The 57,671-nt window shown below is 28.2% G+C and carries 64 protein-coding genes, 3 tRNA genes, 2 rRNA genes and 1 other RNA gene (1 of these 70 only partly in view); 14 read left to right on the forward strand and 56 right to left on the reverse strand.

Annotation, left to right across the window (positions count from 1 at the left end):
* The 4 genes from lon to D9V77_RS02395 all read left to right on the forward strand — a co-directional run.
* Positions 1-1,347, forward strand: the 3' portion of a protein-coding gene (gene lon, locus D9V77_RS02380) for an endopeptidase La (protein WP_158338715.1). It extends 993 nt beyond the left edge of the window; only the last 1,347 of its 2,340 coding nucleotides appear in the window; the start codon falls outside the window, past its left edge; the stop codon is at positions 1,345-1,347.
* 124 nt (positions 1,348-1,471) lie between these two features.
* On the forward strand, positions 1,472-3,340 hold the full coding sequence (locus tag D9V77_RS02385; RefSeq protein WP_158338717.1) for a SurA N-terminal domain-containing protein: 1,869 nt from the start codon (positions 1,472-1,474) through the stop codon (positions 3,338-3,340).
* A 540-nt stretch (positions 3,341-3,880) separates the two neighbouring features.
* Positions 3,881-5,611: a SmdA family multidrug ABC transporter permease/ATP-binding protein gene (locus D9V77_RS02390; protein ID WP_158338719.1), complete on the forward strand. Its 1,731-nt coding sequence runs from the start codon at positions 3,881-3,883 to the stop codon at positions 5,609-5,611.
* A gap of 40 nt (positions 5,612-5,651) precedes the next feature.
* Complete coding sequence (locus tag D9V77_RS02395; RefSeq protein ID WP_158338721.1) at positions 5,652-7,394, forward strand: SmdB family multidrug efflux ABC transporter permease/ATP-binding protein; 1,743 nt, start codon at positions 5,652-5,654, stop codon at positions 7,392-7,394.
* A gap of 4 nt (positions 7,395-7,398) precedes the next feature.
* Here D9V77_RS02395 and ffs read toward each other — a convergent pair.
* An RNA gene (gene ffs, locus D9V77_RS02400) (signal recognition particle sRNA small type) lies at positions 7,399-7,494 on the reverse strand.
* A gap of 220 nt (positions 7,495-7,714) precedes the next feature.
* Between ffs and dnaX the strand changes: the two genes are divergently transcribed.
* The 4 genes from dnaX to adk all read left to right on the forward strand — a co-directional run bounded on the left by dnaX (position 7,715) and on the right by adk (position 12,581).
* Entirely contained in the window at positions 7,715-8,833 is a 1,119-nt protein-coding gene (gene dnaX / locus D9V77_RS02405; protein ID WP_158338723.1) for a DNA polymerase III subunit gamma/tau, read from the forward strand.
* Between the two features lie 635 nt (positions 8,834-9,468).
* Entirely contained in the window at positions 9,469-9,798 is a 330-nt protein-coding gene (locus tag D9V77_RS02410; RefSeq protein WP_158338725.1) for a YbaB/EbfC family nucleoid-associated protein, read from the forward strand.
* Between the two features lie 159 nt (positions 9,799-9,957).
* Positions 9,958-11,835 carry a molecular chaperone HtpG gene (gene htpG / locus D9V77_RS02415; protein WP_158338727.1) on the forward strand — a complete coding sequence of 626 codons (1,878 nt, stop codon included), beginning with the start codon at positions 9,958-9,960 and terminating at the stop codon, positions 11,833-11,835.
* Between the two features lie 68 nt (positions 11,836-11,903).
* Positions 11,904-12,581 carry an adenylate kinase gene (gene adk / locus D9V77_RS02420; protein ID WP_158338985.1) on the forward strand — a complete coding sequence of 226 codons (678 nt, stop codon included), beginning with the start codon at positions 11,904-11,906 and terminating at the stop codon, positions 12,579-12,581.
* On the opposite strand, the gene D9V77_RS02425 is transcribed toward adk, so the two are convergent.
* A tRNA-Arg gene (locus D9V77_RS02425) sits at positions 12,555-12,628 on the reverse strand. The genes adk and D9V77_RS02425 overlap by 27 nt on opposite strands.
* Before the next feature lie 154 nt (positions 12,629-12,782).
* On the opposite strand from D9V77_RS02425, the gene folD reads away from it, so the two are divergent.
* Positions 12,783-13,640, forward strand: coding sequence for a bifunctional methylenetetrahydrofolate dehydrogenase/methenyltetrahydrofolate cyclohydrolase FolD (gene folD / locus D9V77_RS02430; protein WP_158338729.1), 858 nt, complete (start codon positions 12,783-12,785; stop codon positions 13,638-13,640).
* Between the two features lie 7 nt (positions 13,641-13,647).
* Here folD and cysS read toward each other — a convergent pair whose 3' ends face one another.
* Entirely contained in the window at positions 13,648-15,030 is a 1,383-nt protein-coding gene (cysS, locus tag D9V77_RS02435; protein WP_158338731.1) for a cysteine--tRNA ligase, read from the reverse strand.
* A gap of 216 nt (positions 15,031-15,246) precedes the next feature.
* On the opposite strand from cysS, the gene ybeD reads away from it, so the two are divergent.
* The gene (gene ybeD / locus D9V77_RS02440) at positions 15,247-15,510 is read left to right on the forward strand and encodes a DUF493 family protein YbeD (protein ID WP_158338733.1); all 264 of its coding nucleotides are present in this window, start codon (positions 15,247-15,249) and stop codon (positions 15,508-15,510) included.
* Positions 15,511-15,619: 109 nt separating this feature from the next.
* Here the strand turns inward: ybeD and cspE are convergent, their stop codons facing one another.
* The 7 genes from cspE to D9V77_RS02475 form a co-directional block, all read right to left on the reverse strand.
* On the reverse strand, positions 15,620-15,829 hold the full coding sequence (gene cspE, locus D9V77_RS02445; protein WP_009874442.1) for a transcription antiterminator/RNA stability regulator CspE: 210 nt from the start codon (positions 15,827-15,829) through the stop codon (positions 15,620-15,622).
* Positions 15,830-16,039: 210 nt separating this feature from the next.
* Positions 16,040-16,155, reverse strand: a 5S ribosomal RNA gene (gene rrf, locus D9V77_RS02450).
* Positions 16,156-16,261: 106 nt separating this feature from the next.
* A 23S ribosomal RNA gene (locus D9V77_RS02455) occupies positions 16,262-19,178 on the reverse strand.
* Between the two features lie 161 nt (positions 19,179-19,339).
* Positions 19,340-19,412 (reverse strand) — tRNA-Glu (locus D9V77_RS02460).
* Positions 19,413-19,563: 151 nt separating this feature from the next.
* Positions 19,564-20,385, reverse strand: coding sequence for a shikimate dehydrogenase (aroE, locus tag D9V77_RS02465; RefSeq protein ID WP_158338735.1), 822 nt, complete (start codon positions 20,383-20,385; stop codon positions 19,564-19,566).
* The gene (locus D9V77_RS02470) at positions 20,378-20,905 is read right to left on the reverse strand and encodes a Sua5/YciO/YrdC/YwlC family protein (protein WP_158338737.1); all 528 of its coding nucleotides are present in this window, start codon (positions 20,903-20,905) and stop codon (positions 20,378-20,380) included. Before D9V77_RS02470 ends, aroE begins: the two co-directional genes overlap by 8 nt.
* An 83-nt stretch (positions 20,906-20,988) precedes the next feature.
* Positions 20,989-21,462, reverse strand: a complete 474-nt coding sequence (locus D9V77_RS02475; RefSeq protein ID WP_158338739.1) for a DUF494 family protein — start codon at positions 21,460-21,462, stop codon at positions 20,989-20,991.
* Between the two features lie 243 nt (positions 21,463-21,705).
* Between D9V77_RS02475 and def the strand changes: the two genes are divergently transcribed.
* On the forward strand, positions 21,706-22,221 hold the full coding sequence (gene def, locus D9V77_RS02480; RefSeq protein WP_158338741.1) for a peptide deformylase: 516 nt from the start codon (positions 21,706-21,708) through the stop codon (positions 22,219-22,221).
* Positions 22,222-22,235: 14 nt separating this feature from the next.
* Entirely contained in the window at positions 22,236-23,180 is a 945-nt protein-coding gene (gene fmt, locus D9V77_RS02485) for a methionyl-tRNA formyltransferase (protein ID WP_158338743.1), read from the forward strand.
* A 122-nt stretch (positions 23,181-23,302) separates the two neighbouring features.
* Here fmt and rplQ read toward each other — a convergent pair whose 3' ends face one another.
* The 37 genes from rplQ to D9V77_RS02670 all read right to left on the reverse strand — a co-directional run bounded on the left by rplQ (position 23,303) and on the right by D9V77_RS02670 (position 45,338).
* Entirely contained in the window at positions 23,303-23,695 is a 393-nt protein-coding gene (rplQ, locus tag D9V77_RS02490; protein WP_158338745.1) for a 50S ribosomal protein L17, read from the reverse strand.
* A 46-nt stretch (positions 23,696-23,741) separates the two neighbouring features.
* Positions 23,742-24,731 carry a DNA-directed RNA polymerase subunit alpha gene (locus D9V77_RS02495; RefSeq protein WP_158338747.1) on the reverse strand — a complete coding sequence of 330 codons (990 nt, stop codon included), beginning with the start codon at positions 24,729-24,731 and terminating at the stop codon, positions 23,742-23,744.
* Between the two features lie 28 nt (positions 24,732-24,759).
* A complete protein-coding gene (rpsD, locus tag D9V77_RS02500) occupies positions 24,760-25,380 on the reverse strand; it encodes a 30S ribosomal protein S4 (RefSeq protein ID WP_158338749.1) in 621 nt (206 codons plus the stop codon).
* 25 nt (positions 25,381-25,405) lie between these two features.
* A complete protein-coding gene (gene rpsK / locus D9V77_RS02505; protein WP_158338751.1) occupies positions 25,406-25,801 on the reverse strand; it encodes a 30S ribosomal protein S11 in 396 nt (131 codons plus the stop codon).
* A gap of 17 nt (positions 25,802-25,818) precedes the next feature.
* Positions 25,819-26,175, reverse strand: a complete 357-nt coding sequence (gene rpsM / locus D9V77_RS02510) for a 30S ribosomal protein S13 (protein ID WP_158338753.1) — start codon at positions 26,173-26,175, stop codon at positions 25,819-25,821.
* Positions 26,176-26,265: 90 nt separating this feature from the next.
* On the reverse strand, positions 26,266-26,382 hold the full coding sequence (gene rpmJ / locus D9V77_RS02515) for a 50S ribosomal protein L36 (protein ID WP_158338755.1): 117 nt from the start codon (positions 26,380-26,382) through the stop codon (positions 26,266-26,268).
* 33 nt (positions 26,383-26,415) lie between these two features.
* Positions 26,416-27,729, reverse strand: a complete 1,314-nt coding sequence (gene secY / locus D9V77_RS02520; protein ID WP_158338757.1) for a preprotein translocase subunit SecY — start codon at positions 27,727-27,729, stop codon at positions 26,416-26,418.
* Between the two features lie 10 nt (positions 27,730-27,739).
* Positions 27,740-28,174 carry a 50S ribosomal protein L15 gene (gene rplO, locus D9V77_RS02525; protein ID WP_158338759.1) on the reverse strand — a complete coding sequence of 145 codons (435 nt, stop codon included), beginning with the start codon at positions 28,172-28,174 and terminating at the stop codon, positions 27,740-27,742.
* A 4-nt stretch (positions 28,175-28,178) separates the two neighbouring features.
* Positions 28,179-28,361, reverse strand: coding sequence for a 50S ribosomal protein L30 (rpmD, locus tag D9V77_RS02530; protein ID WP_158338761.1), 183 nt, complete (start codon positions 28,359-28,361; stop codon positions 28,179-28,181).
* Between the two features lie 10 nt (positions 28,362-28,371).
* Positions 28,372-28,875, reverse strand: a complete 504-nt coding sequence (gene rpsE, locus D9V77_RS02535; RefSeq protein WP_158338763.1) for a 30S ribosomal protein S5 — start codon at positions 28,873-28,875, stop codon at positions 28,372-28,374.
* 15 nt (positions 28,876-28,890) lie between these two features.
* Positions 28,891-29,259 carry a 50S ribosomal protein L18 gene (gene rplR / locus D9V77_RS02540; protein ID WP_158338765.1) on the reverse strand — a complete coding sequence of 123 codons (369 nt, stop codon included), beginning with the start codon at positions 29,257-29,259 and terminating at the stop codon, positions 28,891-28,893.
* A 1-nt stretch (position 29,260) separates the two neighbouring features.
* Positions 29,261-29,797, reverse strand: a complete 537-nt coding sequence (gene rplF / locus D9V77_RS02545; RefSeq protein ID WP_158338767.1) for a 50S ribosomal protein L6 — start codon at positions 29,795-29,797, stop codon at positions 29,261-29,263.
* Positions 29,798-29,809: 12 nt separating this feature from the next.
* Positions 29,810-30,202: a 30S ribosomal protein S8 gene (gene rpsH / locus D9V77_RS02550; RefSeq protein ID WP_158338769.1), complete on the reverse strand. Its 393-nt coding sequence runs from the start codon at positions 30,200-30,202 to the stop codon at positions 29,810-29,812.
* 31 nt (positions 30,203-30,233) lie between these two features.
* Positions 30,234-30,539 carry a 30S ribosomal protein S14 gene (gene rpsN / locus D9V77_RS02555; protein WP_158338771.1) on the reverse strand — a complete coding sequence of 102 codons (306 nt, stop codon included), beginning with the start codon at positions 30,537-30,539 and terminating at the stop codon, positions 30,234-30,236.
* Positions 30,540-30,558: 19 nt separating this feature from the next.
* Entirely contained in the window at positions 30,559-31,098 is a 540-nt protein-coding gene (gene rplE, locus D9V77_RS02560; RefSeq protein WP_158338773.1) for a 50S ribosomal protein L5, read from the reverse strand.
* A gap of 14 nt (positions 31,099-31,112) precedes the next feature.
* Positions 31,113-31,427 (reverse strand): 50S ribosomal protein L24, encoded by a 315-nt coding sequence (rplX, locus tag D9V77_RS02565; RefSeq protein ID WP_158338775.1) that lies wholly within the window; start codon positions 31,425-31,427, stop codon positions 31,113-31,115.
* 25 nt (positions 31,428-31,452) lie between these two features.
* Positions 31,453-31,821 carry a 50S ribosomal protein L14 gene (gene rplN, locus D9V77_RS02570; RefSeq protein WP_158338777.1) on the reverse strand — a complete coding sequence of 123 codons (369 nt, stop codon included), beginning with the start codon at positions 31,819-31,821 and terminating at the stop codon, positions 31,453-31,455.
* A 136-nt stretch (positions 31,822-31,957) separates the two neighbouring features.
* Positions 31,958-32,212, reverse strand: coding sequence for a 30S ribosomal protein S17 (gene rpsQ, locus D9V77_RS02575; protein ID WP_158338779.1), 255 nt, complete (start codon positions 32,210-32,212; stop codon positions 31,958-31,960).
* Entirely contained in the window at positions 32,209-32,406 is a 198-nt protein-coding gene (gene rpmC / locus D9V77_RS02580; RefSeq protein ID WP_158338781.1) for a 50S ribosomal protein L29, read from the reverse strand. Before rpmC ends, rpsQ begins: the two co-directional genes overlap by 4 nt.
* The gene (gene rplP / locus D9V77_RS02585; RefSeq protein WP_158338783.1) at positions 32,406-32,816 is read right to left on the reverse strand and encodes a 50S ribosomal protein L16; all 411 of its coding nucleotides are present in this window, start codon (positions 32,814-32,816) and stop codon (positions 32,406-32,408) included. Before rplP ends, rpmC begins: the two co-directional genes overlap by 1 nt.
* 20 nt (positions 32,817-32,836) lie before the next feature.
* Positions 32,837-33,538, reverse strand: coding sequence for a 30S ribosomal protein S3 (gene rpsC / locus D9V77_RS02590; protein WP_158338785.1), 702 nt, complete (start codon positions 33,536-33,538; stop codon positions 32,837-32,839).
* Between the two features lie 18 nt (positions 33,539-33,556).
* Entirely contained in the window at positions 33,557-33,889 is a 333-nt protein-coding gene (gene rplV / locus D9V77_RS02595; RefSeq protein WP_158338786.1) for a 50S ribosomal protein L22, read from the reverse strand.
* 33 nt (positions 33,890-33,922) lie between these two features.
* The gene (gene rpsS / locus D9V77_RS02600) at positions 33,923-34,201 is read right to left on the reverse strand and encodes a 30S ribosomal protein S19 (protein ID WP_158338788.1); all 279 of its coding nucleotides are present in this window, start codon (positions 34,199-34,201) and stop codon (positions 33,923-33,925) included.
* 20 nt (positions 34,202-34,221) lie between these two features.
* Entirely contained in the window at positions 34,222-35,043 is an 822-nt protein-coding gene (rplB, locus tag D9V77_RS02605; protein ID WP_158338790.1) for a 50S ribosomal protein L2, read from the reverse strand.
* A gap of 15 nt (positions 35,044-35,058) precedes the next feature.
* Positions 35,059-35,361, reverse strand: coding sequence for a 50S ribosomal protein L23 (gene rplW / locus D9V77_RS02610; RefSeq protein ID WP_158338792.1), 303 nt, complete (start codon positions 35,359-35,361; stop codon positions 35,059-35,061).
* A complete protein-coding gene (gene rplD / locus D9V77_RS02615) occupies positions 35,358-35,963 on the reverse strand; it encodes a 50S ribosomal protein L4 (protein WP_158338794.1) in 606 nt (201 codons plus the stop codon). Before rplD ends, rplW begins: the two co-directional genes overlap by 4 nt.
* Positions 35,964-35,980: 17 nt before the next feature.
* The gene (gene rplC, locus D9V77_RS02620) at positions 35,981-36,610 is read right to left on the reverse strand and encodes a 50S ribosomal protein L3 (protein WP_158338796.1); all 630 of its coding nucleotides are present in this window, start codon (positions 36,608-36,610) and stop codon (positions 35,981-35,983) included.
* 30 nt (positions 36,611-36,640) lie between these two features.
* Positions 36,641-36,952, reverse strand: a complete 312-nt coding sequence (gene rpsJ / locus D9V77_RS02625; RefSeq protein ID WP_158338798.1) for a 30S ribosomal protein S10 — start codon at positions 36,950-36,952, stop codon at positions 36,641-36,643.
* 327 nt (positions 36,953-37,279) lie between these two features.
* Positions 37,280-38,464 (reverse strand): elongation factor Tu, encoded by a 1,185-nt coding sequence (tuf, locus tag D9V77_RS02630; protein ID WP_158338800.1) that lies wholly within the window; start codon positions 38,462-38,464, stop codon positions 37,280-37,282.
* A gap of 68 nt (positions 38,465-38,532) precedes the next feature.
* A complete protein-coding gene (gene fusA / locus D9V77_RS02635) occupies positions 38,533-40,641 on the reverse strand; it encodes an elongation factor G (RefSeq protein WP_158338802.1) in 2,109 nt (702 codons plus the stop codon).
* Between the two features lie 114 nt (positions 40,642-40,755).
* A complete protein-coding gene (gene rpsG / locus D9V77_RS02640) occupies positions 40,756-41,226 on the reverse strand; it encodes a 30S ribosomal protein S7 (protein WP_158338804.1) in 471 nt (156 codons plus the stop codon).
* A gap of 46 nt (positions 41,227-41,272) precedes the next feature.
* Positions 41,273-41,647, reverse strand: coding sequence for a 30S ribosomal protein S12 (rpsL, locus tag D9V77_RS02645; protein WP_158338806.1), 375 nt, complete (start codon positions 41,645-41,647; stop codon positions 41,273-41,275).
* Between the two features lie 128 nt (positions 41,648-41,775).
* Complete coding sequence (tusB, locus tag D9V77_RS02650) at positions 41,776-42,063, reverse strand: sulfurtransferase complex subunit TusB (RefSeq protein WP_158338808.1); 288 nt, start codon at positions 42,061-42,063, stop codon at positions 41,776-41,778.
* A gap of 11 nt (positions 42,064-42,074) precedes the next feature.
* Positions 42,075-42,431, reverse strand: a complete 357-nt coding sequence (gene tusC, locus D9V77_RS02655; protein WP_158338810.1) for a sulfurtransferase complex subunit TusC — start codon at positions 42,429-42,431, stop codon at positions 42,075-42,077.
* A gap of 18 nt (positions 42,432-42,449) precedes the next feature.
* A complete protein-coding gene (tusD, locus tag D9V77_RS02660; RefSeq protein ID WP_158338812.1) occupies positions 42,450-42,839 on the reverse strand; it encodes a sulfurtransferase complex subunit TusD in 390 nt (129 codons plus the stop codon).
* An 82-nt stretch (positions 42,840-42,921) separates the two neighbouring features.
* Positions 42,922-43,686 carry an FKBP-type peptidyl-prolyl cis-trans isomerase gene (fkpA, locus tag D9V77_RS02665; RefSeq protein ID WP_187307856.1) on the reverse strand — a complete coding sequence of 255 codons (765 nt, stop codon included), beginning with the start codon at positions 43,684-43,686 and terminating at the stop codon, positions 42,922-42,924.
* A 434-nt stretch (positions 43,687-44,120) separates the two neighbouring features.
* Positions 44,121-45,338: an aspartate aminotransferase family protein gene (locus D9V77_RS02670; RefSeq protein WP_158338814.1), complete on the reverse strand. Its 1,218-nt coding sequence runs from the start codon at positions 45,336-45,338 to the stop codon at positions 44,121-44,123.
* A 313-nt stretch (positions 45,339-45,651) separates the two neighbouring features.
* On the opposite strand from D9V77_RS02670, the gene tsgA reads away from it, so the two are divergent.
* Positions 45,652-46,827, forward strand: coding sequence for an MFS transporter TsgA (tsgA, locus tag D9V77_RS02675; RefSeq protein ID WP_158338816.1), 1,176 nt, complete (start codon positions 45,652-45,654; stop codon positions 46,825-46,827).
* A gap of 39 nt (positions 46,828-46,866) precedes the next feature.
* Here the strand turns inward: tsgA and trpS are convergent, their stop codons facing one another.
* The 5 genes from trpS to aroK all read right to left on the reverse strand — a co-directional run bounded on the left by trpS (position 46,867) and on the right by aroK (position 51,357).
* A complete protein-coding gene (gene trpS, locus D9V77_RS02680) occupies positions 46,867-47,886 on the reverse strand; it encodes a tryptophan--tRNA ligase (protein WP_158338817.1) in 1,020 nt (339 codons plus the stop codon).
* A 20-nt stretch (positions 47,887-47,906) separates the two neighbouring features.
* Positions 47,907-48,593, reverse strand: coding sequence for a ribulose-phosphate 3-epimerase (rpe, locus tag D9V77_RS02685; protein ID WP_158338819.1), 687 nt, complete (start codon positions 48,591-48,593; stop codon positions 47,907-47,909).
* 42 nt (positions 48,594-48,635) lie between these two features.
* Positions 48,636-49,448: a Dam family site-specific DNA-(adenine-N6)-methyltransferase gene (locus D9V77_RS02690; RefSeq protein ID WP_158338821.1), complete on the reverse strand. Its 813-nt coding sequence runs from the start codon at positions 49,446-49,448 to the stop codon at positions 48,636-48,638.
* 266 nt (positions 49,449-49,714) lie between these two features.
* Positions 49,715-50,797: a 3-dehydroquinate synthase gene (gene aroB, locus D9V77_RS02695; protein ID WP_187307857.1), complete on the reverse strand. Its 1,083-nt coding sequence runs from the start codon at positions 50,795-50,797 to the stop codon at positions 49,715-49,717.
* A 38-nt stretch (positions 50,798-50,835) separates the two neighbouring features.
* The gene (gene aroK / locus D9V77_RS02700; protein WP_158338825.1) at positions 50,836-51,357 is read right to left on the reverse strand and encodes a shikimate kinase AroK; all 522 of its coding nucleotides are present in this window, start codon (positions 51,355-51,357) and stop codon (positions 50,836-50,838) included.
* A gap of 444 nt (positions 51,358-51,801) precedes the next feature.
* Between aroK and D9V77_RS02705 the strand changes: the two genes are divergently transcribed.
* Positions 51,802-51,886 (forward strand) — tRNA-Ser (locus tag D9V77_RS02705).
* A gap of 9 nt (positions 51,887-51,895) precedes the next feature.
* Here D9V77_RS02705 and deoD read toward each other — a convergent pair.
* The 4 genes from deoD to D9V77_RS02725 form a co-directional block, all read right to left on the reverse strand.
* Positions 51,896-52,600, reverse strand: coding sequence for a purine-nucleoside phosphorylase (gene deoD / locus D9V77_RS02710; RefSeq protein WP_158338828.1), 705 nt, complete (start codon positions 52,598-52,600; stop codon positions 51,896-51,898).
* A gap of 45 nt (positions 52,601-52,645) precedes the next feature.
* On the reverse strand, positions 52,646-53,869 hold the full coding sequence (locus D9V77_RS02715) for a phosphopentomutase (protein ID WP_158338830.1): 1,224 nt from the start codon (positions 53,867-53,869) through the stop codon (positions 52,646-52,648).
* Between the two features lie 53 nt (positions 53,870-53,922).
* Positions 53,923-55,506, reverse strand: a complete 1,584-nt coding sequence (locus D9V77_RS02720; RefSeq protein WP_158338832.1) for a peptide chain release factor 3 — start codon at positions 55,504-55,506, stop codon at positions 53,923-53,925.
* 1,143 nt (positions 55,507-56,649) lie between these two features.
* Entirely contained in the window at positions 56,650-57,228 is a 579-nt protein-coding gene (locus D9V77_RS02725) for an NfuA family Fe-S biogenesis protein (RefSeq protein WP_158338834.1), read from the reverse strand.
* Between the last annotated feature and the right edge of the window lie 443 nt (positions 57,229-57,671).

The following is a 57,671-nucleotide window of genomic DNA, read 5'->3' on the forward strand; positions in this document are numbered from 1 at the left end:
GATAGAATATTAGAATATCTAGCAGTGCAAAGTCGTAAAAATAAAATAAAAGGTCCGATTTTATGTTTAATTGGACCTCCCGGCGTCGGAAAAACATCGCTAGGAAAATCTATCGCAAGATCTACGGGTAGAAAATATGTAAGAATGGCTTTAGGAGGAATAAGAGACGAAGCAGAAATTAGGGGTCATAGACGTACATATATAGGTTCTATGCCCGGAAAACTAATTCAAAAAATGGCAAAAGCAAAAGTTAAAAACCCTTTGTTTTTATTAGATGAAATTGATAAAATGTCTTGTGACATAAGAGTAGATCCGGCATCTGCTTTATTAGAAGTATTAGATCCAGAACAAAACGTAACTTTTAACGATCACTATTTAGAAGTGGATTATGATCTTTCAGATGTTATGTTCGTGGCTACATCTAATTCCATGAACATACCTGCACCACTTTTAGACCGTATGGAAATTATTCGTCTTTCTGGTTATACTGAAAACGAAAAGCTAAATATAGCAAAAAGATATCTATATCCAAAACAAATCGAAAGAAATGCACTGCAAAAAAATGAATTAAAAATTACTGATTGTGCAATGATCAGTATCATTCGCTATTATACTCGTGAAGCAGGTGTTCGCAGTTTGGAACGTGAAATCTCTAAAATATGTCGAAAAGTAGTAAAAAATTTACTATTAGATAAATCTTTAAAATATGTTGAAATAAATAGTAAAAATTTAAAACAATTTTTAGGGGTTAAACGTTTTGATTATGGAAAAATTCATAGCTCTAATAAAGTTGGTCAGGTAATTGGTTTAGCATGGACTGAAGTAGGTGGAGAATTACTAACAATTGAAACGGCATGTGTATCCGGAAAAGGAAAACTTATATATACAGGTTCTTTAGGCGAGGTGATGCAAGAATCTATTCAAGCAGCGTTAACTGTAGTTCGTTCACAATCTGATAAATTAGGGATTGAAAAAGATTTTCATGAAAAATATGATATTCATGTCCATGTTCCTGAAGGCGCAACACCAAAAGATGGACCAAGTGCAGGTGTAGCAATGTGTACGGCAATAGTTTCATCATTAACAAAAAATCCTGTGAAATCTAATGTTGCAATGACTGGAGAAATAACTTTACGTGGACAAATACTACCTATCGGAGGATTAAAAGAAAAGTTATTAGCAGCACATCGGGGAGGAATTAAAATAGTATTAATACCCCATGAAAACAAACGTGATCTAGAGGAAATACCTCAAAATATTATTGAAGGACTGCAAATACATCCAGTAAAAAAAATTGAAGAAGTATTAAATGTAGCATTAGAAAAAAAACCTTATATTTCAATATAGAAAAAATAATATTATACAGATAAAAAATGAAATTTGGCTGACAAAAAATTGTCAGCCTTTATATTTGAATATAGTAAAAAAATTTTTTATTTCAAGTAATAAAAAAATATAGGATCGTCATATTATGACAAAACGTTTAAAATTCCGCCCAACTCATATTATAGTTAAGTGTATTTTGGGATTAATTATTTTATCATTAATATTAAGCACTATAAGCAGTTATATAAATAAAGATTCTGAAAAATATATAGCAAAAGTAAATGGCGAAGGAATCAATTTTAATGTTTTTAAAAATATGTATCTTATTGAACGAGAAAAACAAAAAACAAAACTAGGAAAAAATTTTTTTAAACTCAGTAATAATAAGAAATTCATAAAAGAAACTTACGATTATATTTTATCTCAATTAATTAATAATATTCTTTTAGAACAATATACAAAAAATATGCATTTCAAAGTAGATGATCATCAAATAAAGAAAATAATATTAAATGCTCCTATATTTCAAAAAGACAAGAAATTCAATAAAGAACGATATTTTAATTATCTTACATCAATTAATTTAACTAATCATGAATATATCAACATAATTAAAAAAAAAATCAATACTGAAAATTTAATAAGTTCTATCATTAATAGTAATTTTATTTTAGAAAATGAAGCACAAAATATCATAAATCTATTATCTCAAAAAAGAATTATTAAAAAATCAATCATTAAAATAGATTCTGCAATTTCTAAGCAAAATGTAACTAATATCGAAGCAAAAAATTATTTTTATAAAAATAAAAATGATTTTGATATTCCAAAAAAAATTAAAATTAGTTTTGTTAAACTAACACTTGATAAATTTAAAACAACTTGCAACAATAAAGAAATTTATGAATGGTATTTAAAAAACATTAAAAAATATTCAACAGAAGAAAAAAGAAGATACAGTATAATTCAAATTAAAAATAAAAATGAAGCATTACTAATATTGTCTAGATTACATAATAGACCAGAAGATTTCTCAAAAGTTGCTAAAGAAAAATCAATAGATCCAATTTCATCAAAAAAAGGTGGAGATATTGGATGGATGTCAAGTAATGATATTCCAAATGAAATTAAAAATGCAAATTTGAATCAAAAATATCAAATATCTAATATTATTCCATTTAACAACGAATTTTTAATTGTTCAATTGAATGATATTATAATTAAAAAACAAAAAAAAATATATGAAGTATCTGATATTATTAAAAATGAAATAAAACATCAAAAGTCATTACACTTATATAATATGTTAAAAAATAAAATATCTAATACTGTTAAGAAAAAACCAGACCAAGTGGAATTGATTCTCAAAGAAAATAATATATCAACTCAAGAAACTAATTGGTTCGATAAAAACTCAATTCCTGCAGTTCTAAATAGTCCCATATTAAAACGAATCATTTTTAACACACAGTCATTCCGAAAAAATACAATAAAAAAACCAAATTTATCTTTTATTATTTTAAAAAAAAATCAATCTTTTTTAATTAAAATTAAGGATTTCAAAAATAAAAAAACACAAATGTTTAAGAATATTAAACAAAAAATCATAAAAAAATTAAAACTTATAAAAGCAATTGAAGAAACAAAAAAAATATCAGAAAAAATTGTTAATGAATTAAAAAATGGAAAGATGAATTTATTTCAAGAATTAAATCTTTCTTTTGCTAATCCTGAAATTATATCTCGTGATGATCAAAATTTTATCACACCTATAGTATTTTCTTTGCCTCGCCCACAGAAGGAAAAAAAAGTATATACTTTATATCAGGATAAAAATAAAGATTTTATAATTATATCCCTTGAAAAAGTTTATAATTCAAATTTTTCTCAAAAAGAAAAAAATATTATTTTTGAATATTTAGAAAAAAACAATACTGAAATAATTTTCAATTCTATTCTTAAAGATCTTCATGAAAAATCAATCATTACATATGAAAAAATAAAAAAAATATAACTTATTCTTCAAAAAATTTATTTAATATTAACATTTTTTATCAATACTAAAAAGTTTATAAAAATTAAAACTTAATTAAAAGAAACATTAATAATTATCTTTTTATATTAATACCTTTCATATAATTTTTTCTTGCTAGAAATCATATATTAAAATTGAAAGCAACCTATTTTATTGAATGATATTATAAAAAGTAACTATATTCTTTAAAAGAATATTATCATAATATTCTATCAGTCTGATAAAACTTATATTTCTGACTTAGTTAAAATTAATATTAATATTAACATTTAATTAAAAAATAAATATTATTAATAAAGGAGATGTACTTAGAAAAGACATATTTAATAGATAAATTTAAAAATTATACAATAAACTTCTTTATAATATAGATACAATACATTTTTAAAAAAATCATTAAATATTAATAATCGTTTATAAAAAAATTAATTTTTAGATTTAAAAAATATTTAAAAAAAACATGATAAACACATTAGTGTTGCAAAACACTTTTATAATATTGAAACTTTAGGATTTTTTGTGAAATTGTTCAATCAGTTAAGATGGTTTTTCCTGCGAGAATGGAAAAGATATTTAGGAGCAATTTTATTATTAATAATTATTGCTATTTTACAATTATTACCACCTAAAATAGTTGGTATTCTAATAGATTTAATTATAAAAAAAAATATGCATGGATTACAAATATTACCATGGATTTCAATTATTTTTATAGTAGCTATAATTGTGTATATGTTACGTTATTTATGGAGAGTATTACTATTTGGAGCGTCTTATCAATTAGCTACGGAACTTCGAGTAAAATTTTATTCCTATCTAAGTCAACAAAGTCAAAAATTTTTTTTAAAAAATAGAACTGGAGATTTAATAGCTAGAGCTACAAACGATGTTGATCGTGTAGTTTTTGCTGCGGGAGAAGGTGTTTTAACACTTGTAGACTCATTAATTATGGGATGTTCTGTTTTAATAGTTATGAGTACTCAAATTAGTTTTTTATTGACAGCAATTTCTTTAATTCCTATGCCAATTATGGCTATATTAATTAAAAAATACGGGAAAGAATTACATGAAACTTTTCGTAATGCTCAAATCGCTTTCTCTTCATTAAACAATCATACACAAGAAATATTGACAAGTATTAGAATGATTAGGTCTTTTGGATTGGAAAAAAATCAATCGAATAAATTTGATCTAATTACAACTAATACAGGCAAAAAAAATATGGAAGTAGCTAAAATAGATGCTTGTTTCGATCCAGTAATTTATTTATCAGTAGCTTTTTCTAATTTATTAGCCATTACAAGTGGAGGATATTTAGTATGGAATAATCAGATTACTATAGGACAACTAACTAGTTTTATTATGTATTTAGGATTAATGATTTGGCCAATGTTAGCACTGGCATGGATGTTCAACATAGTTGAAAGAGGTAGTGCAGCATGGGATCGAATATATTCAATTATAAACAAAGAATTATATATTAAAGATGGAAATAAAATGATTCCGTCATCTCCTGGTATATTAACTGTTAATATTGATAAATTTTATTATCCAAATAATCAAATACCATCTTTAAAAAATATAAATTTTCTTCTAAAACCAGGAAAAACTCTTGGTATTTGCGGTCCTACAGGATCTGGAAAAAGTACGTTGTTAAAACTTATTCAAAGACAATTTGGTTTTAATAAAGAAGAAATACTTTATCATTCTTTATCATTATTAGACATTAAAATCGATGATTGGCGAAGTCGAATTGCAGTTGTAAATCAAACTTCTTTTTTATTCTCAGAAAGTATAGCTAATAATATTTCTTTAGGAAAAACTAATGCATCTCAAAAAGAAATTGAAGAAGTAGCGAAATTAGCTGATGTGCATAAAGATATCTTATGTTTACCAAAACAATATGAAACTCAAGTAGGAGAACGTGGTGTAATGTTGTCAGGTGGTCAAAAACAACGTATTTGTATAGCACGTGCATTATTATTAAATGCAGAAATATTAATATTAGATGATGCACTGTCTTCTGTTGATGCTCAAACAGAAAATAATATTTTAAAAAATATTAATAAATGGAAAAAAAAAGGACACTCATTAATAATTACAGCACATCGTTTATCTGCATTAATTAATTCAGATGAAATCATAGTAATAAAAAACGGTATGATTCTACAAAGAGGAGATCATTTTAAACTAGTTCAAGAAAACAATTGGTATAAATATATGTACTATTATCAACAATTAGAAATATAAAACTTGAGGATAACTAAAAAATAGGTGAAAAATTTATAATATGGATCATTTAATTGAGTTTTGGCCAATTTTAAAACGTTTACTAATTTACGTAAAACCTTATAAAAAAAAATTAATTATAGCATTTATTTTGTTATTTAGCGGATCAATATCAGAAGTTTTAGGACCAATTTTAATCAGTTATTTTATTAATAATATTCTATCTAAACATCAATTACATTTAATAACAATATTCACTATAATCATACTATTTATATTGTCACAAATCTTATCAGTTTTTCTAAATTATTTTCAAAATATTTTATTTAATAAAATAGCAGTAAAAAGTATCAACAAATTACGTCAAGATGTTATGCATGCTGCATTGCAACAACCAATTAGTGAATTTGATTCACAACCCATTGGACAAATGATTTCAAAAGTAACGAACGATACTGAAGCTGTAAAAGAACTATATGATACAGTAGCACCGACATTATTTCGCAGTATAATATTAATTTTTATTATATTATTTGCAATGTTTACTCTTGAATGGCGTATGGCGCTTGTAGCTTTATTGATTTTACCATTAGTTATTACAATCATGTTGATTTATCAAAATTATAGCACTCCACTTTTAAGAAAAATGAGATATTATTTAGCTGAAATTAATAATAAATTTAATGAAACTATTAACGGGATGAATGTTATTCAACAATTTCGACAACAATTAAGATTTGAAAAAAATATAAAACAAAGCAGTGATTTACATTATATATCACGCATGAAAATATTGAGATTAGATGGTTTTTTATTGAGACCATTACTCAGCTTGTTATCTGCTTTGATATTATGTAACTTTATGATTTTGTTTAGTTTTTTTCCAGTTGGAGTTTTTGAAGTAGGAATATTATATGCATTTATCACTTATCTCGGACGACTCAATGAACCTTTGATTGCAATTACTATACAGCAATCAGTGCTACAGCAATCTATTGTAGCAGGAGAAAGAATATTTTCACTTATCGATTCACCTAAACAAAAATATGGAAAAAGCACAAAACCATTAAAAAGTGGAAAAATTAATATAAAAAATATTAGCTTTCACTATAAAAACTGTAAAAAAAATATACTAGAAAATATTAATATCGACATCTCTTCTAAAAGTTTTGTTGCATTCGTGGGACATACTGGTAGTGGAAAAAGCACTTTAGCAAGTTTACTCATGGGACATTATCCACTAAAGCATGGAAAAATATATTTAGACAATCAATCTATTGATTCAATAAGTCATTATATCTTGAGAAAAAATGTATTAATGGTACAACAAGATCCAATAGTTCTTTCAGATACTGTTTTTTATAATATAACATTAGGAAGAAAAATATCTGAAGAAAAAGTTTGGGATATATTAGAAACCGTTCATCTTTCATCTTTAGTGAAATCTATGAAAAAAGGAATTTATTCTATACTAGGGGAAGAGGGAAACAATTTATCTGTTGGTCAAAAACAACTATTAGCTATTGCCAGAATATTAGTTGTGCATCCTCAAGTACTTATATTAGATGAAGCCACTGCTAATATTGATTCCGGGACAGAGAAACTAATTCAGAAGACGTTATTATCAATACGAAAAAATTGCACATTAATAGTAATTGCACATAGACTTTCGACAATTGTTGAAGCAGATTTAATTGTAGTTTTAAAACAAGGAAAAGTTTTTGAACTTGGTACACATGAACAATTATTAAAGAATAAAAATTGTTATTGGAAAATGTATAAATTTCAATCATCTAAATTTTAAGAGTTTCTGTTAGCTGTATCATAACACCTGTATTAACTGATGCGGCTGCTTCCTTCCGAATCTGACCAAGTATTCAATATAACAGTGTTTGGAGCTAACAGAAAACTCTATTATATGTTCTTTATAATAGAAATTATTATATATTCTTTATAATAAAAATATAGATTTTTATTCTATAGAATAAATTTTAAATTTACAACTAATATTTAGTTTTAAATTTTATTCACAAAAAATATTAAAAAATCAAAGAAGAATACTTTCATATTATAATGAATATTGATAGCATAATAGTCTTTTTGACTAAATATTATAAAATTTATATGAACTATGAAATATTAGCACGAAAATGGCGTCCTCAATCTTTTAAAGATATTATTGGTCAAAAACATATTGTCACTGCCATATCTAACGGATTATCTCTTGGACGCATTCATCATGCATGGTTATTATCTGGTACCAGAGGAATTGGAAAAACTACAATTGCTCGATTACTGGCTAAAAGTTTAAATTGTCAAAAAGGTATAGCTTCAAATCCTTGTAGAAAATGTATTATCTGTAAAGAAATAGAAAAAGGATTATGTTTAGACGTACTTGAAATAGATGGAGCATCTCGTACGAAAGTAGAAGACATGCGAGAAATGCTAGATAATATTTATTACGCTCCTACTAAAAGTCGTTTTAAAGTATATTTAATTGATGAGGTTCATATGCTTTCTCGCCATAGTTTTAATGCACTTCTTAAAACACTGGAAGAACCTCCTGCACATATTAAATTTATTTTGGCAACCACGGATATAGAAAGAATTCCTAAAACTATTATTTCTCGTTGTTTATCTTTTAAATTAAAAACAATTTCTGAAGAAAAAATATTTAAATTTTTAAAGTCTATTTTAATAAAAGAATCCATTGATTCTGATGAATATTCTTTAAAAAAGATATCTCATTATGCCAAAGGAAGCATACGAGATGCACTTAATTTACTAGAACATGCTATAAATCTCGGAAATGGTTCTGTTGATATTAAAAATATCACAGAAATATTGGGAATCCTACCTGAAAAATATTCTTTTTTATTAACTGATGCAGTTTTAAAAAAAGATCCAAAAAAAACAATGTTATTGTTAAATAAAATCAGTGCTATAGGAATAGAATGGGAAGAAGTTTTAATAGAAATGTTGCGTTTTTTATATCATATTTCAATATCACAAGAGTTTCCATTAGTATGGGAAAAATTTTTTACTGAAACATATAAAAATCAGATTCAAATAATCGCTCAAAATGTTAATAAAAAAAATATTCAGTTATGTTATGAAATACTTTTAAATGGAAGAAAAGAACTAAAATTTGCTCCTAGTCAAAAAATAGGAATAGAAATGTCTTTACTACGTGCGATCACTGCAATACAAAAAAATAAATCTAGTGTTAATAAAAATGAATGATATAACAGATTTAGTTTTAAAAAATAGAAATGAACTATTAAAAAATAAAAAAAATAAGATCTTTCCAAGATAATATAAAAAAGACATCTGTAAAAAAACGAACTTAATTTTAAACAACAAAAATTATCATTTAAATATTTTAAAAAATAAAAAAATAATAATTTTAAACGAAAAAATATAGATCTTTAGTATGCAAAATATGTAAGTTAAAAAAACTACCTGAAAACATTCAACAGTTAGAAATGAATATCATACGTAAAAATACTTTAGAATATTGGTATATACATTCATCTAATAGAAAAAATATCTAAAAAAATACAATACATAAACTAGGTTAAAAAAAGAACTACATAAAATAACTACAAAAAAAATTCAACTAATCATAAAAAAATGAGCTGAAAATATTCACTCATTATGAATTATTTTATAAAATATATAAAAGATATTAAAAAAGCATTTATTATTAAAAAAGCATTTATTATTAAAAAAGCATTTATTATTAAAAAAGGATCCTAATATTCAAATATAAAAAATGTTTTAATATAGAATTACAGAACAATAATATTAATTTAATTTGAATAAACTCAGAAATAAAATATATATCATATTTTATTATAAAAAGAGAGAAAATATTTATGTTTACTAAAGGTGGTTTGGGTAACTTAATGAAGCAAGCACAACAAATGCAAGAAAAAATGGCAAAAATACAAGAAGAAATAGCTAAAATGGAAGTGACAGGAGAAGCAGGTGCTGGATTAGTTAAAGTAACTATTAATGGAGCTCATAATTGTAGACGAGTAGAAGTAGATCCTAGTCTTCTTCATGATGACAAAGATATGCTAGAAGATTTAGCAGCAGCTGCATTTAATGATGCAACAAGAAGAATATCTGAAGTACAAAAAAAGAAAATGTCTGCCATATCTACAGGAATACAAATGCCTAATGGACTAAATATACCTGTTTAAATAATATTTAAAAATAATATTTTTTAGAAGTTTTTTACTAATAAACAACTAAAAATTAATATAAAAAAATTTGTTTTTATTGAAAAAAACTTCTTTTAAAGAGTCACTTTCTATATTTTAAAAAATATTTTTATTATTAATTTAAAAAGAGATGTCTGCATGAAAACGCAAAAAAAAGAAGTTTATAACTTTCAATCAGAAGTCAAACAATTACTACATTTAATGATTCATTCGCTATATTCTAATAAAGAGATTTTTCTAAGAGAACTAATATCAAATGCATCAGATGCAATAGATAAATTACGTTTTGAGTCTATATCATCTCCAGAATTGTATGAAAATGATAACGATATAAAAATTAAAATATCTATTAATAAAGCACAACGAACACTAACTATTAGTGACAACGGTATCGGCATGACCAAACAAGATACCATTGAAAATCTTGGTACAATTGCCAAATCAGGAACGAAATCATTTCTTAAATCTTTAGAAAACAAACAAAATAAAAAAAATGAATTGATCGGAGAATTTGGAGTAGGTTTTTATTCATCTTTTATTGTGTCAGAAAAAGTATCAGTTAGAACTAGATTTGCTGGTTCACAATCTAATGAAGGAACATTGTGGGAATCTTCAGGAGAAGGAGAATATAATATTACAAATATTATAAAAAAAAATAGAGGAACTGAAATTACTTTATTCTTAAAAAAAGAAGAAGAAGATTTTTTAGAAATATGGCGAATTAAAAGTATAATTAGCAAATACTCTGATCATATTACGGTTCCAATACACATACAAAATTATGATGAAAAAAATAAAACATATTTTTGGGAACAAATTAATAAAGCTGAAGCGTTATGGACGTTAAAAAAATCTTCTATTACTGATAACGATTATAAAGATTTTTATAAACATCTGACAAATGATCAAAATAATCCACTTATATGGAGTCATAATCGTGTAGAAGGTAATCAAGAATATATTAGTTTATTATACGTTCCTAAAAAAGCAGCCTGGGATATATGGAATAGAGATAATAAACACGGTTTAAAATTATATGTTAAACGTGTCTATATTATGGACAATTCTCAAGCTTTTCTTCCTAATTATTTACGTTTTATAAGAGGTTTAATAGATTCTAGTGATTTACCTTTAAATATTTCTCGTGAAATCTTGCAAGATAATTCTATTACAGAAAAATTAAGAAAAGCACTTATCAAAAGATCTTTAAGTATGCTAAATAAACTGGCACAAAGTGATAGTGAAAAATATCAAACTTTTTGGAATCAATTTGGACTTGTCTTAAAAGAAGGTCCTGCAGAAGATAATGAAAATTTAAATCAAATAGCAAATCTATTACGTTTCGCATCTGTAAAAAACAATAGCCCTGAACAAAAAACATCTTTACAAGAATATATATCTCATATGAATGAAAAACAAGAAAAAATATATTATATTACCGCAGATAGTTATTCCGCAGCAAAAAATAGTCCTCATATAGAATTATTTAAAAAAAATAATATTGATGTTTTATTATTATCTGATCGTATTGATGAATGGATGATGAATTATCTTTCTGAATTTGAAGGTAAAAAATTTCAATCTATTAGCAAAGAAGATTTATCACTTAATAATCTAACAAAAGAAAAAAAAATAAAAAATGATGAAGTTTCAACAGAAATAATTGAATTTCTAAAAAAAACAAAAAAAATACTTGGAGACAAGGTAAAAGATGTAAGACTAACGTATCGATTAACAGAAACCCCCTGTGTTTTACTAAGTGACTCCACTGAAATGACCACACAAATGGCTAAACTTTTTTCTGCAGCAGGACAATCAGTACCAGAATTAAAATACATTTTTGAAATTAATCCAGAGCATGCTTTAATAAAAAAAATTTGTTTAATTAATAATGAAAACGAATTGAATGAGTGGATAAAATTATTATTAGATCAAGCGTTATTAGCTGAAAAAGGTAATTTAGAAAATCCACATAAATTCATTGCTAGAATAAATAAATTACTTCTTAACCAATAAAAAATATGATTACTACTATCGTAATAGTAGTAATCTCACAATTAACATTTATAAAAAAAGAAAAAATTATGCGTATTATTTTACTAGGTGCACCTGGTACAGGAAAGGGGACACAAGCAAAATTCATTACAGAAAAATATAAAATCCCTCAAATATCTACAGGTGATATGCTACGAGAAAGTATTTATTCAAAAAATAAAATAGGAAAAATTATTAAAAATATTATTGAAAAAGGAAAACTAGTTTCTGATAAAATTGTATGTGATTTAATAGAAAAAAGAATTTTAAAAAAAGACTGTATAAATGGTTTTATATTAGATGGTTTCCCAAGAACGATTGAACAAGCTCTTTATTTGTCACAAAAAAAAATAAAAATAGATTATGTGTTAGATTTTATAATGCCGCATCAATCTATATTAGAACGCATATCAGGTAGACGTATACATGTTAATTCAGGACGTACGTATCATATAAAATTTAATCCTCCAAAAACTCGAGACCAAGATGATATAACTGGAGAAGCATTAATTATAAGAAAAGATGATCAAAAAGAGAGTATTAAAAAAAGATTAGAGGAATACAAGAAAACACATCATCTATTAGTGCAATATTATACTAGTCAAAAAAAAATAGACAATGTACAATATTTTAAAATTGATGCTATGAATTCATTTTTATCAATTAGAAAAACAATAGAAAAAATTTTAAGAAATAATTTTTGCGTTCTACAGGATTCGAACCTGTGACCTACGGCTTAGAAGGCCGTTGCTCTATCCAACTGAGCTAAGAACGCATAAAAAATAAAATTATGTTAAAATCTATCATTAATATGATATATATGCAACTAAATTATTAATAATACTTTAATATATTTAATTATACTGACATGTATTATAGTAATATTTTTGTATATAATAACACATGAAAAATAATTGAGTCACTTAATAATGTCAGCAATAATTATAGATGGTAATAAAATAGCTAAAAAATTGGAATTAAAAATTCTAAAAAAAGTTAATAAAAGAAAAAAAAATGGAAAAAAAATACCTGGATTAGCAATGATTTTGGTAGGGAATAATATTCCTTCACAAATTTATGTAAGCAAAAAAAAAATAGCATGTAAAAATGTTGGTTTTTTCTCAGAATGCTGGAATTTTCCTAATAATGTTGATGAAATAGAAATATTGAGTCTAATTTCTAAATTAAACAAAAATGAAAATATAGATGGAATCTTGATACAATTACCACTCCCCCAACACATAAATCATTTAAAAATTTTAAGGAGTATTATTCCAGATAAAGATGTAGATGGATTTCATCCATATAATACAGGTTCCTTATGTCAAAGAACTCCAAAACTGAGAGCATGTACGCCTAAAGGTATTATTACAATGTTAAAATATAATAATATAAAAACTCATGGGTTACATGCAGTAATGGTAGGAGCATCTAATATAGTGGGTAGACCTATGAGCTTAGAATTATTATTAGCTGGATGTACAACTACTGTTACACATCGATTTACCAAGAACTTAAAATATCATGTACAAAATGCTGATTTATTAATTGTTGCAGTTGGAAAAGCTAATTTTCTAAAAGGACATTGGATAAAAAAAGGATCGATAGTTGTAGATGTGGGAATTAATAGATTAGAAGATGGAAAAATAGTAGGTGATGTAGACTTTAAAAACGCATGTTTAAGAGCATCTTATATAACTCCTGTACCAGGTGGTGTTGGTCCTATGACAGTTGTGACTTTATTACAAAATACATTAGAAGCTTGTGAAAATCATGATGATTTTTAAAAACTTTTTATTTTTTACGCCATACTGTTCCATCTGGCAAGTCTTCTAATATGATATCTAAAGATATTAATTCTTTTCTGATGTCATCAGCTTTCTTCCATAATTTCAAATGTCTTGCAATATTTCTTTTTTCTATGAGAAATTTTATTTTTTTTAAAATAGATGAATTTAATGTAGTTTTTCCTTGTAAAAAATCTTCAGGTTTTTGCAATAAAAAACCTAAATTGTTTGCTAGATATTTTAATCTGAAAGAAAATTTATTAGTTTTTAATATATCTTTATTTTTAAAGAAATTAATCTTACGCGCTATTTTAAAAAAAATAGAAAATACCTTGGGAGTATTGAAATCATCGTCCATAGCATTATGAAAATCAAGTTGAAAGTTAATACCTTCTTCATTATTAGATAAAGGGTGAGTATTATATAAGGCTGTATATAAATATTTCAAAGACATATATGCTTGATCTAAATTTTTCTCACAATAATAAATAGGATGACGGTAATGTGTGGAAAGAAAAAAATAACGTAACACTTCAGGCTCATATTTTTTTAAGACATCTCTTAAAAGATAAACATTTCCTAAAGATTTAGACATTTTTTGATTATTTATAATTACCATACCAGTATGCATCCAAAAATTTATTATTGATTTGTTATTAAAACATATGGATTGAGACATCTCATTTTCATGATGAGGAAAAAGAAGATCGGAACCACCTCCATGAATATCTATAACATTTTTAAAAAATGCATCAGTTATAGCACTACATTCAATATGCCATCCAGGACGACCCCTTCCCCATGGAGAATTCCAAGAACATTCCTTATTAAAAATTTTCCAAAGTATAAAATCTAACGGATTGTTCTTCATATTATTTATAGGAACACGTACACCAGATTTCAATGAATGTAAAGATTGACGAGATAAAATTCCATAATTAGCATCACTATCTACAGAAAATACAACATCACCATTGTTATTTATATATGCATGTTTTTTTTTTATTAATTCTTGAATTATATCAATAATATTATCGATATGATCTGTAACACGAGGTTCTTTATTAGGCGAATCAATGCCTAATAATTTAAAATCTTTATGCATTTCTTTTATCATTGAAGTAGTAAAAGAACTAATTGTACTATTTTCTTTTCTTGATTTTAAAATAATTTTATCATCAACATCAGTAATATTCCGAATGTATTCTACTTGAAAACCGGAAAAACGTAAATAACGAACCATGATATCAAAAAATACAAAAGTACGTCCATGTCCAACATGACACAAATCATACACAGTAACCCCACATACATATAAATTAATTTTATCTTTCTGAATAGGTTTAAAAATTTCTTTTTTTCTAGTTCGTGTATTAAAAATTTTCAACATTCTCAATATCCTATAAAAATATAATAAAGAAAATAAAATATATTATTTTCTATATTACCAATGTGCTAAACTGATAAAATTATTATTTACTAGAAGTATTTATAAAACAATATTTTTAATAATAAATATATATAATTATTTAAAATATTTTTAAAAATCTTGTATATTTTTTAAAAACAATCAAATATGTAATTGTAAAAAAAATAGGGATTAATAATGAAAACAAAATTACGAGAAATGTTAAAATTCCCTTGTTTTTTTACTTATAAGATTATTGGCTTGGCACAGCCTGAACTTATTGACCAAATAATAAAAGTCATTCAAATTCAGATTCCTGGAGATTATACACCTCAAGTAAAATCGAGCAACAGAGGCAACTACCTATCTGTTTCAATTACAATATGTGCCAAAAATTTTGAACAAATTGAAATTTTATATCATGAAATTAGTAAAATTAATATAGTTCGAATGGTTTTATAAAAATTAATAATATATATTAAGACACTTATTTGAATATAGTACAGCCCTAATAAGAGCCGTACTATAAAAAACATATTTTTTTGTTTATTTTTAAAAAAATTAAATCACTTTACAAACTAATAACATTAGCTGCAGATGGTCCTTTTGCGCCTTCGGTGATTTCGAATTCAACACTTTGACCTTCTGCCAAAGTTTTAAATCCATTACTTTGTATAGCTGAAAAATGAACAAATACATCTTTGCTACCATCTTCTGGAGTAATAAAACCAAAACCTTTAGATTCATTAAACCACTTAACATTACCTTTAATCTTGGACATCTATATTACCTTCACATGAAAAAATATACTAAATTAAAAAAAGATTAATCAATAATTATGAACGATTTCATAATAAAAAAATCATAATATAAAAAATTTAAATTCTCAATAGATTAACATGTAATTCTATTCTTAGCTAGAAAGTAATTTACATTAAAAATAATTTATTTTACATATAAAAAAACCCGAAAAAAATTTCGGGTTTTTTTTGCCTGGTTTTGACCTACTCTCACACGGGGAGACCCCGTACTACCATTGGCGTAGTAGCGTTTCACTTCTGAGTTCGGAATGGATTCAGGTGGTACCACTACACTATTTTTACCAGGCATTTTAAAAAATTTATATTAATGTTAACATATTTTATTAAAGAATTAAATTCAGTAAAAACAAGCTTTTTTATTAAATTTATTTTAAAAACACCTCTGGTGTTGCAAGGTTAAGCCTCTCGGGTCATTAGTACTAGTTAGCTCAACACATTGCTATGCTTACACATCTAGCCTATCAACGTCGTAGTCTTCAACGTCCCTTCAGTAAACATTTCTGTTTCAGGGAAGATTAATCTTGAGGCAAGTTTCGTGCTTATATGCGTTCAGCGCTTATCTTTTCCGTATTTAGCTACCGGGCAATGCCATTGGCATGACAACCCGAACACCAGTGATACGTCCACTTCGGTCCTCTCGTACTAGAAGCAGCCCCTCTCAATCTTCCAGCGCCCACGGCAGATAGGGACCGAACTGTCTCACGACGTTCTAAACCCAGCTCGCGTACCACTTTAAATGGCGAACAGCCATACCCTTGGGACCTGCTTCAGCCCCAGGATGTGATGAGCCGACATCGAGGTGCCAAACACCGCCGTCGATATGAACTCTTGGGCGGTATCAGCCTGTTATCCCCGGAGTACCTTTTATCCGTTGAGCGATGGCCCTTCCATTCAGAACCACCGGATCACTAAGACCTGCTTTCGCACCTGCTCGCGTTATCACGCTCACAGTCAAACTGGCTTATGCCTTTGCACTAACCTCACGATGTCCGACCGTGATTAGCCAATCTTCGTACTCCTCCGTTACTCTTTGGGAGGAGACCGCCCCAGTCAAACTACCCACCAGACACTGTCTCTATGCCGGATTACGGCACTAGGTTAGAATACCGAATTTTAAAGGGTGGTATTTCAAGTGTGGCTCCATTAAAACTAGCGTTTTAATTTCATAACCTCCCACCTATCCTACACATTAACATTCAGAATTCAGTGTCAAGCTATAGTAAAGGTTCACGGGGTCTTTCCGTCTTGCCGCGGATATACTGCATCTTCACAGCAAATTCAATTTCACTGAGTCCCAGGTGGAGACAGCCTGGCCATCATTACGCCATTCGTGCAGGTCGGAACTTACCCGACAAGGAATTTCGCTACCTTAGGACCGTTATAGTTACGGCCGCCGTTTACCGGGGCTTCAGTCTAGAGCTTTAAGTTTCCTTTGACTCCTTCGATTAACCTTCCGGCACCGGGCAGGCGTCACACCGTATACTTCCACTTTCGTGTTTGCACAGTGCTGTGTTTTTAATAAACAGTTGCAGCCAGCTGGTATCTTCGACTAGCTTCGGCTACAGGAGTAAATCCTTACACTTAATGCTAGCGTGCCTTCTCCCGAAGTTACGGCACTATTTTGCCTAGTTCCTTCACCTGGGTTCTCTCAAGCGCCTTAGTATTCTCTACTTAACTACCTGTGTCGGTTTAGGGTACGATTTAATTTTACCTGATGCTTAGAGGCTTTTCTTGGAAGCGTGGTATTAGTTACTTCATCACCGTAGTAATTCGTCATCATGCCTCAGATTAAAGATAATCGGATTTGCCTAATTATCATACCTACACATTTAAACCAGGATAACCGTCACCTGGATAACCTAACCTTCTTCGTCCCCACTTCGCAGTAATATTAAGCACAGGAATATTAACCTGTTGTCCATCGACTACGCTTTGCAGCCTCGCCTTAGGGATCGGCTTACCCTGCCCCGATTAACGTTGGACAGGAAACCTTAGTTTTTCGGCGAGCAGGTTTTTCACCTGCTTTATCGTTACTCATGTCAGCATTCGCACTTCTGATACCTCCAATATATTTTACAATATATCTTCTTTGGCTTACAGAACGCTCCCCTACCCAGTAAAAAAATATATTTTTACTGCCGCAGCTTCGGTGCATAGTTTGAGCCCCGTTATATCTTCCGCGCAGGCCGACTTGACCAGTGAGCTATTACGCTTTCTTTAAATGATGGCTGCTTCTAAGCCAACATCCTGGCTGTTTATGCCTTCCCACATCGTTTCCCACTTAACTATGACTTTGGGACCTTAGCTGGCGGTCTGGGTTGTTTCCCTTTCCACAACGAACGTTAGCACCCGCTGTGTGTCTCCCGTGATAACATTCTACGGTATTCGGAGTTTGCATCGGTTTGGTAAGCCGGGATGGCCCCCTAGCCGAAACAGTGCTCTACCCCCGTAGATGAATTCACGAGGCGCTACCTAAATAGCTTTCGGGGAGAACCAGCTATCTCCCGGTTTGATTGGCCTTTCACCCCTAGCCATAGGTCATCCGCTGATTTTTCAACATCAGTCGGTTCGGTCCTCCAGTTGGTTTTACCCAACCTTCAACCTGCCCGTGGCTAGATCACCGGGTTTCGGGTCTGTACCCTGAAACTTAACGCCTGTTTAGGACTCGGTTTCCCTTCGGCTCCCCTATGTGGTTAACCTTGCTACAGAGTACAAGTCGCTGACCCATTATACAAAAGGTACGCAGTCACAAATTTATTAAAAAAATGCTTCCACTGCTTGTACGTACACGGTTTCAGGTTCTATTTCACTCCCCTCGCCGGGGTTCTTTTCGCCTTTCCCTTACGGTACTAGTTCACTATCGGTCAGTCAGGAGTATTTAGCCTTGGAGGATGGTCCCCCCATATTCAAACAGGATTTCTCGTGTCCCGCTCTACTTTTTGAACTCACAATATAAGTTATTTTATATACAGGGCTATCACCTTGTATCGCTGAATTTTCCAAATCATTCTACTATAAATTATATTGATTATAGTTCTGGGCTGTTCCCTTTTCGCTCGCCACTACTAAGGGAATCTCGGTTGATTTCTTTTCCTCAAGGTACTTAGATGTTTCAGTTCCCTTGGTTTGCCTTATTAACTTATTTAATTCAGTTAATAATGATGCAAAAAAATTGCATCGGGTTTCCCCATTCGGAAATCGACGGTTATTGCGCTTCATATCAGCTTACCGACGCTTTTCGCAGATTAGCACGTCCTTCTTCGCCTCTGACTGCCAAGGCATTCACCATGTACGCTTATTTGCTTAACCTTACAACCCACAGGTGTTTTAAAAAATAAGTTATATGCTTGTTTTTTCCGAATTTTTAAAGAGCTTGTTTTTACTAAATTTTAACTTTAATGTAAAAGTTATCTTGAGGATAACATAATATTTTAAATTAGTACATAAATATTTTTGAAATATTTTTTTATCGTCCCCTAGGGGATTTGAACCCCTGTTGCCGCCGTGAAAGGGCGATGTCCTAGACCTCTAGACGAAGGGGACTTTTATACTATAAAATTATTTTTTTAAATTAATAATATAATAAATAACAGATCAAAAAAAAAGAGTCAAGAACTTTCTTAATTATTATTTAAAATAATAAAACATAAAAAATTTTAATAATTCAGTTGCATTAATTTTTTGGAAAATTATTTTATTTTTTCAAGATATCAATAATATAATCTGTTTTTGGAAGTACGTTGTGCCATAAAAAAAATGAATAAGCAGCTTGAAAAACTAACATCCCTATTCCGTTAGAAAAGAAATTAGCCTTTATTTTAAGACACCAGTCAATAAAAACTCTATTATCTATTTGATAATTCATATCATAAAAACATGTTTTTGAAGAAATAAAAGACAAAGGAACAAAATCTTCTTTTTCTTCAGAAAATTTTGATGTTGCATTAATAATTAAATCAAAATATTTAATTTTTAATGAATTTTCATCAAAAATATTTATATCACCATATTTTTGAAATTGTGTAACTAATTTTTTACTATTTAAAAGAGTTCTATTTAAAATAAAAATTGAGCAGCCAAACGATAATAAAGGAAAGAGAACTCCTCTAACAGCGCCCCCAGCACCAATAATTAATATTGAACATTTTTTTTTTATAAAATTTAATCTTGTCAAATCAGACAACAATCCAACTCCGTCTGTATTATCTCCTAAAATATATTGATTATCTATTTTTTTGAATGTATTAACAGATTTAGCAATTGTAGCTCTTTTAGTTAATTTATCACAAAAATAATACGCTTCTTGTTTAAATGGAGCAGTAATATTCGCACCATAACCATCTTTCTTAAAAAAATTACATAAAATACTATTAAAATTATCTAATGGAACATTAACAGATGTATAAATATGAGAAATGCCTGTCTGTTGTGAAAATAAACTATGAATTTTAGGAGATTTACTATGATTAACAGGATTTCCAAACACAGCGTAATTAAAATTTTTATTTTTAAACATAGCGAATTAACTTTCCATCAATAATGTCAATAATCTTAGAAGGATTTTTTTCCTTTCCTATTTTTCCATTTAATACAGGAAAATCTTTACCAAAACATTTAAACACTTCCTCAGAAGTAAAACATGGCATCATATTTGAAATATTAGCACTTGTAGATATTAAGGCTTTTCCAAAAGCATTACACAGTTTTATTATTTCAATATGAGCACTAACTCGTACAGCTACGGTATTAAATTTACCAGTCAACCAATAAGGAACTTTAGGATTGGCTGGAAGTAAAAAAGTAAATGGTCCTGGCCAATGAAAAAAAATTTTATTTTTTTGTTTTTTTGATAAATCATTCTCATTAATATACATTTTTATCTGTTTAAAATCTGAAGCAACTAATATAAATCCTTTTTTTATACTTCTTTTTTTTAAAAACAATAATTTTTTTACAGCTTTTTTACTATCAGGATCACAACCTAGTCCAAACATTGATTCTGTAGGATACGCAATCACATTATCATCACGTAACATTTTCACACAATGAAATAGTGAATTTAAAAAACAATGTTTATCCATTAACATTTTCTCACAATAAAAAATTATTATTATTTTCTTTAATGAATGACATCTTCTTTAAAATTGAATAATAAATTTTCAAGTTTACGATATACTGATTCACATCCAGGCACATTGAATAATACAATTAAAACAATCCATTTTAAATCTTCAAGACTTAATTCATTAATATCTAATTCCATAATCCTTTCAATAATCATTTCTCGTGTATCTAAAGTTAATATCTCTAATTGTTCTAGAAAAAGTATAAAACCACGACAATCAACGTTTAATTTAAGAGATTCTTCTTGAGTGTAAATTCGAGTGGAAATCGGTTTTGATAATAAACTAATAGATGAAATAACATTTCTCTTATAACAAGAAAGATTTTTTAACCAACGTAAAGCATTATAAATATCTCGTTTGTGAAAACCTATATCAGACAAATCATTAGTTAAACTATCGTAATCAATAGAAATTCTTGATTCACTATGTACATAATTTTCAAACAAATATATTAATATATCAAACATTACGTCCTCAATCACATATTAAAAAATTTAAATATTTAGTAATATATTCTACACACAAGTCTATCATGAGCATTGTTAATATATAATATGCAAAATATTATAATATAATGTAAATACATTTTTACTGATAAACATAATCGATTTTTTATTAAAAACGTAAAAACATATAATAGTAAACTTTTAATTATAATAAAAAAGCCTATACTAATATATAAAATTCAACTTTTTAAATCTAAAATATATATGTCTTTCTTAAAAATACTCTATTATCCCGACTCACGTTTAAGACTCATTGCCGAACCTGTAAATGAAGTTAATAAAAAAATACAAACAATTGCAAAAAATATGATAGATACAATGTATAAAGAAGAAGGAATTGGTTTAGCAGCAACTCAGGTAAACATTCAATTGCAAATTATAGTTGTTAATGTGATAAAAGAAAAAAAAAATAATTTAGTACTTATTAACCCTGAAATTATTGAACAATCAGGTAGTATTAGTATTGAAGAAGGATGTTTATCAATTCCAGAATATCATGCTTCTATACCAAGATCTAATTACATAAAAGTTCAAGCAATAAACTTATATGGAGAAAAAATAGAAATAGAAGCAAAATCAATAGTATCTATTTGCATACAACATGAAATAGATCATCTGAAAGGCAAATTATTTATTGATTACTTATCTAAATTTAAACAAGAAAGAATTCAAAAAAAATTTAAAAAATTAAAAAAAAGAAATAAAAAGATTCTTAATTAAGGAATAAAATACATTTGAAAAAATTAAAAGTTGTTTTTGCTGGCACAGAATATTTTTCTGCCAAACATTTAAATGCGTTAATCACCTCTACACATAACGTAATTTCGGTTATTACTCAGCCAGACCGTCCTTCTGGAAGAGGAAAAAAAATTATTTTCTCTCCTGTAAAAATACTATCTAAAAAGCATCAAATTCCCATATTTCAACCTTTAAATTTACATGATAAAGATTTTCAAAATCAACTATCAAATCTTAATGCAGATATAATGATAGTTGTCTCTTATGGAAAAATAATTCCTAAAGAAATCCTAAATATATTTCCAAAGGGATGTATTAACGTTCATGCTTCACTTTTACCTAGATGGCGAGGAGCAACTCCAATTCAATCATCAATTTTATATGGTGATACAAAAACAGGTATTAGTATTATTACTATGAATGATAAAATTGATTCTGGCAATATAATATATTCAAAAGCATGTAATATAGAAATAAAAGATACTACTAAAAGCTTATCCTTTAAATTAATAACAATAGGAATAAACGGATTATTAAAAGTATTAGAAAAAATTATATTAAATACGGTTGTTGAAAAAAAACAAAATGAAAAAAATATAATGACATCAAAAAAGATATATAAAAAAGATGGATTATTAAACTGGAATTTAGAAGCTGAAAAATTAGAACGTGCAATACGAGCATTTAATCCATGGCCAATTTGTTTTTTTTTATTAAAAAACACAACTATAAAAGTATTCCAAGCAACAGTTATTTCTAAAATACAATTAAATTTCTCTATAGGAGAGATTATATGTGCTAATAAAAATGGAATTCAAATAAATACATCTCATAAAATATTAAATATTGAAAAATTACAATTTCCTGGAAAAAAAATTATGGATGTTCAAGATGTAATAATTTCCAAAAAAAATTTTTTTAAAATTGGCACAATAATATAACATATGTTTTTTATATCTATTTTTTTAAAATTATTTACATAAGAAAAAATAAGCAAACGGTATATTTCCGTTTGCTTTAAAATTATATTCCATCAATTTTTATAATATTCAAAATATGAATTTTATTGTTCTATAATCTCTTCTTTTTTATTTTTTTTAACACGATCAACTAATTCAATATAAGCCATTGGAGCTTTATCTCCAGATCGAAATCCACATTTTAAAATACGAGTATAACCACCTAATCTATTAAAAAAACAAGGACCTAACTTTTTAAATAATTTTGCTACTATAGCATTATCACGAATGCGAGAAAATACTAATCGTCTATGTGCAATAGTATCTATTTTAGACAAAGTAATAATAGGCTCAACAATACGACGAAGTTCTTTCGCTTTAGCTAAAGTCGTTTTTATAATTTCATGTAAAAGTAACGAACACGCCATATTTTTTAGCATTGCATTGAGATGGGCACTATCACGATTTAATTGACGGCCACTTTTTCGATGACGCATAAATTTATTCCTTTTATTAAAAAAACAATATAAAATAAAACATAAATTATTCATCTAGAATACTAGATGGCGGCCAATTTTCTAATCTCATACCAAGAGATAAACTACGAGAAGCTAATATATCTTTAATTTCAGTTAAAGACTTTTTACCTAAATTAGGAGTTTTTAAAAGTTCCACTTCAGTTCTTTGTACTAAATCCCCAATGTAATGAATAGCTTCTGCTTTAAGACAATTAGCAGAACGAACTGTTAGTTCTAAATCATCAACTGGACGCAATAAAATAGGTTCGAATTCAGGTTTCTCTTCTTTAAGTTCAGGTTCTTGAACGTCTCTTAAATCAACAAAAGCTTCTAATTGTTCCGCTAAAATAGTAGCAGCTCGTCGAATAGCTTCTTCGGGATCAATAGTTCCATTTGTTTCCATTTCAATAACTAATTTATCTAAATCAGTCCTTTGTTCTACACGTGCTGCTTCTACATTATAAGAAATTCGATCTATTGGGCTATAACAAGCATCCACTAATAAACAACCTATTGGTCGTGAATCTTCTTCTAAATGCACCCTCGAAGATGCAGAAACATACCCTCTTCCACGTTGTACTTTTATTCGCATTTTAATAGAGGCGTTATCGTAAGTTAAATGACAAATGACATGCTCTGGTTTAATAATTTCTACATCACCATCATGTGAAATATCTGCAGCAGTAACAGAACCAATTCCAGATTTATTTAACGTAAGAAAAGCTTCATCTTTGCCATGCACTTTGACAGCTAAACCTTTTAAATTCAATAATATTTCTAAAACATCTTCTTGTATGCCTTCCTTATTACTATACTCATGAAGTACTCCATCAATTTCAACTTCAGTTACTGCACATCCTGGCATGGAAGATAGAAGAATTCTACGCAGTGCGTTTCCTAGTGTATGACCAAATCCTCTTTCTAATGGTTCTAAAGTTACTTTTGTATGAGTAGCACTAATTTGTTCAATATCAACTAAACGGGGTTTTAAAAAATCCATAATAGAATTCTGCATATAATCCTCTCTTTAATAGTCAACTTTATTATTTAGAGTAAAGTTCGACAATCAAATACTCATTGATTTCTGCAGATAAATCAGAACGTTCAGGAAATCTTTTAAAAACACCTTCCATTTTAGCAGGATTTACATCTAACCAAATCGGTTTTTCTCTTTGCTCAACAAGTTCTAAAGATGCTTTTATTCGTGATTGATTTTTAGATTTATTTCTAATAGAAATATGATCATTAGGAGCAACTTGATATGAAGCAATATTAACAACTTTATTATTCACAAGAACAGATTTATGATTAATTAACTGTCTTGATTCAGCACGAGTACAGCCAAAACCCATGCGATAAGCTACATTATCTAATCTAGATTCTAATAACTGCAATAAATTTACTCCAGTATTGCCTTTTAAACTAGCAGCTAATTTATAATATATTTTAAATTGACGTTCTAATACTCCGTATAAACGACGGACTTTTTGTTTTTCACGTAATTGAATAGCATAATCAGACAATCTAGGTTTTCGAATACCATGTTGTCCAGGAGGTTGTTCTAATTTACATTTTGATTCTATTGGACGAAGTCCTGATTTAAGAAATAAATCAGTACCTTCACGTCGACTTAATTTTAATTTTGGACCTAAATATTTTGCCATTTCATTCTCCAAAAATTCCTAAAAATCACACACGACGTTTTTTAGGAGGACGGCAACCATTATGAGGAATTGGTGTTACATCAGTAATGTTTGTAATACGAAATCCAGCAGCATTTAAAGCTCGAATAGTAGATTCTCTACCTGGACCAGGACCTTTAACCATCACTTCTAAATTTTTAATACCATAATCTTTTACGATTTCTGCACAACGCTCAGCAGCAACCTGCGCTGCAAAAGGAGTGGATTTTCGAGATCCTCTAAAACCAGAGCCACCAGAAGTTGCCCAACCTAAAGCGTTTCCTTGTCGATCAGTAATAGTTACAATAGTATTATTAAAAGATGCATGAATGTGAGCTATACCGTCTAAAATTTGTTTTTTTATACGTTTTCTTGTACGAACAGATACTGAATTCTTTACCATAATTAATGTTACCTAAATTATTTTTTTATTGGTTTTCGAGGACCTTTACAAGTTCTAGCATTAGTTTTAGTTCTTTGTCCATGTACCGGGAGACTTCTACGATGACGTAAACCACGATAACAACTTAAATCAATTAAACGTTTAATATTCAAGGTTCTTTCTCTTCTTAAATCACCTTCAATAACATATTTTGCCACATGCGTTCTTAAAAGATCAATTTGTTCTTCATTTAAATCTACAATTTTAGAATATTCAGAAATATTTGTAATAGCACAAATTAATTTAGAACGTCTTTTTCCAATGCCATATATTGCAGTTAATGCAATTAAAGTATGTTTGTTTTCAGGAATATTAATACCTGCGATACGTGCCATATTATAAAACCTTATAAATGTGTTTTAAATCAATTCCTAATACTAAAGGAAATCATTACCATTTAAAAATATATTAATTTATAAAAATCATTAACCCTGACGCTGTTTATGTTTTGGATCATTTCTACAAATGACTCGTACAACATTATTTCTTCTTATTATTTTACAATTTCGACAAAGCATTTTTACGGAGGCTTGTACCTTCATTATCATTTCCTTAATTACATAAATATAAAACTTTTAATGTAAATTAGCTTTTTTTAACATAGACTCATATTGACTAGACATTGCCAATGTTTGAATTTGAGCTATAAAATCTATAATAACAACAACAACAATTAATAACGAGGTTCCACCAAAATAAAAGGGTACATTCATAGCGTTACGCATAAATTCTGGAATTAAACAAATAAAAGTAATATATAAAGAACCAACTAATGTCAGTCTTAACATAATTTTATTAATATATTTTGCTGTTTTTTCACCAGGTCTAATACCGGCAATAAATGCCCCTGATTTTTTTAAATTATCTGCTGTTTCACGAGGATTGAATACTAATCCCGTATAAAAAAAACAAAAAAATACTATTGCAGATACATATAAAATTAAATATAAAGGTTGATTGGGTTGCAAATAAAATGAGATATTTTTTAACCATGAATTATTCAGTTGAAACCAAGATATAATAGTTGCAGGAAATAGCACAACACTAGAAGCAAAAATCGCAGGTATAACACCAGACATATTAATTTTTAAAGGTAAATGAGTACTTTGAGCAGAATAAATACGACGACCTTGTTGACGTTGTGCATAATGCACAATAATTTTTCTTTGTCCTCTTTCAATAAAAACAACAAGAAAAATAACTAAAAAAATTAACAGCAAAACACATAAAAATAATAAAAAAGACAAATCTCCTTGTCTTGTTTTAGTAATAGTATTTCCAATAGCTGATGGCAAACCTGCTATTATTCCTATAAAAATAATAATTGAAATTCCATTGCCAATACCATGCTCTGTAATTAATTCTCCCAACCACATTAAAAACATAGTACCAGTGACTAAACTTATAACAGCAGTCAAATAAAAATAAAAATCAGCATTTATTATAATTGCACGCATTCCTGGTATATTAGGAAGAGTAGTGGCAATTCCAATAGACTGTACAAGAGCTAATATTAAAGTAGCATATCTAGTATACTGATTAATTTTATGCTGACCAGATCCTCCTTCTTTTTTTATTTCTGATAAAGTCGGGCATATTAAAGTTAACAATTGAACAACAATAGAAGCTGATATATAAGGCATAATTCCTAAAGAAAAAATTGACGCTCGACTTAAAGCTCCACCAGAAAACATATTAAAAATATCAACAACAGTACCTTTTTGTTCATTTAATGTTTTAGATACAATCGTAGTATCAATTCCAGGAATTGGAATGAAAGAACCAATACGAAAAATGATAATAGCTACTATTACAAAAATAATTCTCTGTTTTAGCTCATTCGTATGCTTTTTAGTCTTTTTAAAATTCAATCCTAATTGTTTAACCATTATTTACCGCTTATCCTTCAACTTTACCACCAGAATGTTCAATTTCAGAACGAGCCCCTTTAGTAACACGTAAACCTCGTATTATTAACGAAACCTTTAATTTTCCTGAAAGAATTATTTTGGCATATTTAATATTTTTTTTAATAATATTTTCTTTTTTTAATATATTAAGATCAATAACATTTGTAGATAAATTAGATAAATCTGATAAACGTACTTCTTCAGTAATATTTTTTTTCCTAGAATTAAAGCCAAACTTAGGAAGTCTTCTATATAAAGGCATTTGACCTCCTTCAAAACCACGACGAATACTACTTCCTGATCTAGATTTTTGACCTTTATGACCACGACCTGAAGTTTTTCCAAACCCTGAACCGATACCACGACCTAATCTTTTTCGATTTTGACGTGCTCCATATGCTGGAGAGAGAGTATTTAAATGCATACTGCTATTTCTCCTTTTGTATTTTCAAAATATAAGAAATTTTTTTGATCATCCCTTGAATAGATGGAGTATCTTGACGTATTACTGTATGTCCAATATGACGCAATCCAAGTCCGATTAGAGTTTTTTTATGCTTAGGTAATCGTCCTATAGCACTTTTTATTTGAGTAATTTTGATATTTTTCATTAAAAATAATTTATCCTAATATATCTTCGATGCGTTTGTTTCTTTTAGCGGCTATCATTTCCGGGGATTTCATGTTAATTAAACCATTCATGGTAGCTCTTACTACATTAATTGGATTTGTAGAACCATAAGTTTTAGCTAATACGTTATGTATTCCAGCTACTTCTAAAACTGCGCGCATAGCTCCACCTGCAATTATTCCAGTTCCATCAGAAGCTGGTTTCATAAAAACATTAGATCCGGTATGAGAGCCTTTTAAGGCGTATTGTAAAGTTTTATTAACTAAAGGTATAGTAATCATATTACGTCTAGCTCTTTCCATAGCTTTTTGAATAGCAGCAGGAACTTCACGTGCTTTCCCATAACCAAAACCAACTCGTCCATCTCCATTACCTACTACAGTTAATGCTGTAAATGAAAATATACGACCACCTTTAACAGTTTTCGAAACACGATTTACTGTAATTAATTTTTCTTGTAAATCACTATTATTTTTTTTTTCAATATTAGCCATTCTATAATTTTCACCTTAAAACTTTAGTCCAACTTCACGTGCAGATTCAGCTAAAACTTGCACACGACCATGATATTTAAAACCAGATCGGTCAAAAGAAACATGATAAATTCCTTTCGATAAAGCGCGTTCTGCAATAATTTTACCTACTTGTGCTGCAGCTTCTTTATTTCCCGTATACTTTAAACTGCAATTTATCTGTTTTTCTAATGTTGAAGCAAATACTAATACTTTAGATTCTTCAGAAGAAATTATTTGCGCATACATATGACGTGAAGTTCGATGTACAACTAGTCGAATAGCGCCTAATTCTTTAATTTTGCGACGTGTTTTTATAGAACGGCGTAAACGAGAAATTGTTTTATTTTTACTTGAAAAAATCATTTTATTTCTTTTTAGCCTCTTTCATACGTACAACTTCATCTGAATATCGCACACCTTTTCCCTTATAAGGTTCTGGTACACGGTAAGAACGCAAATTAGCTGCAATTTGTCCAACTAGTTGTTTGTCTATTCCTCGAATAATAATCTCTGTTGGAGATGGATTTTCTACAAAAATACCTTTAGGTAAAGAATATGTAATCATATGCGAATAACCTAGTGACATATTGATTATGTCACCTTCTGTTATCGAAACGCGATAACCAACTCCAGATAATTGTAATTTTTTACTAAATTGTTTAGAAACACCAATAATCATGGAATTTACGAGAGCTCTTGAAGTTCCTGCTTGAGCCCAACCATCAGCAAAACCCACACGTGGTGAAAAAACTATTTTATCATCTAATTGTTCAATTTTAACTGATTGATGAATAGTACGTGAAAGATGACCATATTTCCCTTTAATTAATATATCTTGTAAATCTAATTGAATATTGATGTCAGAAGGAATAACAATTGGACACTTGGCAACACGAGACATTCTCTTCCTCCATTAAGCTACATAACAAATAACTTCACCGCCAAGACCTATTTGACGAGCCATACGGTCTGTCATAACGCCTTGAGAAGTGGAAATAACTGCTATTCCTAAACCAGACATAACTTCAGGCAAGTTATTCTTATTTTTATATATACGCAAACTTGGACGACTGATACGTTGAATCATTTCTATTACTGATTTTCCCTGAAAATATTTTAAAACGACTTCTAATTCTAATTTAACATTTCCTGTAATTTTATATTCTTTGATATAACCTTCTTTTTTCAATAATTCAACAATTGATTTTTTTAATCTAGACAAAGGCATTTTAACAGAATATTTATTAGCTGATTGGCCATTTCTAATACGAGTTAACATATCCGCTACTGGGTCTTGCATACTCATTTTTACACTCCAAAATCTAAAAGAACATATTTTACCAACTTGCTTTTCTTAAACCAGGTATTTCACCTTTCATGGCTGCTTCTCGAACTTTAATACGACTTAATCCAAATTTTCGCAAGAAAGCATGTGGACGACCAGTTTGACGACATCTATTTCGCTGACGTGATGGGCTGGAATCACGTGGAAAAGTTTGTAATTTAAGAACTGCATTCCAACGTTCTTCTTCTGAAAAATTCATATTAGAGATAATGTTTTTTAATTCATTACGTTGTGCATAGAATTTATTAGCTAATTTCACACGTTTAACTTCACGTGCTTTCATTGATTGTTTAGCCATCGAGTACCAACCTTCTTATTTACTTGCGAAAAGGAAAATTAAAAGCAGATAATAATAAACAAGCTTCATGATCAGATTTAGCAGTAGTAGTTATTGTTACGTCTAATCCACGAACTCGATCAATTTTATCATAATCGATTTCAGGAAAAATAATCTGTTCACGTATTCCTAAACTATAATTTCCTTGACCATCAAAAGAATTTCTTGATAATCCACGAAAATCACGAATACGCGGAACAGCAATAATAATTAAACGTTCAAAAAAATCCCATTTCTTCTGACCGCGTAATGTAACTTTACATCCTATAGGATAACCTTGACGAATTTTAAAACCCGCAACAGATCTACGAGCTTTAGTGATTAATGGTTTTTGTCCAGATATAGCTATTAAATCTAAAACAGCATTATCTAATATTTTCTTATCAGAAGCAGCGGCACCAACGCCCATATTTAAGGTTATTTTATCAATCTTAGGAACTTGCATGACAGAACTATAATTTAGTTTAAGCATAAGCTGTTTGATGACTGTTGACTTATAATAATGATGTAATGTTGCCATCATATGACTCCAAGCTATTGAATAGTTTTTCTATTAGATTTAAAAAATCGAACTTTTTTACCTTCTTCAAATCTAAATCCAACACGATCTGATTTTTTAGATTCGGGATTAAAAATAGCAATATTTGATATATGAATAGGTGCTTCTTTTTCTAAAATACCACCACTTTTATTTTGAGATGGAACGGGTTTTTGATGTTTTTTAATTAAATTTAAACCATTAATAATTACTTTATGCAAAGATAAAACATTTTTAATGACACCTGTTTTTCCTTTGTCTTTTCCCGTTAATATAATAACTTTATCATTACGGCGTAACTTTAATGCCATGTTTTATTCCTTCAGAATTTTATCATTAAAGAACTTCAGGAGCTAATGAAATAATTTTCATAAATTTTTCTGTTCTCAATTCACGAGTGACAGGTCCAAAAATACGAGTGCCAACAGGTTGTTCATTATTATTTAGCACAACACAAGCATTCGTATCAAAACGAATAATAGAACCGTCAGAACGCCTTACTCCTTTTTTAGTTCTTACTACTACAGCCTTAAGAACCTCTCCTTTTTTTACTTTTCCTCGAGGTATTGCTTCTTTAATAGTAATTTTAATTACGTCACCGATACGTGCATAACGACGACGTGAACCACCTAAAACTTTAATACACATAGCAGATCTTGCACCAGAGTTATCAGCTACATGCAGAATAGTTTGTTCTTGAATCATATTTTTCAAACTCCATTTATTTTAATTCAAATTAAAATAAAATTAGTAATTAAAAATAATTTCATTGTAACACCACTTAAATTCTATTAATAGAAAACATGAGCAGACCTGAGTTTGTTCATGTTTTTAAGTGTTCTTAAAAAACTGTTTTTTCAATAATACGAACTAAAACCCATGATTTTGTTTTAGAAATTGGGCGAGATTCTCGAATTTCTATTAAATCACCTATAGTACATTCGTTTTTTTCATCATGAATATGGAGTTTAGTAGTACGTTTGATAAATTTTCCATAAAGAACATGTTTTACAAAACGTTCAATGGCTACAACAGCAGATTTTTGCATCTTATTGCTGATAACACGACCTTGTAAAGTTCGAATTTTTTCCATTATTTTATCTTTTCCTTTTCATCTAACAAAGTCTTTACTTGAGCAATGTTTCGTCGAACTTTTCGCAGCAAATGAGGTTGCTTTAATTTTCCAGAAACAGATTGCATACGAAGATTGAATTGTTCCCTCAACAATTGCAAAAGTTCTGAATAAAGATCTTTTTTAGTTTTTTTTCTAAATTCTACTATTGCTTTCATTACATCACCATCTTATTTACAAAAGTAGTTTTAATTGGTAACTTTGCTGCTGCTAATTTAAATGCTTCACGAGATTCTTCTTCAGTAACTCCGTCTAATTCATAAAGAATTTTTCCAGGCTGAACTAAAGCAACCCAATATTCAACATTTCCTTTACCTTTACCCATTCTTACTTCTAATGGTTTTTGAGTTATAGGTTTGTCAGGAAATACACGTATCCACATTTTTCCTTGTCTTTTAATGCATCGAGTTATTGCTCTTCGTGCAGATTCAATTTGACGAGCAGTTAAACGTCCTCTATCAATGGCTTGTAGACCAAAAGCACCAAAATTAATATTAGTACCGGAAGCTAAACCACGATTTCGTCCTTTATGCATTTTACGAAATTTAGTACGTTTTGGTTGCAACATTATGAGTTTCTCCTTCTTTCTTACTTTCTATTTTTACGATATTGCTTTTTTGTCTGAATAGAAGGTTTTTCTAATTTTTCAACAGTTGCCATACCGCCTAATATTTCACCTTTGAAAATCCATACTTTGACACCTATTACACCATATGTTGTATGAGCTTCTGAAATACTGTAATCAATATTTGCACGTAAAGTATGAAGAGGAACTCTTCCTTCTCTGTACCATTCTCTACGAGCTATTTCAGCGCCGCCTAAACGTCCACTAACTTCAACTTTGATACCTTTTGCACCTTGTCTCATTGCGTTTTGAACTGATCTTTTCATAGCACGTCGAAACATAACTCTTCTTTCTAACTGAGAAGTAATACTATCGGAAACAAGTTTAGCATCTAATTCAGGTTTACGTACTTCAGAAATGTTAATTTGAACTGGTACATCAGTTATTTTAGCAATGGCAATTCTTAATTTTTCTACATCTTCACCTTTTTTTCCTATAACAATACCAGGTCTAGCAGTATAGATAGTAACTCGAATACTTTTAGCTGGTCTTTCAATAATAATTTGAGAAATTGACGCTTTTTCTAACTTTTTCATTAAAAACTGACGAACTTTATAATCACCGTCTAAATGATCAGCAAAATCTTTTGTATTAGCAAACCAAACAGAATTCCATTTTTTTATTATACCCAATCGCATACCATTAGGATGTACTTTCTGACCCATCACTGATTCTCCTCAATGTTAACGATCAGACACAATCACAGTAATATGACTAGTACGTTTTAAAATACGATCTGCACGTCCTTTAGCACGTGGCATCATTCTTTTCATCGTTGAACCTTCATTAACAAATATTTTTTTAATTCTCAATTTATCTATATCAGCACCATCATTATGCTCAGCATTAGCTACAGCTGATTCAAGTACTTTTTTGACTAAAGAAGCTGCTTTTTTATTCGTATACGTCAAAATATTTAATGCTTGTGGAACTTTTTTACCGCGAATTAAATCTGCAATTAAACGCACTTTTTGAGCTGAAGAACGTGCTTGACGATGTTGAGCTAAAGTTTCCATTTACTCCTCTTTTATAATTATTTCTTTTATTAATTAACGTTTTTTTATTTTTTTATCAGAAGTATGTCCTCTATAAGTACGAGTCAAAGAAAATTCACCTAATTTATGTCCTACCATTTCTTCAGTAATAAAAACAGGAATATGATTGCGACCATTATGAATAGATATTGTTAAACCTACCATATTAGGGAAAATTGTTGAACGTCTTGACCACGTTTTAATAGGTTTTTTATCATTTGTTTTTACTGATTTTTCTACTTTTTTTAACAAACTTACATCAATAAAAGGACCTTTTTTGAGAGAACGCGGCATAAAGTGATCCTTGCAAATAATTATTTTCTACGATGACGTAAAATAAATTTCTCAGTACGTTTATTTTTACGAGTTTTTTTACCTTTTGTCTGAATTCCCCATGGAGTAACTGGATGCTTACCGAAATTTCTTCCTTCACCACCTCCATGAGGATGATCAACAGGATTCATGGCTGTACCACGAACAGTTGGACGTATACCTATCCAACGAGAAGCTCCTGCTTTTCCTAAAACTTTTAACATATGTTCAGAATTTCCTACTTCACCAATAGTAGCTCGGCAATTAGATTGTATTCTTCTCATTTCACCAGAGCGCAACCGTAAAGTTGCATATTCTTCATCAAATGCTACTAGTTGCACATAACTTCCTGCAGAACGAGCTATTTGACCACCTTTCCCAGGTTTCATTTCTACATTATGAACGAATGTACCGACTGGAATCTTTTTTAATGGTAGACAATTTCCTATTTTTATAGGAGAATGTAAACCAGAAATTATAGCATCTCCTATACTTAAATCTTTTGGTGCTAAAATATACTTTCTTTCACCGTCTTTATACAATATTAAAGCTATATTAGAAGAACGATTGGGATCGTATTCAATTCTTTCTACATTAGCTTCTATGCCATCCTTGTTTCTTTTAAAGTCTATAATACGATATGCTCTTTTATGTCCACCACCAATATGACGAGTGGTAATTCTACCATTGTTATTACGTCCTCCGCTTTTACTCTTTTTCTTCAATAATAAAGAAAAAGGTTTCCCTTTATACAAGTGTGTATTAACAATTTTAATAACGTGGCGACGACCCGGAGATGTCGGTTTGCATTTAACAATTGCCATTGTTTTGTCCTCCGACTACTCTGTATTACCTATGAAATCTAAATTATACCCTTTTTTAACTTTAATATAAGCTTTCTTCCAATTACTTTTCTGAATAATCCGATTAGATTGACGTTTTTTTTTCCCTTTAACTTTTAGCGTTTTTATGCTATCGACTTCCACATTGAATATTTTTTTTACTGCACATTTTATTTCATATTTAGTAGCATTATTTAAAACTTTTAAAACAACAGTATTAAATTTTTCCATAGATATGGACGATTTTTCAGATACATGTGGAGACAGAAGTATTTTAAATAAACGTTCTTCAGAAATCATGAAAGTATTTCCTCTATTTTTTTCACTGCTTCAACAGTAATAATAACATGCTCAAAAGCAATTAAACTAACAGGATCTATAGAATGAACATCTTTCACATCAACGGAATATAGATTTCTAGATGCAAGAAATAGATTATTATCTATTTTATTAGTGATAATGAGAACATTTTTTAAATCTATGTCTTGTAATTTCTGTACTAAAAGTTTTGTTTTAGGTGAATTTAATGAAAAATTTTCAAAAACTATTAATCTTTTTTGACGTATTAATTCAGAAAAAATGCTTTTTAATGCACCACGATACATTTTTTTATTAACTTTTTGACCATACTCTTGTGGTTTTGCGGCAAATGTAACACCACCTGATCGCCAAATTGGACTTCTAAATGATCCTGCTCGTGCACGACCTGTACCTTTTTGACGCCACGGTTTTCTGCCTGATCCAGAAACTTCAGCACGACTTTTTTGTGCTCTCGTACCTTGACGAGTAGATGCTGAATAAGCAATAACGACTTGATGAATTAGAGCTTCATTAAAATCACGACCAAAAATGATTTCAGAAACACTAAGAACACTTTGTACGTCTTTAACTACTAATTCCATGCTTTACTCCTCACTGCTCAAACCTTAATAGCTGGTTTAACGATAAGATCACCACCTGTAGCACCGGGAACAGCACCTTTTACTAAAAGCAGATTCCTGCGTTCATCAATATGTACTATATTTAAATTTTGTATAGTCACACGACTATTGCCTAATTGCCCTGCCATTTTTTTACCTTTAAATACTCGTCCAGGAGTTTGATTCTGGCCGATAGAACCCGGTACTCTGTGAGATAAAGAGTTTCCGTGTGTTGCATCTTGAGTATGAAAATTCCAACGTTTTACTGTACCGCAAAAACCTTTTCCCTTCGATACACCTGTAACATCAACTTTTTTTATATTATTAAAAATATTAATTGTAATACTTTGACCAACTGTAAATTTTTCATGTTTATTAATTTTAAATTCCCACAAACCACGACCAGGAATTACACCTGATTTTAAAAAATGCCCTGCTTTTGGTTTGTTCAATCTATTTGATTTTTTAATACCAGTTGTTACTTGAACAGCACAATAAAAATCAGTGTTTATATTTTTTACTTGTGTGATTCGATTTTCTTTTAATTCAATTACTGTGACAGGAACTGAAGCTCCTTCTTTATTAAAAATACGAGTCATTCCAACTTTTTTACCAACTAAACCAATCATGTGTTCAGTACCTTAATCATATTTATTTGATTAACCTAAACTAATTTGCACATCTACACCCGCTGCAAGATCTAATCGCATAAGTGCATCAACAGTTTTTTCAGTAGGTTCTACTATATCAATTAAACGCTTGTGCGTACGAATTTCATATTGATCACGTGCATCCTTATTTACATGTGGAGAAACTAAAATAGTAAATCGTTCTTTACGAGTAGGAAGAGGAATTGGGCCACGTACTTGTGCACCAGTTCTTTTTGCTGTTTCAACAATTTCTGCAGTTGATTGATCAATTAATCTATGATCAAAAGCTTTTAAACGAATACGAATTCTTTGGTTCTGCATCAGATCAGAACTCCAATTATTTATGCATTAAAAATTTAATCTGCTCTGAATAAATCTATATTACTCACGAGTAGATGTAATTAAATACTACTATATAACTCCTATATCAGGAGTATTTTTTAATATGTATTAAAAAATATAATGTTGATTATCATAATTTTTTAAAAGAATAAATTCATTTTTAATTCATAATTATATTAAAAAATTAATAAACCTCACATACTAATAAAAACAATACATACAAATCAAGAAAAGAGCATTTTATACTCTTTTCTTAATAAATTCAACTATAGATATCAGTATAAAAATATTTTAAACTTAAAATTATTAAAGTAGAACCTTAGAAACTACACCAGCTCCAACAGTACGACCACCTTCGCGTATAGCAAATCGTAATCCCTCAGTCATTGCAATAGGATTAATTAAAGTAACAGTCATTTTTATATTGTCTCCGGGCATAACCATTTCGATACCTTCCGGTAATTCAATAGAACCTGTTACATCAGTAGTTCTAAAATAAAACTGAGGACGATATCCTTTAAAAAATGGAGTATGACGCCCACCTTCTTCTTTGGATAAAACATAAACTTCAGACTCAAATGTTGTATGTGGATGAATACTACCTGGTTTGGCTAAAACTTGACCTCTTTCAATTTCATCACGCTTTGTACCGCGAAGTAAAACTCCTACATTTTCTCCAGCACGACCTTCATCTAACAACTTCCTAAACATTTCTACACCTGTACAAGTAGTTTTAGTTGTCTTTTTAATACCTACAATCTCAACTTCTTCACCTACTTTAATAATACCTTTTTCTACTCGTCCAGTGACTACTGTACCTCTTCCAGATATAGAAAAAACATCTTCTATTGGTAATAAAAAAGGTTGATCTACTGCTCGTTTTGGGACAGGAATATAGCTATCTAAAAATTTAGATAACTCAATAATTTTTGACTCCCATTCAGGATCACCTTCTAGCGCTTTAAGAGCTGAACCACGAATAATAGGAGTATCATCTCCAGGAAAATCATATTGTGTTAATAAATCGCGAACCTCCATTTCTACCAGTTCAAGCAATTCTTCATCATCTACCATATCACACTTATTAAGAAATACAATAATGTAAGGAACACCTACCTGTCTTCCAAGTAAAATATGCTCACGAGTTTGAGGCATTGGCCCATCAGTTGCCGCAACAACTAAAATAGCACCATCCATTTGAGCAGCGCCAGTAATCATATTTTTTATATAATCAGCATGACCAGGACAATCTACATGAGCATAATGTCTAAACTCAGTATCATACTCTACATGAGAAGTATTAATAGTAATTCCCCTTGCTTTTTCTTCTGGTGCATTATCGATTTGATCAAAAGCCCGAGCAGAACCACCAAATTTTTTAGATAAAACTGTTGTAATAGCGGCAGTTAAAGTTGTTTTCCCATGATCTACATGACCAATAGTACCTACATTTATATGAGGTTTTAAACGTTGAAATCTTTCTTTAGACATTTTTTTCCCTTTTTATAAAATATCTATGTTACAAATAAAAATATTGTATACATTATAGAAGAAAACTGCTACTTTTCTCTTCGTTCAATAATATCTTTTGAAATATTCAACGGAGCTTCTACATACTTTAAAAATTCCATTGAATAAGAAGCTCTTCCTTGAGTTTGAGAACGCAAATCAGTTGCATAACCAAACATTTCTGATAAAGGAACACAAGCTTTAATAATTTTACTAACAGATACATCTTTCATCCCTTCAATCATACCTCGTCGACGATTTAAATCACCTATGACATCACCCATGTAATCATTTGGAGTTTCTACTTCTACTTTCATGATTGGTTCTAACAAAACTGGCGTTGCTTTTTTAAAACCATTTTTAAATGCTGCAGAAGCAGCTAATTTAAAAGCTAATTCGGATGAATCAACATCATGATAAGAACCAAAATAAAGACGTACTCCAATATCAACTACAGGATATCCTGCTAATGGTCCGTATTTTAACTGTTCTTGAATTCCTTTATCAATTGCTGATATATATTCACTAGGTATAACTCCTCCTTTAATATCATTAATAAATAAATATCCTTCCCCTCCTGGATCTAAGGGAAATAATTCTATGACAACATGGCCATATTGCCCTCTACCACCAGACTGTTTAATATGCTTGCCTTCGATATCCTTAACTTTATTAAGAATAGTTTCACGATATGCTACTTGAGGCTTTCCAATATTTGCATCAACACTAAATTCTCGTTTCATACGATCAATAATAATTTCTAAATGCAATTCACCCATTCCAGAAATTATTGTTTGATTAGATTCCTGATCAGTTCGCACACGAAAAGAAGGATCTTCTTTTGCTAACCGTCCTAATGCAAATCCCATTTTTTCTTGATCAATTTTAGTTTTAGGTTCTACAGAAATAGATATTACTGGATCAGGAAATTCCATACGCTCTAATATAATCGGTTGATTTAAGTCACATAAAGTATCACCAGTAGTAACATCTTTCAAACCAATAGCGGCAGCTATATCGCCTGCATGTACTTCTTTTATTTCTTCTCTTTTATTAGCATGCATTTGAACAATTCTACCGAATCTTTCTCGTTGAGACTTTACGGGATTAAGCACAGTATCTCCAGACTTTACTACGCCTGAATATACACGGAAAAAAGTTAAATTACCAACAAATGGATCATTGGCAATTTTAAATGCTAAAGCAGAAAAAGGAGCTTTATCGTCTGAATTCCGAATAGCTGGGGTGTGTTCACTATTGTTCAAAACACCTTTAATATCTTGAACATCATCAGGAGCAGGTAAATATTCAATAATTGCATCTAGTAAAGATTGAACTCCTTTATTTTTAAAAGCGGAACCACAAGTAACAAGTACAATCTCACCATTTAAAGCACGTTTTCGCAATGCAGACTTGATGTCATCTTCAGATAATTGTATTCCATTTAAATATTTTTCTAAAAGATCTTCATTAGATTCAACTGCAGATTCAATTAAATTAAGATTCCATTTTTTTGACAATTCAATCATTTCTTTTGGGATATCGTTATAAACAAATGTTAAACCTTGATCTGATTCTTTCCAATGTACAGCTTTCATTTTAACTAAATCAATAACACCAACAAATGTGTCTTCTGAACCAATAGCTAACTGCAAAGGCACAGGATTAGCACCTAAACGTGTTTTAATTTGCTTAACGACTTTTAAAAAATTTGCTCCCATACGATCCATTTTATTCACAAATGCTATACGAGGAACGTTATATTTGTTTGCTTGACGCCATACAGTTTCTGATTGTGGTTGTACTCCTCCAACAGCACAATAAACCATAACAGCACCATCTAATACACGCATTGAACGTTCTACTTCTATTGTAAAATCAACATGTCCAGGTGTATCAATAATGTTAATTCTATGCGGTTTAAACTGTTTAGCCATTCCACTCCAAAACGTGGTAGTAGCAGCTGATGTAATAGTAATTCCTCTTTCTTGTTCTTGTTCCATCCAATCCATAGTAGCAGCACCATCATGAACTTCCCCAATTTTATGATTAATCCCTGTATAAAATAAGATTCTTTCAGTGGTAGTTGTTTTTCCTGCATCTATATGTGCACTAATTCCAATATTACGATATCGAGAAATAGGTGTTGTACGAGACATTATCTTTCTCTTATTTTTTAAGTTTAAAAAAATCAGACCTCATAAATCCAATTGAGATAATTGCCTCAATATACTTTACAAGTAATAAAAAACTAAGAACATATGATAATATTATTACCAACGGTAATGTGCAAAAGCTTTGTTAGCTTCTGCCATTCGGTGTACTTCTTCTCTTTTTTTAACTGCTGCACCTTTATTTTCTAAAGCATCATAAAGTTCATTAGACAAACGCAAAGACATAGACTTATCAGCGCGCTTGCGAGCAGATTCTACAATCCAACGCATAGCTAAAGCATTGCGCCGAACTGGACGAACTTCAACAGGTACTTGATATGTTGATCCACCAACTCGACGAGATTTTACTTCTACTGTTGGACGTACATGTTCTAAAGCTATTTCAAATACTTCTAATTCTTTTTTGTCTGTACGTTTCGATAAATTTTTTAATGCAGTATAAACAATAACTTCAGCAATGGATTTTTTACCATCTACCATAAGAATATTAATAAATTTAGCTAATAATTCTGAAGAAAATTTTGGATCTGGTAAAATTTTTCGAGTACTAATAATACGACGACGTGGCATAAAACACTCCATTAGTTTAAAATATATCAATAAATAATACTTTTTTTTATGCTTTTGGTTTTTTAACACCATATTTAGAGCGACCTTGTTTGCGTTCTTTAACACCAGCACAATCTAATGAACCTCTAACAATATGATATCGAACTCCAGGTAAATCTTTAACACGACCACCACGTATTAAAATGACAGAATGTTCTTGTAAATTATGACCTTCACCACCAATATAAGCAGTTACTTCAAAACCATTAGTCAATCTTACACGACACACTTTACGTAATGCGGAATTAGGTTTCTTAGGTGTAGTAGTGTAAACTCTAGTACAAACACCTCTTTTTTGAGGACTTTTACCCAATGCAGGGACGTTACTTTTAACAATTTTTCGTACACGAGGTTTACGGACCAATTGATTTACTGTGGCCATAAAAAACTCCTATGAGTTTAATTAATCTTATGGAAAATTATCAAAATAATATCAATGAAAAATATTGTCTATTATGATGAAGAATTTTAGGATTGGGTGTTTACATTAAAAATAACTCAGAATTTCTTTCACCAAGTCATTTGTTTTTTATGCTTAAGCGTTAATGAAACGAAATGAGTATAACTTATTAAAATAAATTCACTAGAAATTTTTTTATGAATACCTCGCGCATAAACATCTTCTTTTATAAGATATAATTTGACCGGACATCTGATGATACTATTTAAAAAAATATTACCTTTTAATGCGATCAAAACACCATCTTGAAGTGCTAAAAAATCATCTGATTTCTTTAACATACTTATAATAAGAGAAATATTAGTCTCAAAAGGAGATTTCATTAAAGTATGCAACATATTTATAAACCTTAAAAATTAATAATTGCATCATAACTATCTAATTTTAAACGTAAAACATCTGCATCTAAAATATCTATATTTAATATAAAATTATTATCGATTAATCCTCGTTCGATTAATGATTCTTTACAACAATAAAAATCTTTAATGTCGTAAAAAGATAATATAGAAAAAGAAGACGTATAGTCACGAGCTAAAATATTTTTCGATTGATGACTTTTAAATAATTGCAAAACACCATCTCCAATAAAAAATAAACTTATTTTTTGAAAGATTGATGAAATGCTAAAAATGGCATCTAAGCCTTCCCTGCCAAAACTAGTTCCATGCGGTGCATGAGAAAAAACAAAAGAAATTGTATTCATTATAATAAAAATACCAAATTAAAACTGTATTATACGATCACATATTTTTATAGAATGAGCTAATTCTATCAAACTACTTAATTGAAAAAAAAATGCCAGATTACCGGTTTTAACATTTTTATTATTTAATAATTTTTCATCTTCTATAATTCCTCTTCTTAGAGCTGCACTATTACAGACATATAGTTTCACTTTATGTTTTTTATTTAATTTTTGCCATGCTTTAATTAAATTAAATTCATCAATTGCTGGTGTGATCATACTATTAGCATTAAGAACTCCATCACAATAAAAAAAAACACTGTATAATATATTGTTTGTCTTTAATAAAGATTTGCAAAATAAAAAAGCAGTACTTGCATTTTGCGTTCCATAAGCAGCGCCTGTTACTAATATTGTATAATTCATTTTTAAAATTTTACACCAAGATACTTGTGAAGTAATATGTAATTATATCATATTTTAAAAATTGATGATCCATATAAGTATACTATAGTCTATTAACTACATCTAATAATTCTATGTCAAAAATTAAAGTAGAATTACTTGGAATACCATTAACTTCTTCTGCTCCATAGGCTAGATGAGGAGGAATTACTAATTTTATTTTACCACCTTTTTTTATATATTTTAAACCTTCTTGCCAACCTAATATAACATCTTTTAACATCAATGATACTGGCTTTCCTCTTTTATAAGAATTATCAAATTCTACACCATTAATTAGCGTGCCTTTATAATGTACAGTAATTTTAGTGTCATTTATTAATTCTTCTCCTTCTCCTTCTCTTTCCAAAAGATACAGAAGACCACTAGATGTTTTCTTCACACCTTTTATTTTGGAAAAACTTTTCATATACAACTGTCCTTGAATAAAATTTTCTTTTGCATTTTTTTCAAATTGAATTTTAGTCGCATTCTTTAATTTGTCTGATAATTCTTTAAGAATTACAGAAATTTCTTGATGCGAAAGTTTTAAATCACCAGAAATAGCATCTTTGATACCTTTTAAAATGCTATTTTTATCTAATTCAACTCCTATTTTTTTTTGTTGATCAAAATATTGGTTGACATAATTGCCTAATGAAACACCTATAGCATAACCTAATTTTTCATTTTTGTTTGGAAGTTTATTTTTTATTACTGAATGAGATTGTAAATAGATATCAGATGACGGTGCTGATAATGAAAATGATTTTGGCACATATAATATTATAAATAACAATATTATTCTTTTTAGAAAGAAAAAAACCATTTATAACTCCAAAAAAACACATAATATATTATTATCAATATGTTTTTTCTATAGGATGTTTTTTTAATATGTTTAAGATATTTATTAAAGTAAAAGAAAATAAATACTAAAATTTTCTACATAAAAAAACTAAATCAATAAATTTTATTATGATTTTCTAGAAATTAAATTAAAACCATAGAAATAAAAATATATTTTCTTCTGTTAAAATTATATATAAAGTATAAGCACTTAAAAAAATGATTTAAAAATTAAATATAATTCAATTATACTAGAATAATAAAAATATATTATATTTGCAGATATATAATCAGATGGTAGTTTAATTACAGAAATATTATTAATATTTATGAATTTTTTTAATAAATAAAAATTTTAAAAAGAATTTTTTTATGCTTTATATGATAGTCTTTGAAAGAAATAAAATCTATTTTTTATAATAAACATTTTTCTAAAGCATTAGAAAAACGTTTCATCCCTTCAATAATATCACGTTCTCTAATATTTAACGAAGGAGCTAAACGAATAACATTATTACCAGCTGTAAGAAAAATAACACCTTCTAAAAATGAAAAGTTTAATATTTCATTTATTTTACAAGAGATATTTGATTTTAATACCGCTCCTATTAATAATCCCTGACCTCTTATTTCTGTAAATAGTTTAAAACGTTTATTAATAATATTTAATTCACGAATTATTCTTTTAGATTTTTTTTCGACTCCAGATAAAAACTTTTTAGTATTAATGATATCAATAACAGATTCTGCTACTGCACAAGCAAGAGGGTTTCCACCATATGTAGTCCCATGTACTCCAGGACTTATAATAGAGGCAACTTTTTTTGTAGTTAACATTGCACTGATTGGAAAACCTCCACCTAAAGATTTTGCAAGAGTTAAAATATCTGGGATGACATCATAATTTTGATAAGAAAACAACTTTCCAGTTCTTCCTATTCCAGTTTGTATTTCATCAAAGATTAAAAGTGCATTATATTTATCACATAATGTTCTTAGTTCTTTTAAAAAAGAAATACTTGCTGGTATAACTCCACCTTCCCCTTGAATTGGTTCTACAACTACCGCGCATGTATTATTATTAATTAAATTTTTTACAGTATTAATATTATTAAATGAAGCATGTATTATTCCTTTAGGTTTTGGACCAAAATTATCAGAATATTTTGATTGACCACCAACAGAAACAGTAAAAAATGTACGTCCATGAAATGAATTATAAAAAGAAATAATTATATTTTTTTTAGTATTATATGTTTTACATGAGTAGTAGCGTGCTAACTTAAAAGCAGCCTCATTAGCTTCTGCACCAGAATTTGCAAAAAATACTCGTGATGCGAAACTGAAAGACACCAGCTTTTTAGCTAGTCTAAGAGCTGGTTCATTAGTAAATACATTGCTAACATGCCATAAAATTTTACTTTGATTTTTTAATATTTTATTTAATACAGGATGACAATGCCCTAAAGATGTTACTGCAATACCTCCAGAAAAATCAATATATTCTTTCCCTTCTTGATCCCAAATACGACTGCCTTTTCCTTTTACAGGAATAAAAGAAACTGGATTGTAAACAGGTAGAATTAACTGGTCAAAAGTATCTCGTGTAATTGATATTTTTTTTGATATCATGAAATTTCCTAAAATACATTTATTGCAGAAAAAAAACTGTATCAAATTATTTTGATAAATAAAAAAACTTATAAAAAACATGTAAAAATTAAAAATAAAATATACATCATATTTTATTAAAATTAAACTTATTTTATTAATAACATTCAAAATATAAATTGTTTTTATCAATTAGAAAAAAAATAATATTTTATATATTATGTATTTTAAATCTAAGAACTACTTAATATTGCACGATATATTAAAATTATCAAAAAATACAATATATTTAATTGTACTTTTATAAAAAAATCAATAAAAAGGTAATAAAAAAATGCAAGATATTAATCGAATAGGACTTACATGGATTAGTTTCTTATCATATGCATTTACCGGTGCATTAATTGTAGTTACTGGTATGATCATGGGAAACATTTCTGATTATTTTCATTTATCTGTATCTAAGATGAGTAATACATTTACTTTTTTAAATGCAGGTATATTAATATCAATTTTTATAAATTCTTGGCTAATAGAAATTGTATCTTTAAAAAAACAAATAATATTTGGCTTTTTACTTACTATTGTGGCTATAACAGGTATAGTTTTCTGTAACAGTGTATTTTTATTTTCAATAAACATGTTTATACTTGGATTAGTAAGTGGTATTACCATGTCAATTGGTACATTTATTATCACTCATTTGTACTCTGGATCGAAAAGAGGTTCTCAATTATTATTAACTGATTCTTTTTTTAGTATGTCTGGCATGATTTTTCCGATTATCACAGCTTTTCTTTTAGAAAAGAAAATTATTTGGTATTGGACTTATGTATGCATAGGAATAATTTATTTACTAATTTTCATCTTAACAATAAATTTAAGTTTTAAAAAATTAAAAATCGATATAAAAGATATTAAAGAAGTAAAAGAAAAATGGAATTTTAATGTATTTTTATTATCAATTTCTGCATTACTTTACATATTAGGACAATTGGGTTTTATTTCCTGGGTTCCACAATATGCAACGGAAATTATGAATGTTAATATAAAAAAAACTGGTGATTTAGTTGGTAGTTTTTGGATGTCTTATATGCTCGGAATGTGGTTCTTTAGTTTTATAATTAAATTTTTTAATTTATATCGTATGTTTATATTTCTTACAAGTCTTTCAACAATACTTATGTATTTTTTTATCCATAGTCAAAATTTTTTAAACCAACAATATATCATTATTAGTTTAGGTTTTTTCTCTAGTGCTATTTATACTATAATTATAACATTAGCATCATTACAAACAAAAAAACCTTCTCCAAAATTAATAAATTTAATTTTATTATTTGGCACAATTGGAACTTTGCTTACATTTATTGTGACTGGTCCTATTGTAGAAAAACAAGGATTATACATAACTTTAGTTAGTTCAAATATATTGTATGGTATAGTATTTTTACTCTCTCTTTTAATTTATTTTAATAAAAAGTATAAAATATTTACAATAAAATTGTAGTAGAATGGAAAATAAACTAGAAAAAAAATTCTAGTTTATTTAAACTAATGAAATTAATCCTAATTTATCATGTATATTTTGCAAAGTTTTTTTAGATTTTATTTGAGATTGTAGAGCTCCTTCATAAGCTATTTTTTTTAAATAAGATTCATCATGACGATAATTTTGATAAGATTTTTGTAATTTAGATAAAAATTTAGACAAGCAATCTACAATAATTTTCTTAAATTCTGAGTACATTATACCTTCTAATTCTTTAAGTAAAACATCAATATTTTTATCAGTAATAGCAGAAAGAATTTCTAATAAATTTGAAATTCCTGGTTTTTTTACTTTGTCATAATATATTTTAGATGGTTTTTCTGAATCAGTAAAAGCATTTTTTATTTTCAATGCCACTGTTGAAATATCATCTAATAAAAAAATTACATTGTTTTTATTAACATCAGATTTAGACATTTTTTTATTTGGCTCTAATAAAGACATAATTTTAGAACCGTATTGAGTAATTAATGGTTCAGGTAAAGTAAATACATTTCCATATAAAGAATTAAAACGATTAGCTATATTTCGAGTTAATTCTACATGCTGTTTTTGATCTCGTCCTACTGGAACAACATTAGTTTGATATAACAAAATATCTGCTGCCATCAAAATTGGATAATTAAACAAAGCAGCATTTGTATTTTTTATTGAGTTCTTTTTTATGTTTCTTTTTATTTTAAATTGAGTCATTCGAAACAATTCTGAAAACTGACTAAAACAATTTAAAATCCAATTGAGTTGACTATGCTGATAAACATGAGATTGAATAAAAATAATACTTTTATTTGGATCTACTCCACAAGCTAAATAAAAAGATAGAGTGTCTAATATAGATTCTTTTAAATTATTTTTATTTTCTTGTATAGTTAAAGCATGTAAATCAGCAATACAAAAAAGACACTCATAATTATTTTGCATTGCAGACCAATGACGCATTGTGCCTATATAATTTCCAAGAGTTAATTGTCCAGAAGGTTGTACAGCACTAAATAAAATAGGTTTATAACAAATCATTTTACATCCTAAATAAAATATTAATGAATAGATCGTGAATAAGCATGCTGTAATTCGTTTCGAATTTTTTTAATGATAAGTTCATAATTAGTATATTTAAATAATCCGGAACCAATTACAAAAACATTCGCTCCTGCAAATGCAATTTCAGCAATATTATCTAATTTTACCCCGCCATCTACTTCTAAAAGAACATCAGAACAATTAGCGTCAATAATTTTTCTAACTGCTCGTAATTTATTAAACGTAGATGGTAAAAAAGATTGATTTCCAAATCCCGGACTTACTGACATTAATAAAATTAAATCTAACTTTTCTAATGTGTAATCAAGAAAATTAAGTGGTGTAGCTGGATTGAATGCTAATCCTGCTTTACATCCATGTTCTTTAATTAAATTTAATGTGCGTTCGATGTGAAAACTAGCTTCTGGATGAAAAGTAATAAAAGTCGCTCCTGCTTTAGCAAATTGAGGAATCAAATCATCTACTGGTTTCACCATTAAATGCACGTCAATTGGTACTGTAATATTATACTTGCGCAATGATTCTAAAATCATAGGCCCCATAGTTAAATTAGGCACATAATGGTTATCCATAACATCAAAATGTATTAAATCACTTCCTGCATCAATTACTTTCTGCGTATCTTCTCCTAAGCGCGCAAAATCAGCAGATAAAATCGATGGAGCTAAAAAAAACTTTTTCATCTTGACTTTCCCATTTCTAAATTAAATCGATTAATTATAATATCAATTATACAACGCTAATAATTCATTAATTTTTTTTCGACTATGCGCAACACAACTAATCGAACGTTTAGATCTTATAAAATACAAAAAAGCTTTTTGGTATAATAAACGTGTTAATAAAATATCTTGATTAGATACTAGAAAGGGAATAGATTTTTTTTTGAAAATAGATTCTATAAGATGTACTAACTTTTTATGTTCATAAAAATCAAAATGATTCACATAATATCTAGTAAAATTTGAAGTTTTAGATAAAGGTAAATAAGGTGGATCACAGTATACCACAGAATCGGTACTAATTTTTTTTAATGTTATATTATAAGAAGAACAGATAAAAACTGCTTTTTGAGCATGTTCAGAAAATTGATATAATTCTTTTTGTGGAAAATATGGTTTCTTGTGACTTCCAAAAGGAACATTAAACTCTCCTTTTAAATTATACCGACATAATCCATTATAACAATGTCTATTTAAATAAAGAAAAATCAGTGCTTTTTGATAATTATTAGAACTTTTATTAAAAATAGCTCGATGTATGGAATAAAAGTCTAATTTATTAGTTCGAGGAGTAAAAAAAACTTGTGCATCATTAATAAACTCTAAAAAACGAGTCTTAACAATATTAAATAAATTAATTAGATCACTATTAATATCTGCTAAAATGTAACTATGATAGTTAGTATTTAAAAAAACTGATCCGGCACCTACAAAGGGTTCAATTAAACATTTTCTTTTTGGAAGGATTTTCAGAATATCATCTAATGATGAATATTTTCCTCCTGCCCACTTCAAAAAAGAGCGTTTTTTTTTCATAAAATATCTGTATTTTTTGATTTATTAGTGTGAAATAATAATATTATTTAAAATATTGTTTTTACTCTCTATAGTTTTATTTTTACAATTTAAAATATATTAATTATAAAATACTTCCTAAAAAATATTTTTATAATATTTGATACAAATTTTACATTCAAAATATAAAAAATATGATTTTTTCTTAAAGAATAAAACTATAAGAGCAAAAATAATTAAAAAATATATGATATATAAATAATTTTCATGCTCTAGAAAATCAAAATTTATTGAGAATTTTTAATAGCTGCTAAAATAATATTTTTATCTATATTACTATAAATTTCTGCTTTACCAATAGATAATGGTAAAACTAGTCTAATTTCTCCTGAGATTACTTTTTTATCTCTCATCATATATGGGATATATGAAGCTGCAGACATATTTTTCGGTCCTTTTATAGGTAAACCAGTTCGTTTTAATAATAAAAGAATTCTTTTTAGATCTATTTTATTCAAGTATCCTAATAGTTCCGCTGTACGTGCAGCCATAACTATACCTACTGATATTGCTTCACCGTGAAGCCAATTCCCATAACCCGCATGCACTTCAATAGCATGACCATATGTATGACCAAGATTTAATAGTGCTCTAAAATTATTTTCTCTTTCATCTAAAGAAATTAATTGTGATTTTAATTCACAGCATTTTTTTATACAATAAGACATTGCTGTATGATCAAGAGATAAAATAGATTTAATATTTTCTTCTAACCAAGAAAAAAAATTTTCATCAAAAATAATAGCATATTTAATTACTTCTGCCATGCCAGATACTAATTCATTATACGGCAGTGTATTTAAACAATCAATATCAATAATTACAGAAGACGGTTGCCAAAATGAACCGATCATATTTTTACCAAGTAAATGATTAACTGCTGTTTTTCCTCCAATGGAAGCATCAACTTGAGATAAAAGAGTTGTTGGTATTTGAATAAAACGCACACCTCTCTGATAAATAGAAGCAGCAAAACCAGCTAAATCACCTATTACACCTCCACCTAATGCAATTAAAGTCGTATCACGAGTGTGCTTTTTCTCTAATAAAGCAGAAATGATCAATTCCATTTCATTTAATGTTTTATATTGCTCTCCATCCGATAAAATTACTTGATCTATTTTAATTCCTGCTTTTCTCAAATGGTAAAAAACTTTATCCTTTAAAAGATTGGCCAGTGTTTTATTAGTTACCAGCATTGCTGGATTTCCTGGTTTTAAAGGCCAAAAAATATCATCTTCTTGAATAATACCAGAACCTATACTAATAGGATAACTACGTGCTCCTAGAACAACTTTCAATCGTTCCACAATTTTTGACGCTCCATAAATTCTTTATCAAGTATTTATTATATTTCTTCTAATAAACGAATTATATTAAAAGCTACAGATTTAGCACTTTGATCATCAGTTTTCACTGTTATATCTGCAATTTCTTCATATAAAGGATTTCTTTCATTAGCTAAATTTTCTAATATAATATGATTTGAAGTGGCAGTTTGTAATAATGGTCTTTTTTTGTCTCTCTTAGTTCGTGCTAATTGTTTTTCAATTGTCGTTTCTAAATAGACTACGATACCACGAGATGATAGAAAATTACGAGTTTCTTTAAATTTAACTGAACCTCCACCTGTAGCAAGAACAATACCTTGTTTAGTAGTTAATTCATCAATAATTTTTCGTTCTCTCAAACGAAAACCACTTTCACCCTCTACATCAAAAACCCAATTTATATCAGCACCAGTACGCTTCTCAATTTCTTGATCAGAATCAAAAAATTCCATATTGAGTTGTTGAGATAATTGACGACCAATAGTGCTTTTTCCAGCACCCATAGGTCCAACTAGAAAAATATTTCGTTTTTCTGCCATGTTTTTATTACTGAGATAATTCGTTAATAATACCAATGCTCAGCATATTTTGCTGGCAAGACATAAACACACGTTAAAATAGAATAAAATGAATTATTTTAAAAAATTTATAAGTTTTTATGGAGCTACATTTATAAAAATTGCGATAAAATTATTCTAAATTAACGATTCATACATATTTTAGAAATATTTCTTATTATGTTTTCATTAACTAATTTAATCCTTTTAATGAATATAGTAAAAATATAAAAACAACTATTTTTTAAAAAAATATTAAATATATTCTATCAGAATCGATATAATTTTTTCTATTTTTATTTTAAAAAAATAATAAATATAATTTAATTAAAATACAATCTAAAAAAGTAAAAACTTGACGTAGTTTATTTTTTTATATTAAAATAAAAAAAATATTTTAGTATATTAAAAAAGAGAAAATATAATGGTGAGGTGTCCGAGAGGCTTAAGGAGCACGCCTGGAAAGCGTGTATATGGAAACGTATCAAGGGTTCGAATCCCTTTCTCACCAAAAAAAAATTTATAAAATAGATTCTAAAGCTAATTCAATCATATTGTTAAAACTTGATTCTCTTTCTTTTGATGAAAGAAATTCTTTCTTCATGATATGATCTGATACTGTACATATCGATAACGCTTGAACTTTCAATTCAGAAGCCACTCCATATATTCCCGCAGTTTCCATATCAACACCAAGAATATTATATTTTTTTAAAATATGCAGCATTTCAATATTATCATTATAAAAAGAATCTGTTGTAAAAAAATTACCGATTAAAACTTTAATATTTAATTTTTTTGAAACTAAAAAAACATTATAAATCAAATCAAAATCTGCAATAGCAGAAAAATCATGATTATTAAATTTGATTCTATTAACACTCGAATCAGTACATGCACCCATGCTAATTACTATATCACGCAACTTTATATCATCTCTTACAGCACCACAAGTACCTATACGAATAATTTTTTTTACATTAAATTCAACGATCAATTCTCTTGTATAAAGAGACGCTGATGGTATTCCAATACCATGACTCATTATTGAAACTCGTCTATTTTTATAAAATCCAGTATAAGCTAACATTAAACGAGTATCATTTACTTGAACGAAATTATTTAAGTATGTTTCAGCAATATATCTTGCACGTACTGGATCTCCAGGCATAAGCACTATATCTGAAAAATCATTTTTTTTGCCATTAATGTGAAGGGTAGACACTAATTTTTTCCTTTTTTTATATATAAAAAAATGCACTGTGAGTTTTTAAAGCATATTTTGACCATATGGCATATCAGATAATAAAAAATATGTTGCAATAGTTTGTCCTATATCAGAAAAAGTTTTACGGTGACCCAAGAAACGTTTTTGAATATCTGGCGAATAAATTAATATAGGAATATTTTCTCGAGTATGGTCTGTGCCTTTCCACGTCGGATCACACCCATGATCTGCAGTCAAAATTAATAAATCATTTTTTTTAACTAAATTGATCATTTCAGACAATTTGCAATCAAAAAATTCTAAACCTTTAGCATATCCAGAAACATCACGACGGTGACCCCAATTCGAATCAAAATCTACTAAATTAGTAAAAACAATAGTATTATTACCAGCCTCTTTCATCTCTTTAATAGTTGCATTACATAATTCATTAAGACCGGTAGATTGAATTTTTTTACTAATTCCCACTCCGCCATAAATATCAGAAACCTTTCCAATTGCAACTACTTGTCCTTGTTTTTCATCTATTAGTTTTTTTATAACTGTTGTAGAAAAGGGTTTAATTGAAAAGTCGCGTCTATTGCCTGTGCGTTGAAAGTTAGATGAACTATTTCCAATAAAAGGTCTTGCAATTACTCTAGCCACTTTGTATTTGTATTCATCTAAAATAACACGCACAGTTTCACATAATTTGTAAAGATTTGATAAACCAAAAAAAAATTCATGACATGCTATTTGAAAAACAGAATCTGAAGAAGTATATATAATAGGTTTTTTTGTTTGAATATGTTCTTCACCTAAATTATTTATAATATCTGTTCCTGATGCATGGCAATTTCCAATAAAACCTGTTAATGCTAATTTTTTTATAATTTTTTCCAATAAAAAACCAGGGAAACTATTTTGTTTTTCTTTAAAATAAAACCAATCATCTAAAACTGGCACACCTGCAATTTCCCAATGTCCTGAAGTAGTATCTTTACCAGAAGAAATTTCGCTAGCAACACCATAACTAGAAATAATATTTGAACTGTAATTAAATCCTAAAGGATATTTTCCAGTAGACTCTTTATATGCATTAATTATTCCCAATTTTACTAAATTAGGAATGTATAAAGAACCTTGTCTACCTATATTTGCCTCTCCTAAAAAACATTTTTCTACTATATGTCCAAACGTATCTGAACCAACATCATTAAATTTATTAGCATCAGGACTGGATCCTATCCCAAAAGAATCTAAAACAATTAAAAAAATTCGTTTCATAATGAAATATCCAAAATTTTATCTAAAAAAACTATTATTTAATTTTTAAAATATTATTGTTCTCGTATTGTATCAAAAAAAATGTCAGAATTCTGAGTCATAACTATATTTAAATTTGCCACACTAGGTGCTAAATATATTAAATAATTAGAGCTATCATATGCTAAATAAGCACTATAATTATTTTTAAAATTGTTAATACTACGATGATTTTCAGATCTAATCCAACGAGCAAGAATAATATTAACTTTTTTATATATTGCATCTATATTATATTCTATTCTTAAACGTTCAATAACAACATCAAATTGTAAAACTCCAATAGCACCTAAAATTAAATTATTATTTACAATAGGACGAAATACTTGAACGGTACCTTCTTCAGATAATTGAATTAAACCTTTTTTTAATTGTTTTTGTTTTAGAGGATTTTTTAAATGAATAAGACGGAATATTTCTGGTGCAAAACTTGGTATGCCAATAAACTTTATTTCTTCCCCTTCTGTAAAAGTGTCTCCAATTCTAATTGTACCATGATTGTGAAGTCCTATAACATCACCAGGATAAGCTTTTTTAATTGATATTCTATCTCCGGCTAAAAAAGTAAAAGCGTCAGAAACAGTTATGTTTTTTTTAATCCGTATATGCTTTAATTTCATTCCTTTAGTATATTGTCCTGAAACAATTCTCATAAAAGCTATTCTATCACGGTGTTTTAAATCCATATTCGCTTGAATTTTAAATATAAAACCTGTAAATTTTTCTTCTCTAGGACTTACTTTTCGCTTATTACTTTGACGGTGTAATGGGGGAGGAGCCCATTTTATTAGACTATTTAACAAATGATCTATTCCAAAGTTTCCAAGTGCACTACCAAAAAAAACAGGTGTAATAATCCCTTTCAAAAACTTTTCTTTATTAAATTCGGGATAGACATTGATAATTAATTCTAATTCTTTCTGAAAATTGATAGATAAATCTATATTAATGTGTTCATCTAATGAACTATCAGACAAGCGGTTCAAAATTACAAATTTTTTTTTAAATAATTTATTTTTATATAAGTAGATTACTTTATCATGAATGTCATAAACCCCTTTAAAATTTTTCCCACAACTGATAGGCCAAGTGACAGGAATACAATCTAATTGCAACTCTTTTTCAATTTCATCTATAATTTCCATTGGTTCTCGACTATCACGATCTAACTTATTGATGAAAGTAATAATAGGAGTTTTATGAATACGTGTAACATCAATTAATTTTTTAGTTCTTTCTTCTATACCTTTTGCTGCATCGATAACAACTAAACAACAATCTACAGCAGTCAAAATACGATATGTATCTTCTGAAAAATCTTGATGACCAGGAGTATCTAATAAATTCATTAAAATATTTTTATATCTGAATTGCATAACTGAAGTCGTAACGGAAATTCCACGTTCTTTTTCAATATTCATCCAATCCGACTTAGCATATTTTCCATTTCCTCTTCCTTTTATCGTCCCAGAAAAACGGATAACTTTTCCAAATAATAACATTTTTTCAGTAATAGTAGTTTTTCCAGCATCAGGATGCGAAATAATTGCAAAAGTTCTTCTTTTATTTAATTCTTGCTCATGATTTGAATTAAACATATATACGCTCGTTAAAATACTTAATATTGAACATCTATATAAAAATATAATACATAAAAAAATATTATATATCTGAAAAATAACTATTAAAAAATCGATTTTAAAAATCTTGTATCAAATTATTTTGATTTATTCAAAAACAATAGTAAAATTATAATTTTAAATTATATAATATTATTTATAAAATAAATTAATATTTCATATTTTTTAAAATATGTTTTTTGACATAATTCGCACATATGGCATATATTATAAAATTATCAGCATGAAAAAATTAAAATATAACTGCATTCCTATTATTAGATATCTTTAAAAAAGATTACTAAATTTTCTAAATTTTGAAATTAGGAATATTTTAATATTATCATTAAAAAAAAGTACTGGATATTAATTTTATTTTTCAATATAACTTAAATAAAATAGAAAATTATCAGAGATAATTTTAAAAGAAATTAACATGTAATATGATTAATTTAATATGATTCATAGCACTAGTTCAAAAATCTGTTAAACTTCTCTAAGTTATTATTTATTTTAGAATATCGAAAAAACTAATATTTTATGTAATAAATCTTTAAATTTATTTATTAGAAATACTTTGTAATAATTATCAAGATCTATTGCACTTAGTTATAATGAAAATAAATGATTTTATTGAATAAAATTTTTTTACTTTTAATGGCTAATGATTTTTAATAAATAGAACAAAAAACAACGTTCTTATATTTTTCTAATTCCAGACGATTTATGAAAGTTAGAATAAAACTTTATCATTTTAATAAAAAACAAAAAAATATCGAATAATACCTAAATCTATTAGATTCCTACTCACTAAGAAATTTCTATCAAATTATGTACAAAAAAATTTTTTTTAATACTTGCTAAAAATATTAATTTTTTATGCCTGTAAAATAAACTTCAAAAAAAAAAAGAAATTTTACAGGAATGACATTCCTGCAATATGAAAACATATTATCATGGTTAATTTAACTTAATGTAGATTTAAATGAATAGATATAAAACGAAAAAATAATTACAAAGGGAAGTACACTTATCAAAATTAGAGTTTTGATGCTTATGATATAATAATAAAATCAACTTTCACTAAATGGTAGTTTTATTAAGTTGAAAATATTTATGCAATTAATAAAATGAATGTTTTCCATGTAAATGCTGTGTTTCATCATGTACTTTTTTTATTTCAGGAAAAGAAGCCAACAACTTTTTTTCTACTGTTGATTTCAAAGTTAATCCAATCATTGCGCATCCATTACAACCTCCACTAAATTGTATTGTAGCAATTCCATTTTGATCAATTTTAATTAATTTAACTTGTCCTCCATGCATCGATAATTGCGGGTTGACTTCTAAATTTAAAAAAGATCTTATTTTTTCTTCTAGTGAAGAAGATGTTTTTTTAGAAAAATTATTTTTAGCGTAAGGAGCTTTTAATGTTAATTGAGATCCTATTTTATCAATAACAAGATCAATTTCTGAATTTTTTAAATAAGAAATGATATTTTTGTTCACATAAACAAAAAATTTATCGTATTTTAATGCAAGATCTGCTTCTTCTATTTCGTTTTCTAGACAAAATGCAACACCACATTCTGCATTGGGTGTTCCTGGATTTACTATAAAAACACGTATTTGAGTACCCTTTGGTTCGCTTAATAAAAGGGATTTGAAATGTTCTTGTGCATTTTTAGAAATATTAATCATAAGAATTTTTTTTATAAATTTTTACTAGGATAGATAATCTTACTAATTTATTAAAAATAATACAAGAATATTTAAATTTAATATGAAATTTTTTAAAAAATATATATAGAATTGAAAGAACATATAAATAGAAAAATTAAAGTCTTGTTTTAATATAACATAGATAAAACAATTAAAACCTTGCAAATATTACACATCTTAAAATTCCCTCCTTCTAGGACACTGGAATATATAATAAAATATTTATTAATTATTATATCTTTTTATTGGTGCTTTTTTAAAAAAGCAAAAAAATAGATGTAAAAATTGTTATATAAATAATGAAAATAAAAATCCTTTTGTATAATAATTATATACATCTAAAATATAGATCAAAAAAATATCTTAAAATATCATCATATTAAAATTTTTTGATCTTAATATCATTAAAAATTATTAAAAAA

The organism is Buchnera aphidicola (Sitobion avenae), assembly GCF_005082585.1.
In the GTDB taxonomy this organism is placed as follows: domain Bacteria; phylum Pseudomonadota; class Gammaproteobacteria; order Enterobacterales; family Enterobacteriaceae; genus Buchnera; species Buchnera aphidicola_Z.

What these genes read in the sequence shown, in the direction of transcription:
- rpe (WP_158338819.1), bottom strand. Translation starts at nt 48,593, where the DNA reads ATGAAAAAGTTTTTTTTAGCTCCATCGATTTTATCTGCTGATTTTGCG.
- rplV (WP_158338786.1), bottom strand. Translation starts at nt 33,889, where the DNA reads ATGGAAACTTTAGCTCAACATCGTCAAGCACGTTCTTCAGCTCAAAAA.
- D9V77_RS02395 (WP_158338721.1), top strand. Translation starts at nt 5,652, where the DNA reads ATGGATCATTTAATTGAGTTTTGGCCAATTTTAAAACGTTTACTAATT.
- rplN (WP_158338777.1), bottom strand. Translation starts at nt 31,821, where the DNA reads ATGATTCAAGAACAAACTATTCTGCATGTAGCTGATAACTCTGGTGCA.
- rpsN (WP_158338771.1), bottom strand. Translation starts at nt 30,539, where the DNA reads ATGGCTAAACAATCAATGAAAGCACGTGAAGTTAAACGTGTGAAATTA.
- D9V77_RS02715 (WP_158338830.1), bottom strand. Translation starts at nt 53,869, where the DNA reads ATGAAACGAATTTTTTTAATTGTTTTAGATTCTTTTGGGATAGGATCC.
- D9V77_RS02410 (WP_158338725.1), top strand. Translation starts at nt 9,469, where the DNA reads ATGTTTACTAAAGGTGGTTTGGGTAACTTAATGAAGCAAGCACAACAA.
- tsgA (WP_158338816.1), top strand. Translation starts at nt 45,652, where the DNA reads ATGCAAGATATTAATCGAATAGGACTTACATGGATTAGTTTCTTATCA.
- aroE (WP_158338735.1), bottom strand. Translation starts at nt 20,385, where the DNA reads ATGTTTAAAAATAAAAATTTTAATTACGCTGTGTTTGGAAATCCTGTT.
- D9V77_RS02475 (WP_158338739.1), bottom strand. Translation starts at nt 21,462, where the DNA reads ATGTTTGATATATTAATATATTTGTTTGAAAATTATGTACATAGTGAA.
- D9V77_RS02495 (WP_158338747.1), bottom strand. Translation starts at nt 24,731, where the DNA reads ATGCAGAATTCTATTATGGATTTTTTAAAACCCCGTTTAGTTGATATT.
- tusB (WP_158338808.1), bottom strand. Translation starts at nt 42,063, where the DNA reads ATGTTGCATACTTTAATGAAATCTCCTTTTGAGACTAATATTTCTCTT.
- rplX (WP_158338775.1), bottom strand. Translation starts at nt 31,427, where the DNA reads ATGGCATTAAAGTTACGCCGTAATGATAAAGTTATTATATTAACGGGA.
- D9V77_RS02670 (WP_158338814.1), bottom strand. Translation starts at nt 45,338, where the DNA reads ATGATATCAAAAAAAATATCAATTACACGAGATACTTTTGACCAGTTA.
- rpmC (WP_158338781.1), bottom strand. Translation starts at nt 32,406, where the DNA reads ATGAAAGCAATAGTAGAATTTAGAAAAAAAACTAAAAAAGATCTTTAT.
- rpsJ (WP_158338798.1), bottom strand. Translation starts at nt 36,952, where the DNA reads ATGCAGAACCAAAGAATTCGTATTCGTTTAAAAGCTTTTGATCATAGA.
- rplW (WP_158338792.1), bottom strand. Translation starts at nt 35,361, where the DNA reads ATGATTTCTGAAGAACGTTTATTTAAAATACTTCTGTCTCCACATGTA.
- rplE (WP_158338773.1), bottom strand. Translation starts at nt 31,098, where the DNA reads ATGGCAACATTACATCATTATTATAAGTCAACAGTCATCAAACAGCTT.
- rpsH (WP_158338769.1), bottom strand. Translation starts at nt 30,202, where the DNA reads ATGAGTATGCAAGACCCAGTAGCGGATATGTTAACTCGTATTAGAAAT.
- tuf (WP_158338800.1), bottom strand. Translation starts at nt 38,464, where the DNA reads ATGTCTAAAGAAAGATTTCAACGTTTAAAACCTCATATAAATGTAGGT.
- rpsE (WP_158338763.1), bottom strand. Translation starts at nt 28,875, where the DNA reads ATGGCTAATATTGAAAAAAAAAATAATAGTGATTTACAAGAAAAATTA.
- rpsK (WP_158338751.1), bottom strand. Translation starts at nt 25,801, where the DNA reads ATGGTAAAGAATTCAGTATCTGTTCGTACAAGAAAACGTATAAAAAAA.
- D9V77_RS02385 (WP_158338717.1), top strand. Translation starts at nt 1,472, where the DNA reads ATGACAAAACGTTTAAAATTCCGCCCAACTCATATTATAGTTAAGTGT.
- secY (WP_158338757.1), bottom strand. Translation starts at nt 27,729, where the DNA reads ATGGTTAAACAATTAGGATTGAATTTTAAAAAGACTAAAAAGCATACG.
- rplP (WP_158338783.1), bottom strand. Translation starts at nt 32,816, where the DNA reads ATGTTGCAACCAAAACGTACTAAATTTCGTAAAATGCATAAAGGACGA.
- rplD (WP_158338794.1), bottom strand. Translation starts at nt 35,963, where the DNA reads ATGGAATTAGTAGTTAAAGACGTACAAAGTGTTCTTAGTGTTTCTGAA.
- def (WP_158338741.1), top strand. Translation starts at nt 21,706, where the DNA reads ATGTCTTTCTTAAAAATACTCTATTATCCCGACTCACGTTTAAGACTC.
- dnaX (WP_158338723.1), top strand. Translation starts at nt 7,715, where the DNA reads ATGAACTATGAAATATTAGCACGAAAATGGCGTCCTCAATCTTTTAAA.
- fusA (WP_158338802.1), bottom strand. Translation starts at nt 40,641, where the DNA reads ATGTCTCGTACAACACCTATTTCTCGATATCGTAATATTGGAATTAGT.
- rpsL (WP_158338806.1), bottom strand. Translation starts at nt 41,647, where the DNA reads ATGGCCACAGTAAATCAATTGGTCCGTAAACCTCGTGTACGAAAAATT.
- D9V77_RS02720 (WP_158338832.1), bottom strand. Translation starts at nt 55,506, where the DNA reads ATGTTTAATTCAAATCATGAGCAAGAATTAAATAAAAGAAGAACTTTT.
- htpG (WP_158338727.1), top strand. Translation starts at nt 9,958, where the DNA reads ATGAAAACGCAAAAAAAAGAAGTTTATAACTTTCAATCAGAAGTCAAA.
- D9V77_RS02725 (WP_158338834.1), bottom strand. Translation starts at nt 57,228, where the DNA reads ATGATTAATATTTCTAAAAATGCACAAGAACATTTCAAATCCCTTTTA.
- ybeD (WP_158338733.1), top strand. Translation starts at nt 15,247, where the DNA reads ATGAAAACAAAATTACGAGAAATGTTAAAATTCCCTTGTTTTTTTACT.
- adk (WP_158338985.1), top strand. Translation starts at nt 11,904, where the DNA reads ATGCGTATTATTTTACTAGGTGCACCTGGTACAGGAAAGGGGACACAA.
- rpsS (WP_158338788.1), bottom strand. Translation starts at nt 34,201, where the DNA reads ATGCCGCGTTCTCTCAAAAAAGGTCCTTTTATTGATGTAAGTTTGTTA.
- cysS (WP_158338731.1), bottom strand. Translation starts at nt 15,030, where the DNA reads ATGTTGAAAATTTTTAATACACGAACTAGAAAAAAAGAAATTTTTAAA.
- rpmD (WP_158338761.1), bottom strand. Translation starts at nt 28,361, where the DNA reads ATGAAAAATATCAAAATTACTCAAATAAAAAGTGCTATAGGACGATTA.
- rpsC (WP_158338785.1), bottom strand. Translation starts at nt 33,538, where the DNA reads ATGGGTCAGAAAGTACATCCTAATGGTATGCGATTGGGTATAATAAAA.
- rplQ (WP_158338745.1), bottom strand. Translation starts at nt 23,695, where the DNA reads ATGCGTCATCGAAAAAGTGGCCGTCAATTAAATCGTGATAGTGCCCAT.
- rpsM (WP_158338753.1), bottom strand. Translation starts at nt 26,175, where the DNA reads ATGGCACGTATCGCAGGTATTAATATTCCTGAAAACAAACATACTTTA.
- fkpA (WP_187307856.1), bottom strand. Translation starts at nt 43,686, where the DNA reads ATGGTTTTTTTCTTTCTAAAAAGAATAATATTGTTATTTATAATATTA.
- folD (WP_158338729.1), top strand. Translation starts at nt 12,783, where the DNA reads ATGTCAGCAATAATTATAGATGGTAATAAAATAGCTAAAAAATTGGAA.
- trpS (WP_158338817.1), bottom strand. Translation starts at nt 47,886, where the DNA reads ATGATTTGTTATAAACCTATTTTATTTAGTGCTGTACAACCTTCTGGA.
- rplF (WP_158338767.1), bottom strand. Translation starts at nt 29,797, where the DNA reads ATGTCTCGTGTTGCCAAGTGTCCAATTGTTATTCCTTCTGACATCAAT.
- tusD (WP_158338812.1), bottom strand. Translation starts at nt 42,839, where the DNA reads ATGAATTATACAATATTAGTAACAGGCGCTGCTTATGGAACGCAAAAT.
- D9V77_RS02470 (WP_158338737.1), bottom strand. Translation starts at nt 20,905, where the DNA reads ATGTTACGTGATGATAATGTGATTGCGTATCCTACAGAATCAATGTTT.
- D9V77_RS02690 (WP_158338821.1), bottom strand. Translation starts at nt 49,448, where the DNA reads ATGAAAAAAAAACGCTCTTTTTTGAAGTGGGCAGGAGGAAAATATTCA.
- tusC (WP_158338810.1), bottom strand. Translation starts at nt 42,431, where the DNA reads ATGAATACAATTTCTTTTGTTTTTTCTCATGCACCGCATGGAACTAGT.
- rplB (WP_158338790.1), bottom strand. Translation starts at nt 35,043, where the DNA reads ATGGCAATTGTTAAATGCAAACCGACATCTCCGGGTCGTCGCCACGTT.
- rpsD (WP_158338749.1), bottom strand. Translation starts at nt 25,380, where the DNA reads ATGGCAAAATATTTAGGTCCAAAATTAAAATTAAGTCGACGTGAAGGT.
- rpsG (WP_158338804.1), bottom strand. Translation starts at nt 41,226, where the DNA reads ATGCCACGTCGTCGTATTATTAGTACTCGAAAAATTTTACCAGATCCA.
- rplC (WP_158338796.1), bottom strand. Translation starts at nt 36,610, where the DNA reads ATGATTGGTTTAGTTGGTAAAAAAGTTGGAATGACTCGTATTTTTAAT.
- rplO (WP_158338759.1), bottom strand. Translation starts at nt 28,174, where the DNA reads ATGCATTTAAATACTCTCTCTCCAGCATATGGAGCACGTCAAAATCGA.
- cspE (WP_009874442.1), bottom strand. Translation starts at nt 15,829, where the DNA reads ATGTCCAAGATTAAAGGTAATGTTAAGTGGTTTAATGAATCTAAAGGT.
- aroK (WP_158338825.1), bottom strand. Translation starts at nt 51,357, where the DNA reads ATGGCAGAAAAACGAAATATTTTTCTAGTTGGACCTATGGGTGCTGGA.
- rplR (WP_158338765.1), bottom strand. Translation starts at nt 29,259, where the DNA reads ATGATTTTTTCAAGTAAAAATAAAACAATTTCTCGTTTACGCCGTTCT.
- rpmJ (WP_158338755.1), bottom strand. Translation starts at nt 26,382, where the DNA reads ATGAAGGTACAAGCCTCCGTAAAAATGCTTTGTCGAAATTGTAAAATA.